The following is a 49165-nucleotide window of genomic DNA, read 5'->3' on the forward strand; positions in this document are numbered from 1 at the left end:
CTGCGACGACCAGGCCACAGGGGTCTCTCACCCCCATCCGCACACACAGCGCCTCATGGCGCACGGCAACGACGTGGAAGGGATCCATCACCGCTACGGCGTCGGGGAGCTCTTCGTTGGTGGCGGTCTTAAACCCGGAGAAACCGTCCATGGCCACCACCTCAATGCCTTCTCGGAAGCCCTGGGTCTGGGCGTCCAACCAGGTCTTGAACACCGCCTTGGACCGACCCGGGACCATGTCCAGCAGCCGGGCAGGCCCGATCCCGGCGCGGACCGGGGTCAGGTCGATGACCACCGTGACGTAGTGCGACCCCTTGCCGGTGTGGCGCCAGCAGTGCTCATCAACCCCGATGACTTTCACCCCGTCGAACCGGGTGGGGTCCTCAATCAACAGCTGCCGGCCGGCGGTGAGCACCGCGTCGTTGACGGTGTGCCACGAAGCCGCCAGTGCGGCGGCAACCCGAGCGATAGACATCCTGTCGATGACCACTGATTTCAGCGCCCACAGCACCGCATGCCTGCTCAGCTTCGCCCGCGGGGCCGCAGCCTGGGATGTATCTTGCCGCCAGACCCTGGCACAGTCAGCACACCGATACCGGCGGACCCGGACCCAGAGGGCGGTGGGCCGCCACCCCAGTGGTAGGTGCGCCAACTTCCGTATCACTGTGCCTCTGGGCACGCCTTGGCCGCCGCAGCCCCGGCACCACGGATCATCCTCAGCGACTCGGCATTCCAGGATCGCCCGGTCACGACGGATCAGCTGGCCGGTAACGACGAGCCCGAGCGCATCGAGCAGGCAGAAACTGTTGAGGTCAGGACAGGTGAAAGTAGGCTTGAGCACGTCGAGGTCTTTCGAGTGGAAGGCGTAGGAACCTCCATCATCGGAAGGCCTCGACTCTTATCCAGCCACCGCCACGCCGCTGCTCCCCGTCCCTGCCTCTACACCCTCAAATACGAAGAGCCATTTAACTAGCTTGACCTGCACTGTGAGCCCTTCCCCGGAGATATCGGACGCAACCGTAGCTAGTTTGGGAAAGGTCTGCTCTCTAGGGCTGCCTTGCCTCACCGCTTTCTCAACCCGCCGTACATCCGCTTGCCGGACCTCTCCAGCGTCGGCGTCATTATGTGCTTCCATGGCAAGCAAAGCGCGGATCCTTGCCTGCGCTTCCCCTCTTCCTCGCTTGTTAGGTCCGAGCAGCTGTGCGACACGCTCGTATTCTCTATCAATGAGTAACTGAACGTCCTGGGGTGGTTCAGCGCTAATCGGGAGCACTCTGGCTGGAACATGGTCTGCCATTGGTTCAGAAAAGACGCGGGACAACAGCTCTTCGAACAACGTAACCGCTGCGCGAACATGCAAGTAGAGTAGTGCCTCATCAAGCACCAGATACCAATGCTGAGCAGCGTCACGCCAAGCGTCTATAACACGTAGCGTGCCGGCTTCCTCGTCAGTCAGCTTGATTCCCTCGGTCTCCTGCGCCTTACGAACCGAAAACTCAAAAGTGATAGATCTTTCTGACCGCTTATCAAAGACCGGAACCTTATTCTTATCCAATGCAGCCTTCAGGAGCATCTCAAAGCTGTGTTGAAGATGGAGAAGGACAGTTGTGACGCGCCCATCGTCGTCGAGAGCGTTGAAAGCCGTGATGGTCGTACGAAGAGAGGCCACAGCTTTGCGCTTGAGCTCTCGAACGTTGACGGACTCTCTCGGCATGGTATCTCCCTCAGCTTGGCTCGGCACCGCCTCAGAGGTGGCACCATTACTTAGGATCCCATCCCGTGCTTGTGCACCTGAGCACCATGACGGTGTCGATGCGGGTGATGTCCGCCGGCGATGGGTATAAGTACCTGCTGCGGACGGTGGCGGCGGGGGATGGGGACCGGTCGTTGTCTACGCCGTTGACCCGGTATTACGCCGAGGAAGGTACTCCGCCGGGGCGGTGGCTGGGTGCCGGAGTCCGCGGGTTCGGTGAGGGCCGGATCGCGGAAGGTGACCAGGTCTCCGAAGCCCAACTCCAGTTGTTGGTGGGCATGGGCCGTGACCCTGTCACTGGTGAGGCGTTGGGGAAGGCGTATCCGCAGTACAAGACCGCCAGTGAACGGATCGAGTCCCGCATCGCAGGGTTGGACCCGGGTCTGGGTCCGGCTGCCAAGGCTGAGGCGGTGGCGCAGATCGAGGCGGAAGAAGCCTCCCACGGTAGCCGGCGTGCGGTGGCGGGGTTCGATTTCACGTTCTCGGTGCCCAAGTCAGCCTCGGTGTTGTGGGCGGTTGCTGATGCCGGGACTCAGGCGTTGATCGCTCAGGCTCATCATGCTGCGGTTGCAGAGGTGGTTGCATTCATGGAGTCCGAGGTTGCAGCCACCCGCACGGGGGCAACCGCCGGTGATGGGGCGGTTGCACAGGTCGATGTCGCCGGGCTGATCGCTACCGGCTATGACCATTACGACTCCCGGGCCGGTGACCCGCACCTGCATACCCATGTGGTGATCTCCAATAAGGTCCAGACGGTGTTGGATGGGAAGTGGCGTTCCCTGGACGGAAGACCTCTGCATGCCTCAGTGGTCGCGTTATCGGAGATGCATGAGGCGATCTTCGCCGACCATCTCACGCGGATGCTCGGGGTGGGGTGGGAGCCCCGAGAGATGGGCCGGGACCGCAACCCCTCCTGGGCCATCACCAGCGTCCCCGAAGACCTCGTGGCGGAGTTTTCAACCAGGAGCAGGCATATCGACGCTGAGACCGACCGGCTGATCGAGAACTACGTCGCCGAGCACGGTCGCAGACCTGCTCCGGCGACGATCATGAAGCTGCGCGCCCAAGCCACCCTGACCACGCGACCAGACAAACAGGTCCGTTCCCTGGCCGAACTGACTGATCAATGGCGTACCCGGGCGAGCAGTGTGTTGGGTGAGGACGCCACCGCCTGGGCCTCCAGAACCGCCCATCAGAACCCGGCACCGGTGCTGTTGCGGGCTGACGATGTGCCCCTGGAAGCGGTCAGCCAGCTGGGCGAATCTGTGGTGGCGGGGGTCGGTGAGAAGCGTTCGACCTGGCGGCGCTGGAACCTCTACGCCGAAGCCTCCCGACAGACGATGGGACTACGGTTTGCCAGCACCGAAGACCGCCACGCCATCCTGGGCATGATCACCGACGCCGCCGAGAACGCCTCCCTGCGTCTCACCCCGCCCGAGCTGGCAGTCTCGCCCGTGGTGTTCCGCCGAGACGACGGCACCAGCGTGTTCCGACCGAAACACTCGACCGTCTTCTCTTCCGAAGACCTCCTAGCCGCAGAAGACCGACTCCTGGAACGGGCACGCACCCTCACCGGCCCGACAGTGGATATGGCCACGGTGGAGAAGATCACCAGCGCTCCTGATCGTCGGGGGCGTCGGCTCGGTCCAGACCAGGCAGACGCCCTGGCGCGGGTGGCGGTCTCCGGGAGGGTGCTGGATGTGCTGGTCGGTCCTGCCGGGGCAGGTAAGACCACTGCCCTGGGTGCCCTCCGCCGGGCGTGGGAGACCGCGCACGGCAAAGACTCCGTCATCGGTTTGGCACCCTCAGCCGTAGCAGCCCAGGTGCTGGCCGAGGACCTGGGGATCGCTACCGAAAACACAGCGAAGTGGTGGGACAACCACACCCGTCACGGTGAGTCCTTCCAGGCCGGGCAGCTGGTGATCATCGACGAGGCCTCCCTGGCCGGAACACTGACTCTGGACCGGATCACAGCCCACGCCGCAGAGACTGGGGCGAAGGTGCTGCTGGTTGGGGACTACGGGCAGCTGCAATCCGTGGATGCTGGTGGGGCGTTGTCCCTGCTGGTCAACGACCGCGACGACACTCCTGAGCTGGTCGATGTCCACCGATTCACCCACCAGTGGGAGAAGACCGCTTCCCTTGCGCTACGGCACGGGCGCACTGAGGTGATTGATACCTACCTGGACCACGACCGGATCAGCGAAGGCGAAGCTGAGACGATGGCCGACGCCGCTTACACGGCCTGGCGTACCGACCGGCAAGCGGGCAAGTCCTCGGTGCTGGTCGGTGAGACCCGGGAGCAGGTGGCGGTGCTCAACGCCCGTGCCCGAGCCGACCTCATCCTCGATGGCACCCTGAGACCCGGCCGTGAGGTCGAGCTGAACGACGGTACTCAGGCCGGTGTCGGGGACACGGTGATCACCCGGCGCAACGACCGCCGGCTCCGCACCGGCAGAGACTGGGTCCGCAACGGAGACACCTGGAAGATCACCGACATCCGCCACGACGGCTCCATCACCGTCCGCAAACACGGCCGCAGATTCGGTGGCGCAATCGTGTTGCCTGCCTCCTACGTCGCTGAACACCTGGACCTGGGGTACGCGGTCACAGCGCATAGGGCGCAAGGACTGACCACCGATACCTCTCATGTGCTCGTGGAGCCGACCACGACCCGGGAGAACTTCTATGTCGCCATGACCCGCGGACGTGAGGCCAACCGTGCCTACGTCGTCCTTGATCAGGCTGACGAGCACTCTGAGCCCCATCCCGGGGCGAACCTTGACGCGACCGCCAGGTCGGTGCTCTACGGGGTGCTCCAACACTCCGGTGCCGAGCTGTCTGCGCATGAGACGATCACCGCCGAGCAGGAGACCTGGGGGTCGATCGCTCAGTTGGCGGCGGAGTACGAGACCATCGCCGCAGCAGCCCAACACGACCGATGGGCCACCCTCATCCGTACCAGCGGCCTCACCGACGAACAAGCCGAGGAAGCCATCACCTCCGAGGCCTTCGGCCCACTCACCGCAGAGCTGCGCCGCGCTGAAGCCAACCACCACAACCCCGACACCTTGCTCCCACGACTCGTCGCCGCCAAGGGTTTGGAGGACGCAGACGATGTTGCTGCGGTCCTGCACCACCGGATAGCCCGGGCCACCGCACGTCCGGCAGGCTCAGGCCGCACCCGCAAACCACCCCGCCTGATCGCCGGGCTGATCCCAGCCGCTGAGGGGCCGATAGACCAGCAGATGCGGCAGGCGTTGGAGGAACGCCGCGACATCATCGAAACCCGCGCCACCACCATCCTCGACACCGCCCTCCAAGACGCCGAGCCATGGGTCAAACAGCTCGGTGACCCGCCTTCGGACGAGAGGTGCCAGCGGCAGTGGCATCGAGTCGCCCGCACCGTGGCTGCCTACCGCGACCGCTACCAGATCACCAGCACCCACCCCCTGGGCGCCGAACCAGAGACCGCCACACAGAAGATCGACCACGCCCGAGCCCGCACCGCACTCCACCAAGCCCAACAACTGACCAGCCCCGCCCAGGAGCCCCGACAGCAGACTGTGGACCGCTCAGCAGTAGGCCGCAGCCTCTGAACCCCGAACTAACGGGTGAGGCGGTGCTGGCGCAGTAGCCCTTCACGGTGTCACTAGCCCGGCGTAAACTAAACCATGAGGCGGATTTCTCCTTCATAACGCGCCCTTCGTGGCAGACCCTCGGGTCACTCTCTAACGCACCGTCTCACCGCTACTGGCAAGCCGTGCGTACGAGAGGAAAGGTCCCACCATGATCCGCCTGATCTGGAACGCCAGCGTTCACATCCGCTACTTCATACGGCGCTACATGCCCACCAACATCGCCCTCGACGCCATCCGCACCCGCCGCGGCCTCAAATGGGGCCTCCCCGCAATGCTGCTGACCCTGCCCTACCTCTACGCAGCCAGCTTCTGCCTCCAACTCATCGAGACCGGAGCCCCCGGCTGGCTGCACCTGATCGTGCTGGTCTGCATCTGGAACGCCATGAAGTTCTTCTGGATCGGACCCATCAGCCTGGTCCTGCTGATCCGAGAGCGCATCCGCGAAGCCACCGCAGCCCGTCGCATCGAAGCTGCGCCGACAGGCTCTGCGGAGCAGCCTGGCCAACTGGCTGGCGCCCACGCATGAGGGCGTTCATCTATACCCGCAACGCCAGCCCCAGCTCCGAAGAACGTGACTGGCAGTATGAACAGTGCAAGACCGCCGCCGAAGAACACCACTACGAAGTGATCGGCACAGCACACGACAACGGGCACGAACGCTCAGGACTGGCCACACTCATCGAGCAGCTCCGCACCCGTGACATCGACATCGTCTTCACCACCGACCACGCGACTCTCGGCCCCACCATCAGTGCCCTCGCCGCGATGGTGGACGAGATACACCGCAACGGCGCTCAGCTACTCACCTGCGCTGAACCTCCCTTGCCAGCCAGCGTTACCAAGATGCTCGTGAAGTTTGCGCAGGGACATCTGGATACTCCCCACTGAGCAAGTTAGCCCAAGACCCTGGCACGGATCGGAATCTGCAGCTGTTGTGAGACTGTTTGGTACAGATCGGCTTCGACCAGATGCTGGTCTTCCAAACACACACATAGAGCATATCGTTGGCGCATGTACTCGGGGTCATCGCGTGCCCACGTCTGCGTCTTGTGCGTCACGACCACATAGAACGTGTCTGAGTCATCGACGAAAGTTTTCCTTCGACTCCAACTGCGGACCTGAAGCGTACTGCTCAGGAAAGAGTCGCTTCCGGGAGTGAGCTTAAGACGCTGCCGGCCAGTTATGAGCGGTTGAGGGTCACCGGGGTCCTGTTTGGCTAGCATTTCCCGCAGTGAATCTGCATCGATGTCACGAAAGATATCGACCTGCATAGTCCCAGCCAAGTACTCTCGACGTTGACGCCTCACTGGCGGGTCAAACGAGAGCGACACCGTAATGCTCCGCTCTCCTGCATTCGTGCCTCGGCGGAATATTTCGGGCACCGGGAGCGGATGAATCTGGACGGTATCCACCGGCATGTCACCGTCATATGTGAGAGTGACTCTGTTGGAATTACTGGACAGTGCTGCCTCACGATCAGGTCTACCGTAGCCGTAGACCCAGCTGATTGGATGATCGCCCTCAGCGTTCGTGGCAGACTTCGGAAATTTCGCGCTCAATCCGAGTAGAGAGCGAATCAGATTCGCTGACGCATTTGGGTACGCATCGGCAATGTCAGCTGCGACACGGGCGACTGCGGGGGCTGCGAAGCTAGTGCCGTTGACGGCAGATAATAGTCTTTGTCCATCGGCCCTGAAAGACGGGGTGACTATGCTTGCCCCAGGTTCGTTTGGAACGAAATGGCCGCTGTCGTTGACAACGGCGTTGCCTCCGTAGTCGACCACTTCAGGTTTGTTCAGCCGCCTCTTGTTCGTTCCCAGGCCGGGACCAGATCGGCTGAATGGGGACGCTTCGTCTGCCTCTGCCACGGCCCTCCAGCCGTACTGGTTTGGGCGTTCCGCTGATGCGCCACTCAGTGCTATGGACCCAACCGTAACCGCAAGCGCAGCTGGTGCAGGTTCAGAGAGTCGGTGCTCTTCGGAGAAAAAGTAGTGCGGCTTATCATCAATTACATGGTGACCAGAAGGTGTCTCCGCCTGAAAAGTTATAGGGGCATTACCGGTGGGAACCACTACTACGATATCCAGCTCTCTTACCAAATCATCGATCACTTCAGTCAGCGCCCCGACGTGAAGATCGTTGAACGCTTCAGCATAGCCAAGAGATAGATTGAACACCCGCACGCCGTACTTGGAGTGAAGGTGTCGTATTCCGTCCTCAACAAGCTGATGAGGAAAGCCGAAGGTGGCGAAACGAGAAGTCTCTGGACGGCGCGGGTCAGGCTCCAGGACTCGTACAGACCGTACAGCTCCGACAGCAGTTAGCGACTCGACGGCGCGGAGTTCAGCGTGGAGGTGTGGGTATAAGATCCGTCCAGCAACCTCTGTGCCATGTGTGCCCTGACGCTGCCACCCATAGGAGTCTGGCGCCAAATGCTCGTCTGAGAGTACGAGTCCTTTCAGTAGTGGGTGCTCCAGATGTGGAGAATCATCCAGGATTCCGACCACACCCCCGCTCTTGGTCTCACGTTGGAGGCTCTGCGAATCTGCGCTCCACCAATCCCGGAAGTCCAGATACGGCACGGGCGGCGTGCGGATCGCTTCTATTACGCTGACGTCCAGTAGGTCATTGAGTGTCTTTGACGAGACCGAAACACGCAAATAGCTTCTACGAGGTGTGATCGACCGCAAGAGAATGGAGTCGTCTGCCGAGAGCGCGACAACGTCTTCCACTGTCGTCGCTCGGATCTGAGCTTCCTGCATCCGCCCTGAAGGCCATATCGCTACATCGAAAGTGCGTTGCCCCTTGTACTCCAACCCGGTTTCGTCTATCCCCGGCCCCATCCGGTCCTCGGGACCGTAGGGCTCGATGTTCTCTATCAGATCGAAGAAAGACTTGAGATTTCCCGTCTTCGTATACTTCTCAAGATCAGTCGCGAGAGACGCTCCTTGATCTTCTGTCAGAACAAAATACGTGTAATCGACTGTCTCGCCTAGCACTTTCAGGCCTCGGTTCGAGAAAGTTTCTTTGGTTGGGCGAGACTGTGCTGATATCTTGAAAACCAGCCTCGGGTCTACGCCAGCGTCTAACCTACGAGGCTTCTGCACCACCGTCGTGAGCTGTTGCTTGAGGTGGCCTCCGTGCGCTCCGGGTTGGCGAGTGGGTTTTTTGCCCCCTGCTTGACTAGTGCGCCTAGACGGAACCTGTTGGGGCGGAGGTAGTTGGAAGTGCTGTGGCATAGACCACCCTTACCATGGACGGCGCGTGATGCTGGGGAGTGCTGCCTCAAAATCGCGCGCTTCAACTCTAGAACCGCCGCGGAGGATGGCTTCCCGGCGGGCGTCGCTGACGAGTTTCTCAGCGGCAGCATGCGGAAGGCCCTGTAGCTTACTTGCGTAGCGATCAATATCGAGGCCCCTATACGCAGTCGTGCGCAAACGCAGCCGTAGGAGTCGGCGAAACTCGTGAACAGTTGGCTTCCTGAACGTCAAGACTTCGTCAAAGCGCCTCCAGAGCGCGTGATCGAGCAATCCCGAGTGATTCGTAGCTGCGAGCAGAAGACTCGGACCGTTGTAACGGTCAGTCATCTGCAGGAAGGCAGTGACGACCCGTTTCATTTCGCCATGCTCCGCGTGGTCGTCCCGAGAGCGCCCCAATGCATCGAACTCATCAAATAGGACCACGAATGGAGCCTGGTCGGCATAGTCCAGAATGCGCCGGAGATTACTTGCTGTTTCTCCTAAATACGATGAAACGACTGCGTCTAGCCGGACAAGCAGAAAAGGCCTCCCGAGTTCATGGGCGAGGGCCTCAGCGGCAGTCGTCTTGCCGCACCCGGGTGGGCCTTCCAAAAGCAGCCGCTGTCTGCGGGGGATTCCAGCACTGTCTAAAGCGGGCCACTGCTGGACTTCATTGACGAGACTATCTAGGTCCGCAACAAGGTGAGGGTCTAAGATTAGATCATCAAGCATCCTGCTTGGCTCTCGAACTTCCCCGAGGTCCCATTCTCCTTCACGGTCTTTGGGCGGGGAAGGAATCAGAACCGTGGAACCGGTGTCCACCGGCGACCCCCCGGCAACCAAGAGTCGGCGAAGGTCCCTGGCTAAAGCGTTATGGTGCTTTGACTCTTCTTCTTCGATGATCTCGGTGGCGACACGACGGAACGTGAGTTCGTCGTGTGTTTGGAACGCTTTGAAGAGTTCCTTGAGGTGCCTGCCTGCCATACCCCCATCGTACGGGGTTCCTGGCGGGTCACCCTCGAAGGTTCGAGGCCGGTTCATGCCGTGCCCGCCCAGGCCGTCTCCCGCGGCGTCGGATCGCACCTCCGCTAGCGAGCACCGCTGCGCGAACTGACTCATCGCTGATCCCGAGACGCTTGCTGACCTGGGCAAGTGTTAGCCCCTCCGTGTAGAGCCGCGCGGCTTCTGCCTGCGCTTCCTCGGTCGGTGCCATCCGTTGAGGCTGGACACCTGCTCGACGTGCGATCTCACGAACAGTCGATCGATGCACCCCGAACCTCCGAGCAAGCACCCGCACAGGTGTCCCAGCCCCGTAGCCCTCCAGCACCTCTGCACGAATCGAGGCGCTCAAACGGGTTTGAGACTGACGCGATTTCTCACGGACTGGACCACGCTCATCACTCAACTGAGTAGACTGGAGCCGAAAGTTGTTGGCCTTCGTTCCCTGGAGAACACGCCGAATCAGCGTCCTGATCGGCTTCCTGGGGTTTGAGAAGTACCTACGAAGGTCCACCACATCAGGCTGGCCGCTCAAATCAACACGGTTCGAGCGGCCAGCTGGATCTCATGTATGATGGAGTCATCATATCCCCCACGCCTCTCGGAGAAGCGCAACTTGGGGGATTTTTCTTTCCCGCCTGACTAGACTCAGGACATGCCGAAGCGACGAATGCCCCGTGCCCGCGGAAGCAGACGCTTCGAGAAGCCACCCCTGAGCTCATCTGCGTTAGTGGACCTGCTTAGAAGCCGTGGACTTGCCATCACAGACGAAACTCAGGCAGCCCAGCAGATCAGCCACATCGGCTATTACCGCCTCTCCGCCTACATGGTCCCATTCCAACGTGGTCGTGATAATCATGACTTCAAGCCGGGGACAACATTCGAAGATGTGATGAGCCTATACTCGTTTGACCGCCAGCTCCGGCTCCTCGTCCTGGATGCGCTGGAGCACATTGAGGTCAGGTTGCGGGCCGCAGTGACTGACGAAATGTCACTGAAGCATCAGGATGCCTTCTGGTACACCGAACCGTCGTATTTCCGAGATTTGGCTCGGCACTCTGAGTTTCTGGATCAGGTGAGTGAACGTAGCCGACGTCAGCTCGAAGGCCGGCCTGAAGACTCCGGCGACGTACACAATTACCGGTCTGCTTTAGAGCATTACTTGGTCACATATGGCGAACCGGACTTCCCTCCCTCATGGATCATGATGGAGGGGCTCACCTTCGGACAGGTGAAGTCGCTCTATGACAACCTCCAGCAGCGTGAAGACTCGAACCGCATCGCCCGCCAGCTCGGCACCCCCGGACCAGTGTTGACATCGTGGTTGAGGACTTTTCTGCGGTTCCGAAACATCGGCGCCCACCATGGCCGCTTATGGAACGTAGTTCTCGGCGTCGCACCCACGGCTCCAAAGAGCAAGTCCGTTCCTTGGCCGCGATCTCAATGGAAGATCACCGACCCCCGGCACGGTCCCATCCGCATATATCCAGGACTTTCCGCCATCCAATCACTGTTACTGACCACCGCCTCAGACCCCACGTGGTCACAACGTCTCTATGACCTGGTTTCGGACTACCAGGCTGTCCCTCAACAAGCGATGGGGTTCCCAGCAGACTGGCACCACGAAAGGTTCTGGAACATAATTCCCAACTGAAGCAACCTACGGCTCGGGAGGGGGTGACAGCAACACTGGGTACATGAAAACCCTGGCATTATTAAGACTTCCTTACAGTGCAGTAGCCAGGTTGACCATGCCAACGAATGGGCGCGCAGAGGAGATGCCGTGATATGAGTCTGAAAGATGATCTGAATGCGTACGTCCAGAAAACCGTCGACGAGCAGTGGGAGCGTCGCGCAGGCCAGAAAGTGCCCGACGCCGATGACCTTCCGCTGAAGAACCTTGCTGTCGAGCTCGACGCAACCGTCCTCTACGCGGATCTTGCGTCGTCGACGAAGATGGTCAAGGGACATAAGGACTGGTTCGCTGCGGAGGTCTACAAGAGCTATCTCTACTGTGCAGCGAAGATCATTCGAGCGCGGGGCGGCATCATCACGGCCTACGACGGGGACCGTGTCATGGGTGTGTTCATCGGGGACTCGAAGAACACCGACGCCGCGAAGTGTGGGCTGCAGATCAACTGGGCATCGAAGAAAATTGTGGCAGCGAAGATCGCCGAGAAGTACCCGAAGAGCACCTTCGTGCTCAAGCAGCGGGTTGGCATCGATACCTCGAAGCTTTTCGTCGCCCGAACAGGCATTCGAGGCAGCAATGACTTGGTGTGGGTTGGGAAAGCGGCAAACAATGCGGCGAAGCTGGCCGCGCTCGATCCTCGTTACCCGACCTACATCACCGCCGACGTCTACAGCAGGCTGAATGAGACCTCGAAGCTCGGGGGCGATCCGAAGCGGAACATGTGGACTGACCTGGGGACCTCTGACATGGGCTATCAGATCTACGGGTCGACGTTCTGGTGGTCGGTTTAACGCCGGATGTCAACTGAGGGAGCTGATCCACTCGTCCATCGGCGGGATGATGGGATTTCCCTGGTACACGGTTCCGATGCCGGACGTCCGCTGCGGTCGGAGTAGGCCTTGGTTGTTCTCGTTCAGGTTCGAGTAGAAGACGTCGCCGACGACGATCGGGCTCGATCCCCAACCGCGCCCCGCCAGGTGCGCCAGATGGGCTGCCCTGTTGACGACGTCGCCCATGTACACGACGTCGTTGATCGTGCTGCCGTTGTACCCCGCCTTGATCATGAGGACCCGCCCGTACTCGACGCCTATGCCGATGCTGAGTTGGGTGATCCCTTCCTTCTCGTAGTGGTGGTTGAGGAGCTTCAGGAGGGTATTGGCCTGCGCTGCGGTAGCGAACACATCGTCGATGTGGTTGACCTGCGTCGTCTTGTAGGAGGCCCACACGCAGTCGCCGACGATATTCACCTCGCGCACATTGGAGTCGGAATTTAGGACTGCGACCATTTCCGAGATGAACGACCGGTAGATCTTCGCAAGGACGGGCCTTTTGTGCTTCGACGTCAGGCCGGACGAGTCTCGGATGTCAATGAAGATCGCCGAGCACATGCCGTAGAAGCCGTTGGAGAACGTGAGCTTGTCCCGGTCAGGGAGCCCGTCTACCTCTTCGTACGCTCCCGCCGGCTGATCCAGGATCGCTTTGATCCGGGCCGAGCTGGCCGTCCAGTCATATGGTCTGTAGTTGCCGTCCATTTGCGTCCTAGCTGTTCGTGGTGCCGACAACGAGGGCCAGGACTGCGATCGCGGCTCCTGCGGCGAGAGCGCACCGGATGGCCCACTTTGCAGCGGTTACTTTTACCGTGGCAATCCGAGCATTGACATGTATCTGGTCAGCGAGATCTTTCGTCAGCTCAACAGGATCAGAGGTCAGTGTATGGAGCGCCTCGCTGTACTCCTGTCGCTTGCCCCTGAAATTTCGATCGATGCTGGCGAAGAAAAGCCTGTTGATCGTGTCCCGATCTGCATCCTTGTCCTTCACTCTCGGTGTTAGCGTCCATCCGCACATAGCGCCGGTGATGAGAAGCAAGAAGCAGGCGATGACAACGAGAGTGTCGAACAGCGCAGTCCGAGGAGTAAAGTCCTTTGCGAGGTTGAACGTCGTCGTTGCCATCACCCCAGTGAAGGCCAGCGTTACGCCGGCCTTTGCATCCGAGTGGCGAATCCACTCGTTCATCAATGCGAGTGTCTTCCATGCGTGGTCCGGGTTCGGTTCGGGCGAGCTGACGGGCGTGGGTGAGTCGTGTGGATGGCCCTCGGCGGCCCGTCGTCCACCGCGCCGGGACGGCATTCGAAACATGGTTCTAGGCTACTAAGGATGGCCCTGTGTGCCACGGGACTCATCGGTTGCACGCGTGCCTGATTCTGAGGTCCGCTGGTTGGCAGTCGCGAGTCTGAGCTTGAAGAGGTTTGCGCTGCTGCTCGACCCCCCTGGTTTAGTTCCTGAAGATGACTTGCCCCAGGCCCCTCGACCCTAGTGCCCATATTCAAAAGCCTCGGAGGTGGCTCCCCAAAGGACCCCTGAGCCGCTCATTGTGGTGGCCATTGTGGTGGCCATTTTGCTCCACATCCACCGCTTCCGACCGACGCTCGCCGACATGCGAAACTGTAAAATCCCAGGTCAGCCGACACCCATCGACACCGGCCGATTCCAGCAGAACCCACTCAGGGGATCTTTTAATCCGCTGGTCGCGGGTTCGAGTCCCGCAGGGCCCACCAAATCCTGGCTGCTCCCACCTCAGCCCCGCACCAGCGGGTGTCACACAGCCCCTCAGCACCTGGCCTCGGACTAAGGTGTCAGGGGTGAAGATCTCTTGGGTGGATGCCTCCGCGGCCGAGCAGCGACGCATGCATGAGCTGGCCGGACTCTTCACCGAGAAGGAGACCGTGGATGAGCTGGGGCTGGGCCCGGTGCGCGACACTCTCGGCAGCATCCTCTTCCCCGGCAGCTCCACTCTGCACACCCGGGCGCGCTATATGCTGCTGGTCCCCTGGCTACACCAGTTGGCCGGGGTCGACAGCTCTTCCCCCACCAGGTATCAGGCGGTACGCCGGGCAGAACGTCGGTTCATCGAGGCCGCCCGCGGCCTGCCGCCCGGCACTGATCTGGGCGGTCTCTTCGGCCGGCGCAATGCAGAGATCCAGCGGGGGGCCAGCGATGTCTATACCTGGCTGCTGATTCCCTACGGGATCATGTTCGACCCGGCCAGCCAGACCAGCCGCAGGCTGCTGCACCAAATGGGGTACGACGACGCCTCCTCAGCGCCGCTGATTCACCCCTCTCTGCCTGCCCCGCCGGAGGAGTTTCCGGTGCTACCCGGAGGGTTCGCGATGCCCCGCAGTGAGGCCCAATGGCTGCAGGAGCGGATGCTCTCCTCCGCGCCCGGAACTGTGGCTGCTCATTTCCTGCAGCACCGCCCGGCAGTCGACAGCCGGTACCCCTGGTCAGATCCTGCCGCTGCGATGATCAGCGGACAGGCCGCGGAGCATTTGCGTCTGGCTGAGGAGTTTGCCACGGGGATCCACGGAGCCCAGCTGCTCTACAACCTGCTGCTCTCCCGGCGGCAGCAGGAGATCTTCGCGGCCGCGGACAATGAGCAGGGACTGCGCGGTGATCCTGAGCGGTACCGGAACGAGCTCGCCCGCTGGGCCCAGGAATGTGCCGGCCTGGGGCACTGGCGCCTGGAGGAGATCCTCGCTCTGGTGGAGCAGACCCGGCGTCGCCCGCTGAGTCCCGGACTCAGCCGGTTTCTCCGGAAATGGGATCAGGCCCTGCAGCGCAGCAGCCCGGAAGGCATCACCCAGGACGCCAGCGCCCATGAGCTGATCAGCAGCAGGGAGAACACCCTCAAACGCAGCCAGTCCCGGTTCCACAACCGGAAGCTGCTGGCCGCCTGGGGCGGAGCCTCCGCGGCTGGCCGGCTGAATATGCGCTGGGGCTCCAGCGTCCGGCGCATCCTGCTGGACATCCACGAGGGTCTGGAACGGGCCGAGGGCCAGACGCTGAGCCCCCAGGAGCGGGTGACCGCCGATGCTTGAGCCCGCCAACCGTGCCGCACTCACCCAAGAGCTCGCCCCACCCCGCGGGTTCCGCCTGGCCCAGGCCGTGGGCACCACCTTCACCCTGGATCTCAATGCTGCCCTGGCCGTGCCGCTGGCTTTCTCAGGGTTCGGCGCCGACGAGGACCCGGACCAACCCGATGACTCGGACCAGCCCCAGGACCAGCGGACCAGCGTGATCGCGGCACTGATGAGTGTCGCCGAGAAGATCGATATCTTCGCCCAGGCCGGAGCCATAGGTGCCCGGCAGACCTCCGAGCTCTTCGAGCTGCTGGGCCCGATGATTCACCAGGTCTCCCCGCCCCGCGGCATGATCTTCCACCCCAAGGCCTGGTTGCTGGAGTTCGAGAACGACAACGGCGAGCGCGCCTACCGCCTGCTGTGCTCCAGCCGGAATCTCACCTTCGATCGGACCTGGGATGCGATGATCCGCTTAGACGGGGCGCCTGCCACCACGCCCGCTGCCGCTGAGCAGGCCGCCCGACGCAATGCCCCGCTGCTGGGCCTGCTGGAGCATATCTGCGCAGATGACATGCTGATGGGTACCCTCCCGGAGTCCCGGCGTCGTCGTGTGCTGGGTCTGGGGCAGCGGCTGCAGGGGGTGGACTGGGACCTGTCGCGGGATGTCCGGGAGCTGCGGTTCCAGGCCCACGGCGTGCCCGGCCTCAAAACTCCCGATCCTGAGCTTGAGGGTAGGGAGAGTCTGATCGTCTCTCCCTTCCTGACCTCTGAGGGGGTATCCCGCCTGGCTCGGCGCAGCGGCCGCGGGGAAGTCCACCTGGTCTCCCGGGCTGAATCCCTGGAGGCCGTAGGCTCCTCCGCATTGGAGGGGGTGAGCTGCTGGGTGCTGGATCCCTCTACAGCGGAGCAGGAGGAGGACGAGACCGGGCTCTCCGGTCTGCACGCAAAAATACTGGCGCTGTCCACCGGGCACCGGGGGCGTGTCCTGATCGGCTCAGCCAACGCCACCGGTCCCGGCTGGGACGGGAATGTGGAGCTGATGGTGGATGTGGAGTCCACTCGTCCGGAGTTCCGGCCGCCTGAGCTTCGCGAGTCCTTCCAGGCCATGCTGGTCAAATACACCCCGCAACAGGTGGAGCCGGATGAGGACCTCCAGACCGATGAACTGGAGAAGCTGCAGCGCGCCGCGCTGAGACTGGCCAGCGTCCCGGTGAGCGTCACCGTCTCAGGGGAGGGGCCCTTTCAGGTTCAGGTGGCCGCGGGTGAGCACACTCTGCCGAAGGGCATCGCCCGGGTGAGCTGGCATCTGCTGCTGGATAAGTCCCTAGGCGGGGAGGGCCTGCCCGTCGAACCCGCAGTGTTCGAGGAGGTCGATCTGCGCCGCATCAGCCCATTCATCCAGGTCACCGCGGAGGATGAGGCAGGCAGATCAGCCACCATGATCCTGCTGGCCGAGCTGCACGGCGACCCGCCTGATCGCCGGGAGGCTATCATCGCCGCACGCCTGGCGGACCCGGCGCGGCTGCTCCAGCTGATCATGCTGCTGCTGGAGCTCTCCTCCGACGGGCTCGAGACCCAGCTGCTGGCCCAGGAGGAGGACCCTGCGGCCGGATCCTCCCGCTGGGGCGCCGGGGGCCGGCAGTTCCCAGGACTGCTCGAGGCACTGCTGCGAGCCCTAGCCGCTGGGCCCGATGGCATGGCGGAGGTCCAACGGCTGCTGGAGTTCATCCGCCGGTCATCTGAAGCTGCGAACCTCCCCCAGGACTTCCTGCAACTCTGGGATGCGGCCTGGCAGGCTCACCGGATGGAGAACCTTGGGGAAGAGTTATGACCGGCTACCGTGCAGCCGAGCATCTGGCCGGGCTCAAGGACTTTCAGCGCAATGCGGTGGAGCATGTCATCGACCGGTTCTACGGGGCTGGCCGCCAGACCGGCAGCGGGCGCTTCCTGGTCGCGGATGAGACAGGGCTAGGCAAATCAGTGATCGCCCGCGGGGTGGTGGCCCGCACCATGGAGGAGCTCGCCGCCCAGGGCCGCAGCTCGGTGACGGTGCTCTACATCTGCTCGAATCTGGACCTGGCCCGGCAGAATCTTTCCCGCCTGGACATCACCGGAGGGAGGATCGCGCCCACGTCCACACGGCTGGCCGAGCTCGCCCGGTATCCGGAGCTGCTGCGGCAGTCCCATGACGTGGGTGGCACACAGCTGAACCTGGTCTCCTTCACCCCGGGGACATCGTTCCCGGAACGGGGCGGCCGGCGTAGCGGCAATGCTCGGGAGCGTGCCCTGATCACGGTGCTGCTGAACCAGATCACAGGGGCCGACGACGTCGAGGAACGCGCAGCCGCCCTGCTGATGCAGGGAGACGTCACCTCGGTGGAGCGCTTCGAGAACCGGATCCAGTGGTGCCGGCAGGAACTGGGCGAGGCCGGTCCCGACCGACTGATCACAGAGTCCTTCGCCCGCATCGCCGAGGAGTCTGGAGCCCTGGGGCACTTCCGCAGTATGCGCCAGAAGGCGCTGGGCGCCGAATCCCTCTCCCCGGAGTGGACGGAGGTCAACCGGCGGCTGGGTCTGATCTACGCCTTGCGCTCGGACCTGTCCCGGGCCGGGGCGGCCGCGATGACCCCGGACCTAGTGATCCTGGATGAGTTCCAACGGTTCCGGAAGCTGATGGCAGCCCCCGGCAGCCCGGAGGACTCCCCAGCCGCGGAGCTGGCGAGGAGCCTCTTTGGCCAGCGGGACTCGAAGCTCCTGCTGCTCTCCGCCACGCCGTACTCTCCCTATACGGCAGTGCAGGAGGCCGAGGACCACCACCAGGACTTCCTCACCGTGGTGGACTTTCTGGCCGGTCACAGTCAGCAGAAAGTCCAGGAGGTTCAGGGCTCGCTGGCGGAGTTCCGCCGGTCGCTGCACAGCGGAGATCCCAGCCGGCCCCAGCAGGCAGCCCAGTCGGTGCGCAGCTCCCTGTTGGAGGTGATGAGCCGGTCTGAGCGCCCTCCGCTGGATGAGCACCAGGACCTGGTCGACGTCGTGATTCCCTCGATCCCTGTGCCTGAGCCGCAGGACTTCGCCGACTGGGTGGTGATGCGCCGGATGGCTCGGCACCTGGGCAGCCACATCAGCTCTGCCTATTGGAAGTCGGTGCCGCATTTCAGCACCTTCATGAACGCCTACCAGATCGGGCGCAAGATCCGGGAACAGGTCGAGCAGAACCACACCGAGCTGCAGTCCATGCTGGTCCGCACCACCCGGATCACCTCGGAGATGGTGGAAGCGGGTGAGCACATCGATCTGGGCAGCGGATACCTGAGGCATCTGGCTGCTGAGACAGTGGATGCCGGCTGGTGGCGGATGCTCTGGCTGCCGCCCTCTATGCCCTATCTGAAGCATGGGGAGGTGTATCGGCCGCTGGCGGATCAGAGCCCCACCAAGCATCTGATCTTCTCTTCCTGGGCGGCGGTGCCGGCGGCGGTCTCTTCTCTGCTCAGCTATGAGGCCAACCGGAGAGTGAGCCAGGCCCTGCCCGGAGGCGATCAGCCGGCCAGCTATGGTGAGCGCCTGGCCGTCAGGGAGGATCCCGGCGGACGGCCGGCCTCCATGTCGGTGATGACTCTGTTCTGGCCGCACCCGCAGCTGGCCCGGGCAGGGGATCCGCGCCGACATGCTGATGCTCCGCTCTCAGCCCAGAGCCTGGTCAAGCGGGTGGCTGCGAAGCTGCAGCCACCCCGGCACGGCCGTTTCCGCCCTTCCGGCACACCTCAGCCGTGGAATGCCTTCTTCTCCCGCCCGGGTGCGGTGCCCCCTGGAGCCGATCCGTACCAGGTGCGGCAGCAGGCCGGAGAACGCGATGTCACCCGCACAGAGGCTTTCCGCCTGCACACTGAGGCTGCGCTCTCCCAGCCTGAGGACGAGGCCGCCTGGCATGAGATGCTGCCGCGGCTGGCGGCCTTCTCCCCGGGCTCCATCGCCTACCGATGCCTTCAACGCATCGCCCCGGAGCTTGATGAGGCGAGGATCTGGCATGCCGCCTGGGACCTGAGCCTGGAGCTGCGGGCCATGTTCAATCGTGAAGAGACCGCCCGGCTGCTGACTGCAGTGATGGGACGGAAGACCCCGCGGGAGCAGATCCTGGACTATATCGCCGACGGCGATCTGGAGGCGGTGCTGGATGAGTACCTCTTCCAGCTGGTGACCGAGCTGGGTGAGCCCACCACGGCGCAGGCGCTGAAACGGATCGTCGACCGCGCCGCCCAGGGGATGGCGATGCGCCCGGTGGCCCAGGTCGGACATGACTATACGGCCGCTGGGGATTCTCAGGTTCGGTTCGACGGCGTGCGGTTCGCCTCCCGGTACGGCACCGGGGCGCAGGTTGATTTCGACCAGTCCAGCCACCGGCAGGGGGAGGTGCGCACCTCCTTCAACTCACCATTCGCCCCGTTCGTGCTGGCCAGCACCTCGGCGGGGCAGGAGGGCATCGACTTCCACTGGTGGTGCCACCGCGTGGTGCATTGGAATCTGCCCTCTAACCCGGTGGACTTCGAGCAGCGAGAGGGGCGGGTCAACCGTTTCGCCGGCCATGCTGTGCGCCGCAATATCGCGCAGCACCACCGCCGGGAGGCTGCTGAGGCGGAGCACCGGCCCTGGCATGCGGCCTTCTCAGCCGCGGCGCAGAACAGCCAGGCACGCCAGCGCTACGGCTCCTTCTCACCGTGGTGGGTCTACCAGGGCGATGCCAGGATCCAGCGAGTGATCTACAGCTATCCGCACAGTGCGGAGCTGAGTCGGTACGAGCGTCTGCGAGAGACGCTCACCAATTACCGGCTGACCCTGGGCCAGCCCCGGCAGGAGGATCTGTTGGCCCTGATCAGGGCGTCCGGAGGAGAGTCGGGCCGGCTGACGACTATCGACCTGAGTCCGCCAGCCTGCTGAGCACGCCGTCGTCGTGCTTTCCAGGCGAAGGTGGGCCATTCTCCGCACCGGGCCCACCTTCATCCCGCGGCTACGAAGGAGTCCATGGATCCCAGAAGGTGTGTGTATTCCCGAGCGCGTTCTTGGTATGCCGAGCGCCAGGGAGGAGTCCTGGTGGTGACGTTCTGGCTGACCTCTAACTGGGACGAGGAAGGTCTCGGATGTTCTCTCTGCGGATCGTGAAGTAGGTAGAGGGTCCTCCGCCGCGCAGCATGGGCCGAGCGTCTGCCGTCTGGTAAATGCCGTCCTTGAGCAAAGACTGATGAATGTGCACCCCGACGACCTCGCCGAAGACCATGTGGGTCACAGTTTCTGCGCCATCAGAGCTCAGCAGGGGCAGGACTTGGGTGGTGCGGCACTCAAAGACTGTCTTGGATTCAGCCACATGAGGTACCGAGATGATGGTCGATGCAGCCGGGGTGACACCGGCGAGGGCAAATTCATCAACCCCAGCAGGTGCTTCCAAAGACGTTTGGTTCATTGCCTCGAAGAGGTCCTCGTCAGCGAGGTTCCAGCAGAACTCTCCGGTCATCTCAGCGTTGTGCAGAGTGTCTTTCTGCCCGTTGCTGGCGAAACCAATAATCGGCGGCGTGTAGTTGAAGGCGTTGAAAAAGCTGTACGGCGCCAGGTTAAGGACCCCATTCTTGCCCTGAGTGGAAATCCATCCAATGGGTCGCGGGGCGATGATCGAATTGAAGGGCGAATGGGCCAATCCATGCCCGGCAGCTGGTTCGTAGAAGTGCGTCTGAGCGGTGTCCATGGCGGGTCCTCCGATAATTGAGGTGCAGACCGCTTTCATGCGGCACCAGTGAGCATCTCACGAATGACTCTCGATGATCAGGGGAGCGGAGATCCGCAAATGGCCTCGTCCGACTGAATTCTGTGGAGCGACCGTAACCCCAGGTCACGCATGGTGGGATGAGAATCGCAGTAGTACCAGACCAGCCCCATCGCCTGTTGAAAAGCCCAGGCCGCTCCGCGCTGCCACTCCAGATCCGAACAGTTCAAGCTTGTTCGGAGTCTGGCTCGTAGTGGTTTGTCGAGCAGGTGCCACGCTGACACAAGGTCCAGAGCTGGGTCGGCAGGCCCAAATCCGCCCCCGTCGAGAAGTCCGCTCAGGCGACCTTTATCGAGAAGGATGTTGCCAGGAATTAGATCCCCGTGCGTCATCGCGTCTGGATACTCGTGTGGAAGCTCCCGAAACCGGTGCCACAGGCGGCGCAGGAGTGGAACGTCGAGCAGCTCTTGGCTCTTGTGGAAACAGGTATCCATCCATTCATCGTGAGCCTTGAGTTCTCCGCCGCGGCCGTTGCCGGAGAATTGGCGATCCTGGGTATCGGTCTGACGAAGTTCGTTGATAAGTACGGCAAGGTCGTCAGTGAACCTCTGTGACGTGGCCACATTGGTCGGAGTCGCGACCTGGCCGGAAATCCAGGTCTGAACCGACCATGGCAGTGGATAGTCAAGCCCGGGCTTGCCTAGCGCCACCACTGACGGCACGGACACCGATACTGAAGCGGCGAGTTCCTTGAGGGCCTTGGCTTCATATTGAACCACTTCTGCGACTTCACTTGGCTCCGCGAACCGCAGCGGAAAGCGGGCGACGAAGCGTTCGCCGATGCGGATGATCATGTTCGCGGTTCCGGCCACTTCGAGCCACTGCAGCGGTTGGTCACTCCACTTTGGGAACTGGCTGCGGATCAGGTTCGCGCCAGATTCAGGGGTGAGTCCGATGCTATTTTCGTGCACGTCCTCAGCCTATCCGTGATATGAGGAGCAGAACGGCCTACCTTGTAGCTCAGGGTTCTCGGGCGTAGTCTCAAACGCATGGAGCGATTCTTCAACATTATCCGGAGCAGCGGTTTCCGACGTGGCCCCGACCGGTTGCTGGCTGGTCTCGCCGGCAGTATTGCGCATCGACTGGGCGTCAACGTGTGGCTTGTTCGGCTCCTCGTGCTTATCTCATTTCTGCTCCCTGTCATCGGGCTGGGACTGTATCTCCTGCTGTGGGCGCTCACGCCATGGCAGGACGGCTCTATTCCGCTTGAACGGGTGCTCAACGGCCAGGGCGGTCCTCAGTAGTCTGCGCACAGAGATAGGCTGACGCCATGTCTTCTTGCGCACGCACCACCGGCCGAGTACTGCTGGGTTCAGCCCTGACATTCGCAGGTATTTCTCACCTTGCATGGGCTCGTGACGAGTTCCAGGCGCAGGTGCCTGAGTCTCTGCCCCTCGATCCGGATACCACTGTCTTAGCCTCTGGCGTGGCGGAAATCGCCCTTGGAGCGGCGCTGCTCGCATCACGGGAACACCGCCCGTTGGTGGGCAACCTCACCGGAGCGTTCTTCGCGGCCGTGTTCCCCGGAAACATCGCTCAGTACGTCAACAGGCGCGACGGCTTCGGGCTCGATACAGACCGCAAACGGCTCGTGCGACTATTCTTCCAGCCTGCGCTTATCGGTCTCGCCGTATGGTCAACCCGCCGCCCTTCCTGAACCACAACGTCGGTTCTGCCGAGCTCCAGCAAATGTTCGGCCAGAAGGCGGCCGCCGCGGTAGTCATCACACGTCACTGGGTCATGCCCGTCACTCCGATGTGAGGAGAGACGGCCGGGAAGTTTGGACGCTGCTGGTCAGTCCTTCTTTGTGACGGCTCGGACCACATTGAGTCCGCCGAGCACGACCAGCGAAATGCCCAGGAGCCACCAGAGAATCACAGTGCCCCACAGCGGGCTGCTCAGCAGTGTGACACCGGCGACCACGGAAATAATGGAGAACACGACCGTGAGCGCTTTCGAGCTGACCTGCCCAAGTGTGAATAGTGCAGTAACACCTTCGATGATCCACATGATGCCCACCATGATGGTCACGAAGACGGCGAGGAAAGCCGCTGACTCCTGTAACGAGATGAACGCATAAGCCCCAGCGAGCACATACAGCAGGCCGAGGACAGCGTGGCCGATGCGACCCCCGGCGCCGAGGTTCTTGGATAAGAAACCGATAGCCGCGTAGACAAGACCTGCGACTATCGCGTAGACAGCGATGACGGCGGTGAGCGCGACGGCGGCCCTGGTGGGCCAGGCGAGCACGGCTATGCCGAAACCGACGGCAGCGAGACCCACGATGAGTAGGGCGAGTCGGGCTCCCTTGGCTGGAATGGTACGGGTGGTTGACATGCGGATTCCTCAGCTGCTCGCTGTTCAGTTACGGGGTACATCCAGCCTATGCCCGATCCTGTTCGCAGGCCATAGAAGCGGTCCCAAGCCCTCAACGGCGTCGTCGCGATGATTGACGAAGAGGTGGACCAAGTACTGAGCATGGCCTCCCTGGCCCATCGCCTCGGTGTGAAGCCACCATCTCTATACAAGAATGTGGACGGGATGTCCGGAATTCACCGCGGCATCATGCTTCGGGCAAAAGCGGCTCGCGCAGGTTTTTGGGACAGGCTGCCATTGGTGGAAGAGACCCTGACTTGGGGCCTCACGATCCGTGAGAATTGTTAGCACCACACCGGCGCTGGCCGTAAGCTAAGGCCATGAAGGTCATTGCGGTGTACTCCACCAAGGGCGGCGCAGGCAAAACCTCAGCCGCAGTCAATCTGGCATGGGAAGCAAGCGCATCAGGTTCCGTGCTGCTCTGGGACTTAGATGCACAAGGTGCGAGCACCTTCCTTACCGGTGTGAAACCCAAACTCAAGGGAGGAGTGGCCAAGTTAGTCAAAGGCAGCAACTCCATTTCCGACGTCGTCCGGACCGCCAAATTCACCACAGCAGAAGGCCAGAGGGCCGTGCACGTCCTTCCCGCTGATGACTCCTACCGGGAACTCGAGCTCATGCTTGACTCCGCCAAAGGTTCCCGGCGACGAGTAGAAAAAGTCCTCAAGGATGCCTCCGGTGAGTACGACACCGTCATCCTGGACTGCCCACCCGGAGCATCACTAGTGGCGGAGAACGCTGTTCGCGCCGCAGACCTGATCGTCACACCGCTTCCGCCCGCCGCACTGTCGCTCCGGTCACTGGACCAGGTGCGGGAACTGGTTGCCGAGTCAGCGAAACCCGCGCCGATCCTGGCGTTTCTTTCTATGGTGGACCGCCGCAAAGCAACGCATCGCCGAGCAGCCGAGAAACTCTCCAACGAGGTCAAAGAGATTGTCGACGTCGTGGTGCCAGCAACAGTCGTAGTGGAACGTATGGGCGATGAACAGGCACCGGTCGGAACCTTTGCGCCGCGCCACCCAGCTGCGCAGGCATACAGGGAACTCTGGAGCCTGATCGCCGACCACGGATAGGCGCCATCGGGCACGGCCACCCAACACCGCGGTGCTAGGTTAAACCCATGCGCAGTCCTGTTCAGCAGTACTTGGAAAGCATCGTCGACCAGTGCAACTCCGGCGACGGGGAAGTCGCCGCCTACATCCCTGAACTGGCGGCCGCAGACCCCGATCAGTTTGCCCTTGCCCTGGCCACTGTTGATGGCCATGTGTACACAGTCGGGAACGCAGAGACCGCCTACAGCATCCAGTCCATCTCCAAACCCTTCACATACGCACTGGCGCTATCCGACCAGGGCTTCGAGGCCGTCGGACGCAAAGTTGACGTAGAGCCCTCCGGTGAGGCCTTCAACGAGATCAGCCTCGCCTCCGACACAGGACGGCCCAAGAACCCGATGATCAACGCTGGAGCCATCACCGCATCATCGCTGGTGTCCGGCGACAGCGGAATCCACCGATTCACCCGCGTCCGTGAATGGTTCGGGCGCTTCGCCGGACGTGCTCTGGAGCTCGATGAAAGTGTCTACACCTCAGAGATCACCACGGCACACCGGAACCGCGCCATCGCGCATATGCTCCGCGAGTTCGACATCCTCGAGGGAGATCCAGAAGAAACGCTCGATCAGTACATACGCCAATGCGCCATCAGCGTCACCACCCAGGATCTGTCCCTAATGGCAGCCACCCTCGCCAATGGCGGCATCCAACCCACAAGTGGTGAGCGTGTGCTGGAAGCGACCTATGTGGAGAGGGTCCTCAGCGTCATGGCCACCTGCGGCATGTATGACTCCGCAGGCGACTGGATCTCATCGGTAGGCATGCCCGCCAAGAGTGGTGTCAGCGGCGGCATCATTGCCGTGCTCCCCGGACAAGCCGGATTCGCAGTTTTCTCTCCACGCTTGGATCCGCACGGCAACAGTGCACGCGGAGTGCAGCTGTGCGAGCGCATGTCGGGCGATATGGACATGCACATGATGCACGTTGGCCGCATGTCCAACACCGCGGTCCGTGCCAGGTACCCCCTGTCAGAGCTTGCTCTGCGGCGAGCCCGCCCTGAGGCGGACCAGGCCGTACTCGATGCGCACGCAGAGAAGACCATGATTTACGAGCTCCACGGAGATCTGCTGTTCGCAGGAGCCGAGCATGTGGTCCGAGCGGTGGTCAACGACGCCCCGGATCTCGCCATCATTGATGTGCGCAAAGTCGACGACGTGGCTGATGTGGCCCGGGTGACGCTGCTAGGTCTGCGCACTATGCTGCGCGAAGCAGGTGGCGAGGCTGCCGTTGTCGACCCTGAGGGTGTGATGCCTGACCCGGACGCGGGAACGCAGAAAGCCAGCCCTTACTTCGATGACCTGGATTCGGCGGTGCGCTGGTGTGAGGATGAGCTGTTGCGCCAACACGGCCGAGAACCCGCTGAAGAACGCACTCTTGTTGACGAACATCCCCTCCTGAGGGACCTCACGCCACAGGCACGCAAGGTCATCGACCACCACATAGAGGAAGTCCACTACCAAGCCGAGGACATCGTATTGGAGGCCGGCGGCAAGTTCGCCGGGGTCCATCTGATCACGTCCGGGACCGCGATCGCCTCAGTCGAGGGCCCTGGAAGTTCACGCGTGCGGTTGGTGACGATCAACCCTGGGACCTCGTTCGGGGAGCTCGCGCTGGGCACCGAGGGCGTGCAGGAGACTCGCGTTGTCGCCGGCAGTGATCTCACGGTGCTGCGACTCTCCGCGGAGGCTATCGAGACGATCACCGCAGAACATCCAGACGTTGGATTGGAGATGTGGCAGGCCATGACGCGGGATGCTTACCGGGTGGCTGATCGAGCACTGCGTTCAGGCATCACTTTCGGCTAGCGCCTCTTGGTCCTCGTTGCCAGTTCTTCCGGAGCCCTGACGTCAGCCCGCTTGGCGATGAAACGCTCACCCACGGAATCACACTCGAGGTATCTATGATCTCAGCTGGTATGGAAGGCTCGGAGTCAATCTTGTAGGGTCGTGGACCAATGAAGAGAGGCTTTACCCCGTATCTGACCAATCGGCACCTGCCGATGATGGCCACAGCACTGGTGATGGTGGTCTCAGGAATCGTCGTGTTGGTCGGCGACGAAATGCCCAGGTTTTTCGTTCCGCTTCTGCTCCTGCCCGCTTTGCTGCCCCCGATCATCGTTGAGAAGTGGGCGCGGATCCGCATCCCGACCAGCATCCAGTGGCAGTACGCGGTGCTGCTGCTGGCCGGTCCCTATGTAGGTGAGCATTGGCAGATGTACCACCTCTGGGACCCCTGGGATAAGTGGGTTCACTTCTACTCGGGTTTTTTCATCGCCTTCGCCATAGTGTTCGCCCTGGGGGTCACACTCCGGCGCTATCAGCTGATTCTGCCTCCCTGGGTAGAGGCGGTCATCCTTATCTCCGTGAAATCATCTGTTGCCCTCTTCTGGGAGGTCGCCGAATTCATCTGGGACGGGATCTTCGGCACAAGCGCTCAGGACGACAACTTCGACACCATGACAGACATGATCCTCGGAACCACACCAGGGTTCCTCATCGCCGCAGCGCTCATCATCCACCGAACCCGGCGACCATTCGGCTACCTAGACTCGTTGCTGAACGTTCCGCTTCCGCAGCGCCGCCAGCTTTAGTCCAGAGACGTGATGCACACTACGGAGTGGTCCAATACACAAAGGCAGAGGAGCCCCCATGGATGAGCGCACACTAGGCAGGACTGGACGGCATGTATCGGCCATAGGTCTGGGCACATGGCAGATCGGCGGTGGATGGGGGACCGTGGAGGACAGCGATGCCTTCGCCGTACTCGACGCTGCCGCGGAGACTGGTGTGACGTTCTTCGACACCGCTGACGTTTACGGTGACGGTCGCAGCGAGCAGCTCATCGGGCGGTGGCGCGCCGCGAACCCGGACTGGTCAGGCACCGTCGCCACCAAAATGGTCAGACGAGCGCCAGCCCCCTCACTGGAGCACGCCACTGAGGAAAACTTCCGGCAGTGGGTTGATCGCTCAAGGAAGAACCTTGGAGTGGACACTCTGGACCTGGTGCAGTTGCACTGCCCGGAGACACCAGTGCTGGAGTCCGACGCCGCCTACGATGCTTTGGATACCCTGGTCGACGACGGGCGGATCGCTGCCTACGGTGTGAGCGTTGAAACCTGCGACCAGGCGCTCACCGCGATCGCGCGGCCACATGTGGCCAGTGTGCAGATCATCCTCAACGCCTTCCGGCAGAAGCCGATAGAAGCTGTCCTGCCAGCTGCGGCTCAGGCCGGAGTTGGGATCATAGCCCGGGTTCCGCTGGCCTCAGGGCTGCTGTCCGGCCGGTACACCAAAGACACGGTGTTTGCTGAGGATGACCACCGAACCTTCAACAGAAATGGGGAAGCGTTCGACGTCGGCGAGACCTTCGCCGGGGTGGACTTCGCCACCGGCGTCGATGCGGGGGCCGAATTCAGCACTTTGGCACAGGACGCAGGACTGCAACCCACAGTGGCTGCTCTGGCATGGGTGGCGCAGCAGCCTGGTGTGACCACCGTGATTCCTGGCGCGCGCAACGCTGAACAAGCCCATAGCAATAGTGCCGCTGGGGACGTTCCCGATCTCTCCGAAGACTTCCTCGCGAAAGTATTCGAGCTCTACCAGAGGGCAATCAAGCCTCAGGTTCATCACCGCTGGTAGACGCCCAGGTCACGACTCCGAATCGGGCTCCGCGCACCACAGTTCCAGCTCTTCCCCGGAGAGCACCTTCGCAGGGTGCGGCCCGGCAGCCCATATCTGAGCCAATTCTTCCTGAGTGAACTCTCTGGACGACGCCGCAAAGACGAGGTTGCCCTCACTCTGCCTGCTCAGCACATCCTGAGGAGCGCTGAGCAGGCAGCCCTGCGGCGACGTCGCCACTGACCTCAGCAGCGTATTGGTGAGGCGCCGAGCAAAGCGCATGTCTTCCTCATCGCCGAAGTTCACCAACAGCAGACCCCCCGGCGCGACAGCAGCCCAGACCGAGCGGAAAAACTCCGCGGAGATCAGAGTCCTCGGCGCAGCTGAGGAGTTGAACAGATCAACAATGACAGTGCCGAAACGCCGCCCCGCCAGTGCGCCTCCTGGGGACAACACGGCCGCGGCATCAGCCACCACATTCTCCGGTGAAGGCACCATCGGAAGGTGCTGGAGGACGAACTGCACCAGCTCTGGCTCAATATCGACCACAGTGTGGGTCATTCCGGGCCGCCACTGCGCCATCCACCGGGGCAGTGTCAGCGCACCCGCGCCCAGGTGAAGAGCCGAGCCGGGGGCGTCGTCGTTTTTCCCTGATGACCGTGCGGTGAGCACTGATCGCATCCGCCGAATGTAGTCATGGAGCAGAAAGTCCGGATCGCCCACCTCCACATGGGACTGCTCGTCTCCTCCGATGGAGAGCATCACCCCGTGCTCAGTCACTGGATCATGGGAGAGCTCGGCAGTCTGCCCAGAATATGACAGCCGAATCCGCTGCGGCAGGTCTGCCGTCATGAGGATCTCCTGCGTCGGGATGCGGAGATGAACTCTGCAGCCCGTTCACGAGGAGCGGAGGTCGCCAAGCTGACCACCACAAATACCGCCACAGCAACCGTCAGGCCCCACACCCCGCTGCCCTGGCCCAGAAGAGACACCTGCGAGAACTCCAGGATTAGCACCAAAGTGCCAGCCACGAGCACCGAACTGATCACCCCCGCAGCCGTGCCGCGCTTCCAGAAGAACGCCCCAATGATCGGCGGCACCATCACCAGCAGGCCTGCCGAGGCGGACACACTGAGCACCGCAATGAGATCCAGCTGCAGGTGCGCAAACCAGTAGGCCAACACCCCGATGACGGGGATTACCAACTTGCCGACCATCAGCTGCGCTTTCTCACTTGTGCTGCCCCGAGCGCCGACCACATCGCGGCTGATCATGGAGGAAAGGGTCAGCATGATGGAGTCGATGGTGGACACACAGGCGGCCAGGACGCCGATCATCACAATGATCGCCAGGGGAGTGGGCACCAGGTCTGAGGCAAGCAAAGTGGGGGTAGCGCTGTCGGCCGCATCCAGTTCCGGGAACTCTAGCAAAGCGGCGAAACCCCAGAACACCGCAACAAACGTGTAAATGAAACCGAAGATGAGGAAACCGATCAGCATCCGCCGCAAGTCCCGCATGGACCCGGGAGTGAACAACCGTTGCGAGACCTGGGGGTTGGAGATGGAGAAGAAGATCCACGGCAGAGTCAACGCCACAAACGTGCTCACGGTGAAGAACCCAGTGCCTGGCACGGTGAGCGCTCCGGGATGGTCGCTGCTCAGTGAGTCGAAGAAATTTCCGACGCCGCCGAGTTGGCTGATCACCACAATCACCACCAGGGTGGCACTGATCATCATGACTGCTGACTGCAGCGAATCGGTCCAGGCCACAGACCGCAGCCCTGCGATCATTGCAAAGGCAACTGCCAGGACCAACGCCACCAGGGTGCCAGCAGTGAAGCTGATGGCACCGCCCGTCATTCCGGAGAGCAAGTATCCCACTCCTGCCAACTGAACTGCAGCATAAGGAAGCAGAAAGACGAAAGACGCCAAGGCCGTCGTCGTACCGGCAGCCTGAGAACCGTACCGGTGACCGATCATCTCCGTCGGCGTCACATAGCCGTAGGTCTTGCCGACCCTCCAGAACCGCGGGCCAAAGACCAGCACCAGCGTCACACCGCACAGGTAGAGCAGCTCGAACCCCAGGGCCCCGACCCCTCCGGCGTAGGTCAGTCCGGCGAGCCCGATCATCATGAAGGCCGAGTAGGTGGTTGCGGAGTAGCTCATCGCCGAGACGAACCCGCCCATACGGCGCCCGCCAAGGAAGTAGTCGGTCATATCGGTGGAGCGCCCGGCCCGCGACCAGACCGCTGCCACAAGAGCGACCGCCACGTAGATAGCCACCCCAGTCCAGATCCAGCCCGGGCTCACTGTTCGTTCTCCCAGGTCAGCGCGACTGCCACATTGATGGCGATGACTGCGGCAGTGCCCACTGTCCAGAAGAGGAGGCTGCCGTACCAGGCGTCCACCTCACGCAGCAGGGTGTAGGGGATGACGAACATCGCCACCATGATCACGGGAACGCTCACCAGTAACCATAGGGTCCAGGGTTTTCGACTATCAGGCCGTTGCACTGGCCCAGAATACCGCCTCTTTGGGTAAACATGACCATAACGACGACGCAAGGGGGCCCGACCTGAGAGATAACAGGCCGGGCCCCTTGCGCTGCGGAGTCTGGAGTTTATAGCTTTCCGGCAGCCTTCAGCTGCTGCTGAGCGGGATAGCGGATCGACTCCACCATCTCCTGGACCTCCTCGCTCGGTGGTCGGGTCAGGTTGGACACGGTGATGGTGACGGCGAAGTTCAGCACCGCACCGATTGCGCCAATACCCTCCGGGGACACATTGAACAGGTGATCGTTGGCCTGGGTGCCGAACAGCTCCAGGGTGTAGATCATGTAGCCGGAGCTGAAGATCAGACCGGTTAGCATGCCTGATGCAGCTCCCTTGGCGTTGGCCTTCTTCCAGAAGATCCCCAAGATCAGGATCGGGAAGAAGGTGGACGCTGCCAGACCGAAGGCGAACGCCACCACCTGAGCCACGAACGCCGGCGGATTCAGCCCGGCGAAGATCGCGATGATCACGGCGGCGGTCATCGCCAGACGTCCGACCAGCATCTGAGTCTTCTCTGAGGCAGCTTCTCTTGAGATCATCCGGTAGTAGATGTCGTGGGAAGCAGCAGAGGAGATGACCAGCAGCAGACCAGCTGCTGTGGAGAGTGCCGCGGCCATACCGCCGGCGGCCATCAAGCCGATGATCGGAGCCGGCAGGCCACTGATCTCCGGGGAGGCAAGCACCAGAATGTCATTGGAGACAATCAGGTCAGCCCCTGAGGCCGCCACATTGGACACGGAATCGATGGCGCCGTCATCGGCATTGAGCGTGACATACCCGGCGTCGGTCCACGGTTGGATCCAGGCGGGCAGGTCATCCGCAGTGGCGCCCTGGGCACCCTGGAGCAGGTTCAGGTTCGTGAACGCGCCCACGGCAGGAGCTGTCAGGTACAGCAGTGAGATGAAGAATAGCGCCCAGAACGCGGAGAACCGTGCACCGCGGACTGTCTTAGTGGTGTAGAAGCGGATGATCACATGCGGAAGACCGGCGGTACCGAGCATCAGCGACAACGTCACCAGGAAGACGTCCAGCTGGCCACCGTCACGGCCAGAGAACGCCTCTGTGAAGCGGTCCAGACCGAAGTCTTCGCGCAAGCCGTCGAGCTCCGCCAGAATGGTGCCGTAGGTGACCTGCGGGACGGGGAACCCACCGACCTGCTGTGAGACTGCGACAGCTGGGATGAGGTAGGCGACAATGAGCACGGAGTACTGGGCCACCTGGGTGTAGGTGATGCCTTTCATTCCGCCGAGCACGGCGTAGAAGAAGATCACCACGGCCGCCACAATGACCGCCCAGTGAGCTTCTAAGCCGAGGAACCGGGCAAAGACCACGCCGCCACCGGTCATCTGGCCCACCACATAGGTGAAGGAGATGACGATCGCGCAGACCGCCGCCACTACGCGCACGGTGTCGCTGTAGCGATCCCCAACAAACTCCGGCACAGTGAACTTGCCCCACTTGCGCAGGTAAGGGGCCAACAGCAGCGCCAGCAGCACATAGCCGCCGGTCCAACCCATCAGGTAGACAGAGCCGTCGGAGCCGAGGAAGGCGATCATGCCAGCCATACCGATGAAGCTGGCTGCGCTCATCCAGTCCGCGGCCACGGCCGCACCGTTGGCAATGGTGGGCACGCCCTGTGAGGCAACGTAGAACTCTTTGGTTTCCTTCACTCGTGAGCGCCAGGCGATGGTCATATAGATGCCGAACGTCAGAATGAGGAAGAAGAAGGTCCAAAATTCCATGGAGTTGAGGTCCATCACTTCTCACCCGCCCCATTGCGTTCTGAGACGCCAAACTCATCGTCGATCCGGTCCATCCATAGCGCGTAAACCAGGATGAGGATCACGAAGGTGTAGATAGAACCCTGCTGAGCGAACCACAGACCCAGCGGGAAGCCAAGGATCACGATGTTGTTCAGCGGCTCGATCAGAAGTATTCCAAAGCCGAAGGAGACGGTGAACCAGATAGCTAGCAGCACCACCATCAGCCGTACGTTCTTCTTCCAGTAGCGCTGCCGCCAACTATTGTCTGGTGGCGGCGCGGTGCCAGAAGAGTCCTCATGTGTCACGTGGGACATGCGCGACTCCTTTGTTCAGTACTTGGTGGACACACATCTGCACTCTGCTGTGACAGACGCCTAGACCTAAGCCAACAGCGCTGTGACCTGCCTCACAAGTAGATTGCGCCAGGCGGCGGATATGGGTTGGCGAGCGGCAGTTTTGGGTCCCCGAGTGGTCGCTCAGTTGTGATCTACCGCATATTTGGCGTCAGCGACCGTTCGGGCAGTGGAACCCCGCCGCTGGACTGATTGACGGGCGACTGCTCTGGAACCTGTGACCAGCATCACCGTAAGATTCCGTGAAGAGACCATCGGAGATCTGGTGTGCACTTCGCGACACGGGAAGCGAGCGATCAAATGACAACCACGGCAGCTGCAGTAGAGCAGAAGGGCCTCGCGGGGGTTTTCGCGCGACTCAAAGCGGGGAAAAACCACGGCTGGGGTGTTTTTCACCCGGGGAGCTGGCCGATGATGATCGGCGGGATGATGATGATCGTCTCCGCATTCCTTCCATGGATCTACGTCACACTGACCCGGGAACTCGTGGGGGAGACATTTGTGCTGCGCGGTACTGACGGACCGGGGGTCTTGACCCTCTCCGTGGGCTGCCTCGCCTTCGCTGGAGCCTTCGTCCCGCGCCGAAAGCTCGCCATCGCACACGCCGCCATACCAGGTGCGCTCGTCGCGGGAATCTGCCTGCTACAAACGTGGAACTTGCTCGGTGGAAATATGCAGACACAGTGGGGATCGTTCCTCCCCGGAATGGGGTTGGTGCTCGCAGCTGGCGGCGCGGTAATTCTCCTCAAGGTGTCCTGGACCATGTATAAGCACTGGCCCGTAACCTAAGTGATGTGACCCATTCCCCGCAGGAAGACGGCGAGACCCGCGACACTCCGGCTGAGGTAGACGCCGCGTTTCGTACCCAACGTCGAGTCGCCCTGACCTACTTCATCGTTTTCCTCGTAGTGGTCGCCGCGTTCCCGTTCTTGTCGAGCACATTGGACTGGTGGCTTGAATCCCAACTCATCGGAGACCTCAGTCCCGGTTTCCTCACGGTAGCCATAGGGCTCTACGTGGTGTTCGCCGCCATCGGAATCGCTGCGGCCACGCTCAGCTCAAGTGTTGAATCACAAATGCTCGGAGCTCAGGGCACGCACAACACCGAAGTCCCGGGTCCCGACTCTTCGGCAGGTCAGCGATGACTATCACCGCCATCATCACTCTCATAGCTGTGCTGGTGATCGTCCTTGGCGTATCCGTCATCACCAGGCCGCGGCACTCCTCCACAGTGGACTTCTACCTGGCTGGTCAACGGGTGGGTGTAGCGACCAACTCCTGGGCCATCTGCGGAGACTATCTCTCTGCGGCGTCGTTCCTCGGTGTTGCTGCGGCGGTGTACGTCTCCGGTCTCGACGGCGCCTGGTATGCGGTGGGTTTTGCGGCGGGTTTCGTGCCCGTGCTGCTGCTGGTCGCTGCACCGCTGCGCCGGTACGGGGAGTTCTCGCTGGCGGATTTTCTCGGCAGACGGCTGCGCTCCGACGCCGTCCGGCTCCATTCTGTGGGGGTCGTTCAACTGGTCATCCTCTGTTACTTGATTCCTCAATCAGTCGGTGGAGGTATCACCTGGGAGCTACTGGTCGGCCACGGGATTTTTGGCCTGAGCCCATACTCCACCGGGGTGTTGCTCTCCACGGCAGTGATCGCGGTGCTGGTTGCGGCCGGTGGCATGCGCGGGACCACCTGGAACCAAGCGGTGCAGTTCTTGCTGCTGTTTGCCGCCCTGCTCTGGCTGGCTGCTATGGTCAGCGCAGACGGGTTTCGCTACGGAGAAGCCGTGGAATCGCTCAGCAGCCAGCCCCTGATGAACCCAGAGTTCATCGACGGGTCATGGGAACTGACACAAGAGCAGAATGCGGTAGATCCCGGCCAATCGGCGGTCTTCGGCGAGCCTGGCGCCCGCTACGGCCAACTGGGGCAGGTAGCCCTGGTGGTCACCCTAGGGTTAGGCACCGCTGGATTGCCCCACGTGATGAACCGGTACTTCACCGCACCCACCGGCAAAGCCGCCCGCACCACCACCGTGTGGGTCCTGGTACTGATCGGAATCTTCTACGCACTGGCGGTCATGATGGGCACCGCCGCCCGGGACATCATTCCTGGTGCAGTCCGGGAACACCCATGGTTGGAGGAACTCACCGAGGACGGGGTGCTGCGCGTACCCGAACACGCGCTTCCGGTGCTGGGAAGAATCTACGGGGAAGAAGCTGGTCTCGGGCTCATAGCTGCTGCAGCGTTGATCGCCGCGATGTCCACCGTCGCGGGCCTTCTTTTGGCCTCCGCCGCCACGTGGGGCCACGACGTGTATGAACGCCACATCAACCCGCAGGCCACTCAACGGCAGGCAGTGTGGGTCGGACGGGCCTCGACTCTACTCGCGGCTGGTGCAGCAGCAGGTCTTGCAATCGCCCTGCGCCCTGAGGCGTTCACCCCTGCTATGCCATCGCTAGTCGCGACCATGGTGACGTGGGCCTTCGCCATCGCAGGCTCTGCCCTCACCCCCGTGGTGGTGCTGGCCATCTGGTGGCGCCGGACAACTGCTGCTGGGGCTTTGGTAGGACTGATCACAGGCTCGACGGTGTCTATCATCATGTTCCTCAGTGCAAGCTTCATAGAGACCTCGCCGCTCCGCGAGCTCATGGCAGCCCCCACTCTTGTTGCAGCGCCGCTGGCGTTCTTGCTCACCATTTTGGTGTCCCTGCGGACCACTGCGCCCGACGACGTCGACGCTGACTGGGTGATCATGCACGGCACAGCAGCCGACCGGCACGCCGAAAGACTCGCCCAACTAACCCTGCGCGAACGCAGGCGGAGGAAGGAGGACCGGCGTGCGCGGTAGCGTCATTCTGGCCACGGCAGTTCTGGTCATTTGGACAGTGGTATATGTGATCACCCAAATCATGGTCACCCCAGCCTTGCCAGTGCTGCCCACTGCAGGTATCGGCGTCGCGCTGACCATCGCCGTGGTGCTGGGCTACCCCTCAGCGCTACGCGGTCCCCGTGGTACACGAGGATCTCGAACTAGCCGCATCAGCAGTCCCCACGGACGGAGTGAACATCCGGACCACGGGGTACGTGACTTAGCGGTGCGGGCTATCCCACTACGGTCCGGCCTGACCCAAGATGCAGCGCGCCGCACCTGCGAACTCCTCAGACCCATGCTCTCTGGAGATGCGGTGTCCATTACCGACACCGAGAACATCCTCGCCTATATTGGTCCCGGCCAGGACCATCACCTGCCCGGGGGGGTGATGCAGACTTCGGCTGCCCCGCGTGCGGTTCGGAAGGGAAAGACCGTGGTGGTGCGCGACAAAGCAGGCGTGGGCTGCCGCAGCGAGGGCTGCGAAGTGCTCTCGGCGGTGATCGCCCCGCTGCGGATAGGCCAGCGCGTAGTGGGTACCCTTGGGGTCTACCAGGCAACCACAGTGGTTCCACCGAAGCAGATGGTTGAAGACATGGCGAAAATGCTCAGTCTGCACCTGGAACTCGCCGAACTCGACCGCGAGAAACAACTGGCGGCAAGTGCGCGCTTGGATGCTCTGCGGGCCCAGATCAATCCGCACTTCTTGTTCAACATCCTCAACACCATCGCCTCGAAAGCCCGCACCCGGCCAGATGAAGCCCGCGAACTGTTGCTCCGGCTCTCAGAATTCTTCCGCTATGCGGTGCGCCAGGAAGGCCATCTGGCCGAATTCGCTCAGGAATACTTCTTTGTGCGCACTTACATCTCCTTGGAGCAAGCCCGGTTCGGCGATCGGCTGCAGGTCCGCTACGACATCGACCCTCAGGTGCTCACCTCGCGTGTCCCGGTGCTCACGATCCAGCCCCTTGTAGAAAACGCGGTCAAACACGGGATCGGGTCCAAACCTGAGGGGGGAACCGTGAGGCTGCGGGCGCGAGTTGATCCACTCACCCGCACCACATCCATCCGAGTCTCAGATGATGGGGTCGGGATGGATCCTGAGGTCCTGGCCAAGCTCACGGCTGGACACGGGGATGTTGGTGACCATGCAGAAGCCGCGCTGACCCATCCGAGTTCAGCGGCGGAGGGGCACGCAGGTGTGGGGTTGCGGAACATCTCTGAACGGCTCGACTCGCTTTTCGGTGACCGCTACGACCTATCAATTTCCACACCGAAGTCCGGTGGCACTGTGGTGGAGCTGAAGATCCCGCTTCGCTGAGATCGTCGCAGCCCCAAGCGTCCGTATACTGTGACTTGTGCCGCCCCGAGCCCTGATTGTCGATGATGAAGCCCCCGCACGTGAGGAGCTGCGCTACCTGCTGGAGGAAGCCGCCGGCGATATCGAGGTCCAAGTGGTCGGGGAAGCGACCAATGGCGAGGAAGCCCTGGTGCTCCTGCGGTCCCTGGACTACGACCTGGTCTTCCTAGATATTCGCATGCCCGGCCTGAGCGGCCTCGAGGTCGCCGAACAGCTGCGGGAACTGCCCAAACAACCCAAGGTCATCTTCACCACCGCGTACCCCGACCACGCCGTGGAAGCCTTTGATCTCGCCGCTGCAGACTATTTGGTCAAACCCTTCGACGCCGACCGCCTCGCCCGCGCGCTGGAGCGCGCCCTGTCCAGTCCAGCGCCTGGACGGCCTCAGGAAAACACCAAGAACGACGACGCCGCAGCCACCCCCGATGCCCTCCGGGAACCAGACCACCGCGACAGGCTGGTCCGTATCCCCGTTCAGCGTGACGGCCGCACCATGCTCATCGAGGGTGACGCCATTGTTTACGCCGCGGCGGCTCGTGGCTACTCCTCGCTGAAGCTCGCCGAAGAGAAAGTGCTGGTGTCGTTCTCGCTCAATGAGCTGGAGCGCCGGCTTCATGGGCACTTTTGCCGAGTTCACCGTTCCTACCTGGTGAACCTCAGATACGTGCGGGAGCTCGTCCCAGACTTCCGTGGTCACTTGGCGCTGGTGATGAATGACCGGCAGCGCTCCCGGGTAGAAGTCTCCCGCAGGCATGCCCGCGAGCTGCGCCGTCGCCTGGGCGTCTAAGCGGTGCCGCTTCGAGTCTGCCGGAATGAACAACGACCGACTGCGGTTCTGATCAGGGGAGAGGCCTAAAGCCTCTCGCTTTAACCCATCGAGAGGACAACAGCACCCATGACTGTAGTACCCACTGTGACGCTCAATGACGGCACCACCATTCCTCAGCTGGGATTCGGCGTGTGGCAGGTGCCCGCCGACCAGGCAGAAGACGTGGTCACAAAGGCCCTCGAAGCTGGTTACCGTCACATCGACACTGCCGCCATCTATGGCAATGAAGAGGGTGTCGGCGCGGCTATCGCCAAGTCCGGCATCCCTCGCGAGGAACTGTACGTAACGACGAAGCTCTGGGTGTCCGACTTCAAGAACGGCCAGACACTTCAGGCCCTTGAGACATCACTTGGCAAGCTGGGCTTGGACTACGTGGACTTGTACCTCATCCACTGGCCCGCTCCAGCAGATGAGAAGTACCTGGAAGCGTGGAAAGGACTCGAAGAGCTGCAGAGTCAGGGCAAGACTCGTTCCATCGGTGTCTCCAACTTCGCCCCTGAGCACCTCGACCGTGTCGCTGAAACAGGTTCGGTCACTCCAGCGGTGAACCAGGTGGAGGTCCACCCCGCGCTCCAACAGCGCGATATCCAAGCCGCAAATGAGAAGTACGGAATCGCTACGCAGGCGTGGAGTCCTCTGGCACAGGGCGCAGTGTTCGAAGATCAGCCGATAGTTGACGCTGCTGAGGCTCATGGTGTGACAGTCGCGCAGGTCATCATCCGCTGGCATCTGCAACGCGGCCGGATCCTGTTCCCGAAATCAGTGACGGACTCCCGGATTAAGGAAAACTTCGACGTCTTCGGATTTGAGCTCACAGATGAGCAACTGCAGGCCATCGACGGTTTGGAGCGCAATGAGCGCACTGGGATGGAACCCACCACGTTCAACCCCGCCTGATCGTTGTGATCTGAAGTGGAACTAGGACTCTGGCTTCCACCGCAGAACTCCACAGACAACGAAGGAGCCCGCCCGGTTGTACCCGGGCGGGCTCCTTCGTTTAATTTTTCGGGTTCAGCCCCGGCCTACTTGGCGTCGTCGTTGTCTTCCGGTTCCACCGCAGGGATGGTCCCGGTCGCGACAGCCTCGTCGAAGTACTCTTCGGCCTCCTGCTCCCACCCTTCGTAGGACTCGTAGAACTCAGGAGTCGCGAAGGACTCGTCGGCGCGGAGGGGATCGCGGAAGGCACGCTTCTCATCCCAACCCAGGACACCAGTCTTGGCGTTGACATAGGTAGCTTCGGAGGGGAGGTCCTGGACGGCCAACACCAGGTCGTCACTGGCCTTGCCGGCAGTCTCCGGAGCGCCAGCACCAGTGGTTCGAGGCAGTCCCGACAGGGTGCCTGAGGTGCCACCGAACATGGAACGCAGAGTCTTGGTCTGTTCATTGAGGATCTGCAGCACAGTCCTGTGCACAGCAGGCCCCTCCTCTGAGCCTGACTCCCGGCGAGCGGCCTCCACCACAGCGGCCTTCGTGGCATGGCGGCGAATGCGCACGTATCGCGGTGCAGTCCGGCCCTCGTAGAGGTAGAGCCTGATCTGAGCAATCACCGCCAACACCATCACAATGGAGAACGGTGCTGCGGAGGAGATCGCCGCGACCTGCAGAACACGCAGCGAAGAGTCAGGGTCATCACCTGCAGCCAGCAGCACAATGGCAGCCAGGGCGATGAGCGCTGTCCAGAACACGCGAGTCATTTTTGGTGTGTCGGTGCGACCGCCGTAGGCCAGCACATCCGTCACCAGCGACCCGGAGTCCCCGGAGGTGATGAAGAAGATGGTGATCACCAGGATTGCAAGAACAGAGGTGATGGACGCTATCGGCAGCTGCTCCAGCAACTGGAAGAGGGACGCCTCGGTACCTACGGTTTCGCCGCCCTCCCCATCGTCAATAAGCATCGAACCTTCGGTCAGCTGGTAGTAGATGCCTGAGGAGCCGAAGATGGAGAACCAGAGGATACCCACAGCGGTAGGGGCGAGCAGCACACCAAGCACGAACTCACGGATCGTGCGGCCGCGAGAAATACGGGCGATGAACATGCCCACGAAGGGCGCCCAGCTCATCCACCAGCCCCAGTAGTAGATGGTCCAGTCAGCGGACCAGCCGTTGCCCAGCAGGCCGACATCTTCGCCACCTGCCCCAGCAGCATACTCAGTGCCGCCTTGGAACATCAGCTGCGGGAAGGCGACTGCGTACTCACCGACGTTGGAGACGACGGACTGAAGCAGGAACAGAGTCGGACCGGCCAGCACTACGAAGAGCGCCAGCGCGGCGGCGGCAATCAAGTTGAAATTGGAAAGCCACTTCAGTCCCTTGTGGACACCGGTGATCACAGAGATCGTGGCAATGGCCATAATGATGATTACCAGGCCGGTCAGCAGAGGTTCTGAGGTTGGGTCATCCACCCAACCCATGAATCCCATACCGGCGGCGATCTGCTGGGTTCCGATACCCAGGGAGGTCACCACGCCAAAGACGGTACCGACAATGGCGATCACATCGATGACGTGACCCACCCAGCTTTCAATGAGCTTTCGGCCAAAGATCGGCTCCAGCAGCCAACGCACTGCAAGAGGACGTCCGCGGCGGAAGGTCATGTAGGCAAGGCCCAAACCGATGACCACGTAAATGGCCCAGGCGTGCAGTCCCCAGTGAAACAACGACTGACCGATCGCAGAACCGGCATTTGCCGCCTCGGATGCGGCGATGACATTGCCATCGGCATCCACGCCGGCATCAGCGGTCACTTCCGGGGGTGCGATCAGGTGCCACAGCGGTTCGGCGACACCCCAGAACACAAGACCGATGCCCATGCCGGCGGCGAAGAGCATGCAGAACCAGGAGCCCATGGCGAACTCTGGTTTCTCATCATCGCGGCCCAACCGGATATTGCCTGCTTTTGACAGTCCGGCCCATAGCGCGAAGACCACGAAGCCAGTGCAAATGAGGACATACCACCAGCCGACGGTGTCAACGATGGTGGAGTTCAGCGTTTCGAAGGCCTCAGCTCCGTACTGGTTGCCCCACCAGGTGGCGAAGGCCAAAGCGCCAAGAATAATGACGACGGAGGGCACGAAGACCCACATATTGAGCCCTCGGATCACGTCGGATATCGACCAATCCCGTAATTTTTCGACTTCTGGCTGGGAAGCCATGAAGTTCCTCCTCGATACAAGTGATGTACTAAATTACTGCGCCACTCTATACATGTGTTCGCGTTCTGTGGCAGGTTACGCCTTGGTAACTGTTTGTCGTAGGTCTCTCAAGGGCTTGGCTGAAGGCTAGGAACACGTTACCGTGGTACCCATGCCCACAGGCTCTCAAACGCCTGCGCACCGGATGAAAAAGAGGGATATTGCCAAGCCCGGGTTCGCCCTGGTCCTTGTTTCGTGCCTGTCCCTCGCCACAGTTCCCGCCGCGCAGGCCAGTACATCAGCTGCTCAACCCGCAGTTGTCGGGGTTGCTGACGCCGCAACCCCTGACCCACTGTTCCCAGCACCAGGGCAACCGACGGCCCCGAGCGCAGAGGATGACAGGACCGCGTCTACGGTTGCTAAAGACGCTGATGACCTCCGTGTGGCGACACTGCACGCCAACATTACGGCCGACTCCAGCGGAGATGAGCCGGTCAAAGATCTCATCGCAAGTTTGAGCACCGGAAACCACACACAGGCACGCGCAGTGGCTCAGACTGTGCAAATGAACGATCCGGACGTCATCGTGCTGACTGGCGTTACCTATGACAAAGAACATCAAATAGCTGAGCTTCTCAACGGATATCTGGCGGCCGGTCAACATTCGGAGTCAGGCCTGGATTTCCCCTATTTGTTTACTGAGGGCACAAATTCCGGCCGTGAGTCCGGTGTTGACCTTGATGGGGACGGCACGATCGGTGGCCCCGGAGATGCTGTGGGTTACGGCGAGTACCCCGGCCAGTATGGGACCGTCATTTTCTCCAAGTACCCGATCGTGGAGGAAGAGGTCCGAACCTTCAAGGAATTCCTTTGGAGCGACGTCCCGGACACATCCATGCCCACGGGGCGGGATTCATCACTGGAATCCTCAGTGCTCCGGCTCCACGAGACCAGCATGTGGGATGTGCCAGTCGAGGTCGACGGAGAGACCGTCCACATTATCTCAGCGTCAGTGGCTTCACCTCCTGAGGCAGCAGACACTGACCGTGGAGATGACATGCGGCGAGTCATGGCCGACTATGTGGCGGGACGTGCCTGGTATCTCTATGACGATGAAGGTGAGACCGGGCATATGGAACCCGGTACCCCCTTCGTGGTGGCAGGAGTACCTGCCGTGCGATCCGGTGAAGTCGAAAACCTTGACGTCCTCCTTGAATCACCAGTAATTCGGGATACACGTCCTGAGGCAGTCACTGAAGTACCTGAAGATGAGCATCCCGCCGCCACATGGGCGACAGATCCGGAAGACACCAGGCACGTGGCTGAAGGGCGCGGTGAGCGTGCTTCCTTCGTTCTTCCGTCCACGAGCGTGGACGTCAGCGGGTCGGGAGTCTTCTGGCCGGCTGAAGGTGAGTACGGCTACGAGGTTGTGGACCCAGAATCGGTCTACGGCCTCGATGACCGTCTTGTCTGGCTCGACCTGACGATCAGCAGCTGAGCGCATACACTCGGCTCTATGGCTTCGACCAACCTCACTCCCTCACGAAGCGGTAAGAACGCTTCATCGTCCCATGTCAGCGGACGCGACCGGCGTGCAGCAAAGAAACCCAGCAAACCTCTTCTCCGAAGCGCAGCGGGGGGGTTCCTGGCCGCGAAGTCCATCTCTGTGGTCTCACGACAGGCGTTCACTGAGGACGGCCAACTCACACCTTCGGCAGAGACGTGGCTCACTCGCGCGGTAACTGTCCAGAGGCCCCTCGTGCTTGCGAATCTTCGTCGGCTCCGCAAAGCGCACCCCACGTTCACCAACCGAGAGCTCGCCGAGCGTCTTGATGCAGAATTCAAGCGCTCCATGACCGGTGGAGGTGCGCTCATAGGGGCCACCGCGGCGGTACCTGGTGTAGGGACAGCAACATCAATGGGGCTGTCCGTTCTCGCTACCGGCAGTTTCCTAGAGCTGTGCGCCCTGTATGCGCAATCCAAGGCCGAACTTGCAGGGATTTCCACTGAGGATCCGCAGAAGGCGAAATTACTCGTCATGGGGATCATGCTCGGCGAGGAGGGGCGCCAGCTGCTGGGAGAGCTCTCAGCGCAGGTCGACGGCCGAGGTGCGGGCCCTATCGGGTCAATAGTGCCGCTGAGCAACGCAGCTGCCGGTTCCGCGGGTGCCTCCACCATGACGCAACTCATCGGCAACCAACTTCGCAAACAGTTCATTCGCAAGTTCTTTATTCGCCGCGGCACTTCAATGTTCGCCCGGGCGATTCCCTTCGGAATCGGCGCGGTGATCGGCGGGGTGGGGAACCGCGTCCTGGCTCGTCAAATCACCTCAAGTGCGCACTCGGCGTTTGGTGAAATCCCTGAGCAGACGCCCCCGGCGTTGGTTGAGGATTTCCGTCGAGGGCTCGAGCGGGAGAGGCAGCGGGCGGACAGAAAGAAGCGCCGCGCCAAGAAACGTGAACTCAAGGCTTCAACAAGTACTCAACGCAAAGAGCTCAAGCAGCAGCGCATGCGCCAAAAGCCAGACGCAACGGCTGCGTCAGATGCTCCGCTGCCAGCAGAGTTCACCCGCGACTGACCTGATTTGACTGATCAGTTCACGGCTCGTTCACGCCGCGTTGTGAAGCTCTTCCTCCTGAGCTAGCCCAGAGTTGGCCCGCTCCCCATAGTCTTGAGAGCGTGATGCGCAGTAACGGCCTGGAACAGCGCCGCTCTGATCTCCTCCGTCCCCTTGACCTCTCCTCTGAAAATGTCTTCGATGACCCCTCGGCGGCCCCCATTGCCGCGCACGAGCGCCGTCGGAGTCTCAGGAAAACACGAGTTTTCGCCCATCGTGGAGCCTCCGGCCTCTTCGCCGAACACACCCGCGCCGCGTATCTCCGGGCCCTGGAAGAGGGCGCCGACGGTCTGGAGATCGACCTGCACCTGACGAGGGATCGAGAACTCGTCTGTTTCCACGACCCGACGCTCGAACGCACTTCTGACGGAGCAGGCGCGGTGGCTGACACCACACTGGCTCAGATGAGGCAGCTTGACATCTCCAGTTGGAAGACCCCCAGGCTCCCAAGCCAATACGGGGCACGGGCCCAACAACTGATGACACTTCAGGATGTCCTCGAACTGATGGGTCACGCAGGGCGGGACACACGCCTGGCAATCGAGTTGAAACATCCATCGCCTTTTGGTCACAAGCTCGAAGACACCACACTGAGAGTGCTGCTGGCCGCAGGATGGGACCCTGAGACATCCCGTCTCCGGTTTGGCGAGCACACGGTGCGGGTGACCTTCATGAGTTTCTACCCAGAGTCGTTGAGGCATATAGGAGAGATCGTGCCCAGCGACAAGCTCTGCGCGCTTGTATCGCCCGTAGACTCCGCTTCTGTCCACGCTCATGTGGAGCACCTGCGTTTCTCCTCGGCAATGCGGCCCCTGGTGGCAGCTGTGATGAGGGGAACTGTCAGGGACTCCGAATCACTGATCTGGAATCGACAGGTAGGAATTGCCGGCCCCGGAGTGAGCTATGTGCGTTCCCGACGCGCTGAGATCAAGGCATGGGTCGCGCGAGGATGCCGGGTTCGGGTGTGGACGGTGGACAGTATCGCCGATGCTGATCTTATGGCTGACTTGGGCGTGCAGGAGATTACGACCAACTTTCCTGGACGAATGATCCAACGCGTGACCTAAACCCTCGCTAGTGGCAGGTGCGATCGGTACCATGAGGACACACCTGATCTGAGGAGGTCCACCATGAGCAAGGAGAAACCGGGCGTCGTCGTAGGCGTGGACGGTTCTGAACAGTCGCTGAGGGCAACTCACTGGGCTGCCGCTGAGGCGTATCGGAGAAGCCTGCCACTGACAGTTGTCACTGCGTACTCGATCCCCGCTTTCGCCGCATCGTCCATGGATGGCGGATACGCCATGATGGACGATTCCTCGCTTAGAGCAGGGGCCGAGCGTGTCATGGATGAGGCCAAGCAGTTCCTGAGGGACTACCCAGGAGGAGCGGACTACCGGATCGAATCTGGTGACCCCACCGCGGTGCTGCTTGGATACTCCGACGACGCTGAGATGCTCGTGGTGGGATCACGTGGCCGCGGGGGGTTCTTCGGACGTCTCCTGGGGTCGGTGTCGTCAGCCCTTCCCGCGCATGCGAAGTGCCCCACCGTTCTGGTGCCACTGAAGTTCTCGGCGAAGGAAGAGAACGCCGTGACAACTGCGACGGGAGCGATCCCTATTGTCTCTTCGTCTTCTCAGCCTGGTGCGGCAGCCCCTGAATCTCTTATCGAAGAGGGCGCCCACCCGATTCGAACACGTGATACGCGGCCTGTTGTGGCTGGTGTAGACGGCTCAGACTATGGCAGGGTTGCGGCACTGGTTGCCGCGCAGGAAGCTGCAGAGCGGGGAGTCACCCTGCGGTTGGTGTGTGCGCTGCCCCCGCTGGGTTCAACTCTGGTGTGGATTCCCACCCATATCGAAGATTCAGATGCTCTTGCGGAGTTGGAAGAGAAGCTCAAAGCTGGTCGGTCATGGCTCAACAGTCATTTCCCTGATCTGACAATCGACGTCGAGGTAATTGACGGAACTGCCGTCGATGTGCTGGTAGAAGAAACTCGACAGGCACAGCTGACGGTCTTGGGGACCCGTGGTCGTGGCGGATTCGCCGGCATGTTGCTTGGATCCACCTCGCAGGGAGTTCTCCAGCATGCAGAAGGGCCGCTGATGGTTGTCCCAGATGGCGAGGATGAGCGCATTCAGAACCGCGCGGACTTCGGACCCGTGCTCTGAGCGGAGGGTTCTCCATTCTTTGCCGGACCCGTTGTTTCCACAATCCAGTGAACATAGAAGAGCGACGACGATCCCAACAACTTGGTGTTGAGGTCGTCGCCGCTCTTCGAGTGGCTGTCAGTTATGCGACGCGTCGGACCATGGTCGGGCTGCCGAAAACGCTGCGGACGCTGACGCCCGCTGAGGGGTTGCCTGCATCAGCGATCATGCCGCCGCCCAAGTAGATCGCAACATGGTAGTCGCCCCAGAAGATCAGATCCCCAGGTCGCCGGTCGCCCCACGAGACTTGTTGGCCTTGGACCATCTGATCCCATGTAGTTCGGCCTAAGCTCACGCCCGCCTGCCGGTAAGCAGCCTGGGTGAAGCTGGAGCAGTCCCAAGCGTTAGGCCCGTTTGCTCCGAGTACGTAGCTCGTGCCTGGACGGCTGGCTTCATTCCGAGCCCAGTTCACGGCGATTGAGGCGGCGTTGCTTCCGCCGGAGCTGCTAGCCGGCTGGGCGCCTCCACTGCTGGTGGAAGAACCGCTGGAACTGGACCCACCGGATGAACTTCCCCCATTGGAGGAACCGCTGGAGGAGCTCCCGCTGCTCGATGAGGATCCACCTGAGCTAGACCCGCCGGAGCTGCCGCTGTCGCTCTGCTGGCTGCGCAGCGTGCTTACGTGAGCAGCCAGCTTCGATGTGGACACTGTCCCGTCGCTGTTCGTGAGATCCGAGTTCTGTGTGGCTGCTCGCCAGTAGTCGCCACCAGAGCCACTGAATCCTGGTTCGATGCGTGCAGCTTCACTCAGTAGGCTACGCAGCTCGCCACTGAGATCGTCCCAGTGTGTGGGGGCCGGGTTCGAAGTTCGCGTGGGAGCGGGCTCCGGCGTGGAGGTGCGGGTTGGCGTCGGGGTCGGAGTGGGAGTGGCCGTGCGTGTCGGAGAGGAACTCGGAGCTGAGCTCTGGCTCTGCTCTTCTGATGAGTTCTCCTGCGATGAGCTGCTGGAGCTGGCCGCAGCCTGGTTGTCCAGGTACGCGACGTGACCTTCCAGCACAGTCCAGTTGATGGAGCCGCCGCTTGTGGTGAACAGGTCGTTGCTCTGGATCAGTGTGTAGTAATCACGAGCTCCACCGTCGAAACCGGACTCCAAATCCGCGGCCTCAGCCAAGAGGGACTTCTGTCCGGAGCTCAGCGAGTTGTATCCCGGGGTTGAGGCCTCAGTGGGGGTGGGAGTTGGAGAAGGGCTGCTCGAGGGGCTGGGTGAAGAGCTCGGTGTTGGTTCGGGCTCCTCTTCCTCAGCCGGTTCCTCTTCTGGCTCCGGTTCCTCTTCTGCAGATTGAGAGCTGAGGTAGGCAACGTGGTTGGCGAACTCATCCCAGTCCACGGCGCCGTCGCTGGTGAGAGCAGAATTCTCCAGCACCACGCGGTAGTACTCAGCGGATCCGTCGAAGCCCTCCAGTTCAGCGCCCTCTGAGAGTAGCTCGCGCTGCTCCGAGTTCAAGGACTCGAATGTGGGCACCTCGGTGACCTCGGATTCTTCGGACGATGTGGCTTCCCCTTCCGCATCGTCCGAAGAATCCTCGGTGGTCTCAGTGGCAGGCTCGGCCTCGTCGGCGGAGTCGTCGTCTTCATCGTTGACGTCTGCCACAGAGGTCTGTGGGCCTGCGGCGCGAAGTTGGCGAATGCGTTCACGAACCGCCTCACCGTCGAGATTCCCGTCGGCGTCGAAGTATCCGGTGCCGCCGTCGGCCCGGTCATGCTCGCCGTACATGAAGGTGAGGAAGTCACTGAGGCTTCCCTCGAAGCCTTCTTCCTCGCGAAGCGTCTCTAGGAGGTCGCGCAGAACGTTGTCGAGCTCTTCGAGGCTCTGATTAGTTGAACCGTCCTGCGTGCCGGTGGAGGCCAGAGTTTCGGCAGCTTCTTCTGAAGCGCTCGCGGCAGCTTCAGAGGCCGCTTCGGCTTCCCGCTGTAATTGGGCGGCGTCGACCGCGTCGCGTTCAGCTTGGTCCGAGAGCTGCTGACCTGTCGCGTCATCGGCCAGAGCGTCATCGTCTCCTAGGAGCACATCAGCAGCGGAGGTGTCGTCGTCCTGGTATTCCTCGGAGGCTTCCATGGCAAGTGCTGCTTCGGCTGCTACAGACGCGTCCTCGGCCTCCTGCTGGAGGTCAGCGGCATCTTGAAGTCGAGCCTGGGCCAGTGAATGCTGGCGCATCAGCTCGAGTTCCAGTTCGTCGGCGCGGTCCACAGCTTGGTCAATGCGCCCCACGATGTCGACCATCATGCGGTCACGTGCATGCTGTGATTCTCTTGCGGTAGAGATGTCGTCCGCAGAGGGGACCTCGGGCAGATCGGTTCTGACGAGTGTCTCGGCTGAGAGGGCCTGATCGGTGGCCTGCTCGACAATAGAGTCATCGGAAGTGCGATCAGCGACCAGGCCGGGCAGGGTGGTCCCGACGAGCGCTGTCGTCACGACGGCGGCGGTAACGGCCGCCACCGCAAAATTGCGGCGGTGCTTCACGGTAGTTCCTCACTTTTTCTCATGGGCGCAAGTGCCACGTCAGCCAGCCCCGTTTTGGGAGAGGCGTGCTGTGGGTCCGATCCTGACGCGGACGCTCGCATCCCGGGACGAAAAATGCCCTTCGTGTGAACGACTGAGATAGGAAACGCGTCTGGATGTGAACCCTTCGCGGTGCTGCTGGCGTTCACGATAATTGCGAAAAGGTCACGGAGGCAATAGGCCGTGTCGTTTCTGTGACGAAGCTGTGAGGTAGAAAACCCCGTATTTACGGGGATCGAGGGTCACAATTCAGGTTTCTCCAACCTTCAAGTAGGTTGAAGGTTGAGGCTCCACAACTTTGGCACAGGGTTGTGCTAAGCCGTTGATAGCAAGCGGCGGCGTCGGGCTTTGTGCCGTGTAAGAGGCTAACCCCAACCCAGTCGGTGCAGAGTCTCATCGCTGATGCCGAAATGATGCGCAACTTCATGCACCACCGTGACGGTCACCTGTTCGACGACGTCTTGTGGGGTCTGGCAGATTTCTAGGATTGGACCCTTATAGAGGGTGATGCGATCCGGCATAGCCCACGGTTCACCACCCCGTTCGGTGAGTGGAATACCTTCGTAGAGACCGAGAAGAACAGTGTTCGGATCTTCCCACGGCTCAGGCTGATAGCTTTCCTCCACGAATACGGCGACATTCTCAATTTTCGCGGCAAGCTCCGGGGGAATGAGATCCAGGGCATCTGTGACGGCGGCATCAAACTCGTCATCACTCATGTTCACTGGCATCGCTCCAGTCTAGGGGTGCCCGCACTGGGGCGAATTCCTGGTTTCGCCTCTGCCTCAGTTCAGTGTTCTCACAACTGCTCCCCGGGTCTGGACCCGGGACAATCCTGGTGACTCATCTCAAGATGCCCGGGAAGTGTGAGTCGTTGACTCATTGAGTTTTGCCCGGT

42 protein-coding genes are annotated in these 49165 nt (G+C 61.6%); 24 read left to right on the forward strand and 18 right to left on the reverse strand.

Features of this window, described 5'->3' with window-relative positions; translation table 11 throughout:
- Positions 1 to 841: ISL3 family transposase (locus FEF26_RS10430; protein WP_138253481.1), on the reverse strand; the 841-nt coding region annotated here is incomplete at its 3' end.
- A 57-nt stretch (positions 842 to 898) separates the two neighbouring features.
- Positions 899 to 1714 carry a hypothetical protein gene (locus FEF26_RS10435; protein ID WP_138253482.1) on the reverse strand — a complete coding sequence of 272 codons (816 nt, stop codon included), beginning with the start codon at positions 1712 to 1714 and terminating at the stop codon, positions 899 to 901.
- A gap of 86 nt (positions 1715 to 1800) precedes the next feature.
- Here FEF26_RS10435 and mobF point away from each other — a divergent pair, with 86 nt between their 5' ends.
- The 3 genes from mobF (at position 1801) to FEF26_RS10450 (ending at position 6282) form a co-directional block, all read left to right on the forward strand.
- On the forward strand, positions 1801 to 5352 hold the full coding sequence (mobF, locus tag FEF26_RS10440) for a MobF family relaxase (protein ID WP_243730528.1): 3552 nt from the start codon (positions 1801 to 1803) through the stop codon (positions 5350 to 5352).
- Between the two features lie 190 nt (positions 5353 to 5542).
- Positions 5543 to 5920: a hypothetical protein gene (locus FEF26_RS10445; protein WP_138253483.1), complete on the forward strand. Its 378-nt coding sequence runs from the start codon at positions 5543 to 5545 to the stop codon at positions 5918 to 5920.
- Positions 5917 to 6282, forward strand: a complete 366-nt coding sequence (locus tag FEF26_RS10450; protein WP_138253484.1) for a recombinase family protein — start codon at positions 5917 to 5919, stop codon at positions 6280 to 6282. Before FEF26_RS10445 ends, FEF26_RS10450 begins: the two co-directional genes overlap by 4 nt.
- Positions 6283 to 6287: 5 nt before the next feature.
- On the opposite strand, the gene FEF26_RS10455 is transcribed toward FEF26_RS10450, so the two are convergent.
- The 3 genes from FEF26_RS10455 to FEF26_RS10465 form a co-directional block, all read right to left on the reverse strand.
- A complete protein-coding gene (locus tag FEF26_RS10455; RefSeq protein ID WP_243730524.1) occupies positions 6288 to 8393 on the reverse strand; it encodes a S8 family peptidase in 2106 nt (701 codons plus the stop codon).
- A gap of 249 nt (positions 8394 to 8642) precedes the next feature.
- The gene (locus FEF26_RS10460) at positions 8643 to 9617 is read right to left on the reverse strand and encodes an AAA family ATPase (protein ID WP_138253486.1); all 975 of its coding nucleotides are present in this window, start codon (positions 9615 to 9617) and stop codon (positions 8643 to 8645) included.
- Between the two features lie 28 nt (positions 9618 to 9645).
- A complete protein-coding gene (locus FEF26_RS10465) occupies positions 9646 to 9984 on the reverse strand; it encodes a helix-turn-helix domain-containing protein (RefSeq protein WP_138253487.1) in 339 nt (112 codons plus the stop codon).
- A 303-nt stretch (positions 9985 to 10287) separates the two neighbouring features.
- Between FEF26_RS10465 and FEF26_RS10470 the strand changes: the two genes are divergently transcribed.
- Positions 10288 to 11286 carry an Abi family protein gene (locus FEF26_RS10470; RefSeq protein WP_138253488.1) on the forward strand — a complete coding sequence of 333 codons (999 nt, stop codon included), beginning with the start codon at positions 10288 to 10290 and terminating at the stop codon, positions 11284 to 11286.
- 134 nt (positions 11287 to 11420) lie between these two features.
- A complete protein-coding gene (locus FEF26_RS10475; RefSeq protein WP_138253489.1) occupies positions 11421 to 12116 on the forward strand; it encodes an adenylate/guanylate cyclase domain-containing protein in 696 nt (231 codons plus the stop codon).
- Between the two features lie 9 nt (positions 12117 to 12125).
- Here the strand turns inward: FEF26_RS10475 and FEF26_RS10480 are convergent, their stop codons facing one another.
- Together FEF26_RS10480 and FEF26_RS10485 are read right to left on the reverse strand one after the other, a co-directional pair.
- Positions 12126 to 12857, reverse strand: coding sequence for an adenylate/guanylate cyclase domain-containing protein (locus tag FEF26_RS10480; protein WP_138253490.1), 732 nt, complete (start codon positions 12855 to 12857; stop codon positions 12126 to 12128).
- A 7-nt stretch (positions 12858 to 12864) separates the two neighbouring features.
- Positions 12865 to 13461 carry a Pycsar system effector family protein gene (locus FEF26_RS10485; RefSeq protein ID WP_481850148.1) on the reverse strand — a complete coding sequence of 199 codons (597 nt, stop codon included), beginning with the start codon at positions 13459 to 13461 and terminating at the stop codon, positions 12865 to 12867.
- Positions 13462 to 13964: 503 nt separating this feature from the next.
- Between FEF26_RS10485 and FEF26_RS10490 the strand changes: the two genes are divergently transcribed.
- The 3 genes from FEF26_RS10490 to FEF26_RS10500 are packed head-to-tail and all read left to right on the forward strand — an operon-like array spanning position 13965 to position 20114.
- Positions 13965 to 15200, forward strand: coding sequence for a DUF6361 family protein (locus FEF26_RS10490; protein WP_138253492.1), 1236 nt, complete (start codon positions 13965 to 13967; stop codon positions 15198 to 15200).
- On the forward strand, positions 15193 to 17013 hold the full coding sequence (locus FEF26_RS10495) for a phospholipase D family protein (protein WP_138253493.1): 1821 nt from the start codon (positions 15193 to 15195) through the stop codon (positions 17011 to 17013). Before FEF26_RS10490 ends, FEF26_RS10495 begins: the two co-directional genes overlap by 8 nt.
- Positions 17010 to 20114, forward strand: coding sequence for a helicase-related protein (locus FEF26_RS10500; protein ID WP_138253494.1), 3105 nt, complete (start codon positions 17010 to 17012; stop codon positions 20112 to 20114). The genes FEF26_RS10495 and FEF26_RS10500 overlap by 4 nt, the downstream gene beginning before the upstream one ends.
- 175 nt (positions 20115 to 20289) lie before the next feature.
- Here the strand turns inward: FEF26_RS10500 and FEF26_RS10505 are convergent, their stop codons facing one another.
- Both FEF26_RS10505 and FEF26_RS10510 read right to left on the reverse strand, forming a co-directional pair.
- Complete coding sequence (locus tag FEF26_RS10505) at positions 20290 to 20913, reverse strand: flavin reductase family protein (RefSeq protein WP_138253495.1); 624 nt, start codon at positions 20911 to 20913, stop codon at positions 20290 to 20292.
- 77 nt (positions 20914 to 20990) lie between these two features.
- Positions 20991 to 21902 (reverse strand): phosphotransferase, encoded by a 912-nt coding sequence (locus FEF26_RS10510; protein WP_138253496.1) that lies wholly within the window; start codon positions 21900 to 21902, stop codon positions 20991 to 20993.
- Between the two features lie 78 nt (positions 21903 to 21980).
- On the opposite strand from FEF26_RS10510, the gene FEF26_RS10515 reads away from it, so the two are divergent.
- Positions 21981 to 22235, forward strand: a complete 255-nt coding sequence (locus FEF26_RS10515) for a PspC domain-containing protein (protein ID WP_138253497.1) — start codon at positions 21981 to 21983, stop codon at positions 22233 to 22235.
- Between the two features lie 26 nt (positions 22236 to 22261).
- Positions 22262 to 22648, forward strand: a complete 387-nt coding sequence (locus FEF26_RS10520; RefSeq protein WP_138253498.1) for a DoxX family protein — start codon at positions 22262 to 22264, stop codon at positions 22646 to 22648.
- 137 nt (positions 22649 to 22785) lie between these two features.
- Here the strand turns inward: FEF26_RS10520 and FEF26_RS10525 are convergent, their stop codons facing one another.
- The gene (locus FEF26_RS10525) at positions 22786 to 23328 is read right to left on the reverse strand and encodes an HdeD family acid-resistance protein (RefSeq protein ID WP_138253499.1); all 543 of its coding nucleotides are present in this window, start codon (positions 23326 to 23328) and stop codon (positions 22786 to 22788) included.
- 359 nt (positions 23329 to 23687) lie between these two features.
- Between FEF26_RS10525 and FEF26_RS10530 the strand changes: the two genes are divergently transcribed.
- The 4 genes from FEF26_RS10530 (at position 23688) to FEF26_RS10545 (ending at position 28117) form a co-directional block, all read left to right on the forward strand.
- The gene (locus FEF26_RS10530; protein ID WP_138253500.1) at positions 23688 to 24440 is read left to right on the forward strand and encodes a ParA family protein; all 753 of its coding nucleotides are present in this window, start codon (positions 23688 to 23690) and stop codon (positions 24438 to 24440) included.
- A 47-nt stretch (positions 24441 to 24487) separates the two neighbouring features.
- Complete coding sequence (gene glsA, locus FEF26_RS10535) at positions 24488 to 26284, forward strand: glutaminase A (protein ID WP_138253501.1); 1797 nt, start codon at positions 24488 to 24490, stop codon at positions 26282 to 26284.
- Positions 26285 to 26433: 149 nt separating this feature from the next.
- Positions 26434 to 27069 carry a DUF2238 domain-containing protein gene (locus tag FEF26_RS10540; protein WP_138253502.1) on the forward strand — a complete coding sequence of 212 codons (636 nt, stop codon included), beginning with the start codon at positions 26434 to 26436 and terminating at the stop codon, positions 27067 to 27069.
- Positions 27070 to 27127: 58 nt separating this feature from the next.
- A complete protein-coding gene (locus tag FEF26_RS10545) occupies positions 27128 to 28117 on the forward strand; it encodes an aldo/keto reductase (RefSeq protein ID WP_138253503.1) in 990 nt (329 codons plus the stop codon).
- 9 nt (positions 28118 to 28126) lie between these two features.
- Here the strand turns inward: FEF26_RS10545 and FEF26_RS10550 are convergent, their stop codons facing one another.
- The 5 genes from FEF26_RS10550 to FEF26_RS10565 form a co-directional block, all read right to left on the reverse strand.
- Complete coding sequence (locus tag FEF26_RS10550) at positions 28127 to 28948, reverse strand: spermidine synthase (RefSeq protein ID WP_138253504.1); 822 nt, start codon at positions 28946 to 28948, stop codon at positions 28127 to 28129.
- A complete protein-coding gene (locus FEF26_RS10555; RefSeq protein WP_208012895.1) occupies positions 28945 to 30378 on the reverse strand; it encodes a sodium:solute symporter family protein in 1434 nt (477 codons plus the stop codon). The genes FEF26_RS10550 and FEF26_RS10555 overlap by 4 nt, the downstream gene beginning before the upstream one ends.
- Positions 30379 to 30401: 23 nt before the next feature.
- On the reverse strand, positions 30402 to 30563 hold the full coding sequence (locus FEF26_RS15750; protein WP_166432998.1) for a hypothetical protein: 162 nt from the start codon (positions 30561 to 30563) through the stop codon (positions 30402 to 30404).
- A 152-nt stretch (positions 30564 to 30715) separates the two neighbouring features.
- On the reverse strand, positions 30716 to 32389 hold the full coding sequence (locus FEF26_RS10560) for a sodium:solute symporter family protein (protein ID WP_243730525.1): 1674 nt from the start codon (positions 32387 to 32389) through the stop codon (positions 30716 to 30718).
- A gap of 14 nt (positions 32390 to 32403) precedes the next feature.
- Complete coding sequence (locus FEF26_RS10565) at positions 32404 to 32724, reverse strand: DUF4212 domain-containing protein (RefSeq protein WP_138253507.1); 321 nt, start codon at positions 32722 to 32724, stop codon at positions 32404 to 32406.
- 339 nt (positions 32725 to 33063) lie between these two features.
- Between FEF26_RS10565 and FEF26_RS10570 the strand changes: the two genes are divergently transcribed.
- From FEF26_RS10570 to FEF26_RS10595, 6 genes are all read left to right on the forward strand, one after another.
- Positions 33064 to 33552: a hypothetical protein gene (locus FEF26_RS10570; protein ID WP_138253508.1), complete on the forward strand. Its 489-nt coding sequence runs from the start codon at positions 33064 to 33066 to the stop codon at positions 33550 to 33552.
- A gap of 5 nt (positions 33553 to 33557) precedes the next feature.
- Complete coding sequence (locus FEF26_RS10575) at positions 33558 to 33908, forward strand: DUF485 domain-containing protein (protein ID WP_138253509.1); 351 nt, start codon at positions 33558 to 33560, stop codon at positions 33906 to 33908.
- A complete protein-coding gene (locus FEF26_RS10580; RefSeq protein WP_138253510.1) occupies positions 33905 to 35602 on the forward strand; it encodes a sodium/solute symporter in 1698 nt (565 codons plus the stop codon). The genes FEF26_RS10575 and FEF26_RS10580 overlap by 4 nt, the downstream gene beginning before the upstream one ends.
- Positions 35592 to 36944 carry a histidine kinase gene (locus FEF26_RS10585; protein WP_138253511.1) on the forward strand — a complete coding sequence of 451 codons (1353 nt, stop codon included), beginning with the start codon at positions 35592 to 35594 and terminating at the stop codon, positions 36942 to 36944. The genes FEF26_RS10580 and FEF26_RS10585 overlap by 11 nt, the downstream gene beginning before the upstream one ends.
- A gap of 37 nt (positions 36945 to 36981) precedes the next feature.
- Positions 36982 to 37770, forward strand: a complete 789-nt coding sequence (locus tag FEF26_RS10590; RefSeq protein WP_138253512.1) for a LytR/AlgR family response regulator transcription factor — start codon at positions 36982 to 36984, stop codon at positions 37768 to 37770.
- Positions 37771 to 37878: 108 nt separating this feature from the next.
- Entirely contained in the window at positions 37879 to 38709 is an 831-nt protein-coding gene (locus tag FEF26_RS10595; RefSeq protein ID WP_138253513.1) for an aldo/keto reductase, read from the forward strand.
- Positions 38710 to 38834: 125 nt separating this feature from the next.
- Here the strand turns inward: FEF26_RS10595 and FEF26_RS10600 are convergent, their stop codons facing one another.
- The gene (locus FEF26_RS10600) at positions 38835 to 40964 is read right to left on the reverse strand and encodes a BCCT family transporter (protein WP_138253514.1); all 2130 of its coding nucleotides are present in this window, start codon (positions 40962 to 40964) and stop codon (positions 38835 to 38837) included.
- Between the two features lie 151 nt (positions 40965 to 41115).
- Between FEF26_RS10600 and FEF26_RS10605 the strand changes: the two genes are divergently transcribed.
- The 4 genes from FEF26_RS10605 (at position 41116) to FEF26_RS10620 (ending at position 45728) form a co-directional block, all read left to right on the forward strand.
- Positions 41116 to 42441: an endonuclease/exonuclease/phosphatase family protein gene (locus FEF26_RS10605; protein WP_138253515.1), complete on the forward strand. Its 1326-nt coding sequence runs from the start codon at positions 41116 to 41118 to the stop codon at positions 42439 to 42441.
- Between the two features lie 18 nt (positions 42442 to 42459).
- The gene (locus tag FEF26_RS10610) at positions 42460 to 43521 is read left to right on the forward strand and encodes a hypothetical protein (RefSeq protein ID WP_138253516.1); all 1062 of its coding nucleotides are present in this window, start codon (positions 42460 to 42462) and stop codon (positions 43519 to 43521) included.
- Between the two features lie 104 nt (positions 43522 to 43625).
- Entirely contained in the window at positions 43626 to 44627 is a 1002-nt protein-coding gene (locus tag FEF26_RS10615) for a glycerophosphodiester phosphodiesterase family protein (RefSeq protein WP_138253520.1), read from the forward strand.
- A gap of 63 nt (positions 44628 to 44690) precedes the next feature.
- Positions 44691 to 45728, forward strand: coding sequence for a universal stress protein (locus tag FEF26_RS10620; RefSeq protein ID WP_138253517.1), 1038 nt, complete (start codon positions 44691 to 44693; stop codon positions 45726 to 45728).
- 121 nt (positions 45729 to 45849) lie between these two features.
- On the opposite strand, the gene FEF26_RS10625 is transcribed toward FEF26_RS10620, so the two are convergent.
- Positions 45850 to 48228: a C40 family peptidase gene (locus FEF26_RS10625; RefSeq protein ID WP_138253518.1), complete on the reverse strand. Its 2379-nt coding sequence runs from the start codon at positions 48226 to 48228 to the stop codon at positions 45850 to 45852.
- A gap of 404 nt (positions 48229 to 48632) precedes the next feature.
- Positions 48633 to 48998 (reverse strand): metallopeptidase family protein, encoded by a 366-nt coding sequence (locus FEF26_RS10630; protein ID WP_243730527.1) that lies wholly within the window; start codon positions 48996 to 48998, stop codon positions 48633 to 48635.
- Positions 48999 to 49165: the final 167 nt, after the last annotated feature.

It is taken from the genome of Nesterenkonia salmonea, from assembly GCF_005771525.1.
GTDB lineage: Bacteria > Actinomycetota > Actinomycetes > Actinomycetales > Micrococcaceae > Nesterenkonia > Nesterenkonia salmonea.

Coding starts and splice junctions, on each gene's coding strand:
- FEF26_RS10520 (WP_138253498.1), top strand. CDS start 22,262: ATGTCTTCTTGCGCACGCACCACCGGCCGAGTACTGCTGGGTTCAGCC.
- FEF26_RS10505 (WP_138253495.1), bottom strand. CDS start 20,913: ATGGACACCGCTCAGACGCACTTCTACGAACCAGCTGCCGGGCATGGA.
- FEF26_RS10600 (WP_138253514.1), bottom strand. CDS start 40,964: ATGGCTTCCCAGCCAGAAGTCGAAAAATTACGGGATTGGTCGATATCC.
- FEF26_RS10630 (WP_243730527.1), bottom strand. CDS start 48,998: ATGCCAGTGAACATGAGTGATGACGAGTTTGATGCCGCCGTCACAGAT.
- FEF26_RS10460 (WP_138253486.1), bottom strand. CDS start 9,617: ATGGCAGGCAGGCACCTCAAGGAACTCTTCAAAGCGTTCCAAACACAC.
- FEF26_RS10435 (WP_138253482.1), bottom strand. CDS start 1,714: ATGCCGAGAGAGTCCGTCAACGTTCGAGAGCTCAAGCGCAAAGCTGTG.
- glsA (WP_138253501.1), top strand. CDS start 24,488: ATGCGCAGTCCTGTTCAGCAGTACTTGGAAAGCATCGTCGACCAGTGC.
- FEF26_RS10620 (WP_138253517.1), top strand. CDS start 44,691: ATGAGCAAGGAGAAACCGGGCGTCGTCGTAGGCGTGGACGGTTCTGAA.
- FEF26_RS10525 (WP_138253499.1), bottom strand. CDS start 23,328: ATGTCAACCACCCGTACCATTCCAGCCAAGGGAGCCCGACTCGCCCTA.
- FEF26_RS10550 (WP_138253504.1), bottom strand. CDS start 28,948: ATGACGGCAGACCTGCCGCAGCGGATTCGGCTGTCATATTCTGGGCAG.
- FEF26_RS10540 (WP_138253502.1), top strand. CDS start 26,434: ATGAAGAGAGGCTTTACCCCGTATCTGACCAATCGGCACCTGCCGATG.
- FEF26_RS10595 (WP_138253513.1), top strand. CDS start 37,879: ATGACTGTAGTACCCACTGTGACGCTCAATGACGGCACCACCATTCCT.
- FEF26_RS10500 (WP_138253494.1), top strand. CDS start 17,010: ATGACCGGCTACCGTGCAGCCGAGCATCTGGCCGGGCTCAAGGACTTT.
- FEF26_RS10530 (WP_138253500.1), top strand. CDS start 23,688: ATGAAGGTCATTGCGGTGTACTCCACCAAGGGCGGCGCAGGCAAAACC.
- FEF26_RS10475 (WP_138253489.1), top strand. CDS start 11,421: ATGAGTCTGAAAGATGATCTGAATGCGTACGTCCAGAAAACCGTCGAC.
- FEF26_RS10615 (WP_138253520.1), top strand. CDS start 43,626: ATGCGCAGTAACGGCCTGGAACAGCGCCGCTCTGATCTCCTCCGTCCC.
- FEF26_RS10470 (WP_138253488.1), top strand. CDS start 10,288: ATGCCGAAGCGACGAATGCCCCGTGCCCGCGGAAGCAGACGCTTCGAG.
- FEF26_RS10545 (WP_138253503.1), top strand. CDS start 27,128: ATGGATGAGCGCACACTAGGCAGGACTGGACGGCATGTATCGGCCATA.
- FEF26_RS10515 (WP_138253497.1), top strand. CDS start 21,981: ATGGAGCGATTCTTCAACATTATCCGGAGCAGCGGTTTCCGACGTGGC.
- FEF26_RS10495 (WP_138253493.1), top strand. CDS start 15,193: ATGCTTGAGCCCGCCAACCGTGCCGCACTCACCCAAGAGCTCGCCCCA.
- FEF26_RS10570 (WP_138253508.1), top strand. CDS start 33,064: ATGACAACCACGGCAGCTGCAGTAGAGCAGAAGGGCCTCGCGGGGGTT.
- FEF26_RS10450 (WP_138253484.1), top strand. CDS start 5,917: ATGAGGGCGTTCATCTATACCCGCAACGCCAGCCCCAGCTCCGAAGAA.
- mobF (WP_243730528.1), top strand. CDS start 1,801: ATGACGGTGTCGATGCGGGTGATGTCCGCCGGCGATGGGTATAAGTAC.
- FEF26_RS10480 (WP_138253490.1), bottom strand. CDS start 12,857: ATGGACGGCAACTACAGACCATATGACTGGACGGCCAGCTCGGCCCGG.
- FEF26_RS10565 (WP_138253507.1), bottom strand. CDS start 32,724: ATGTCCCACGTGACACATGAGGACTCTTCTGGCACCGCGCCGCCACCA.
- FEF26_RS10485 (WP_481850148.1), bottom strand. CDS start 13,461: ATGTTTCGAATGCCGTCCCGGCGCGGTGGACGACGGGCCGCCGAGGGC.
- FEF26_RS10610 (WP_138253516.1), top strand. CDS start 42,460: ATGGCTTCGACCAACCTCACTCCCTCACGAAGCGGTAAGAACGCTTCA.
- FEF26_RS10580 (WP_138253510.1), top strand. CDS start 33,905: ATGACTATCACCGCCATCATCACTCTCATAGCTGTGCTGGTGATCGTC.
- FEF26_RS10605 (WP_138253515.1), top strand. CDS start 41,116: ATGCCCACAGGCTCTCAAACGCCTGCGCACCGGATGAAAAAGAGGGAT.
- FEF26_RS10445 (WP_138253483.1), top strand. CDS start 5,543: ATGATCCGCCTGATCTGGAACGCCAGCGTTCACATCCGCTACTTCATA.
- FEF26_RS10560 (WP_243730525.1), bottom strand. CDS start 32,389: ATGGAATTTTGGACCTTCTTCTTCCTCATTCTGACGTTCGGCATCTAT.